General features: G+C 59.6%; 64 protein-coding genes, 1 tRNA gene and 2 pseudogenes (1 of these 67 only partly in view). 39 read left to right on the forward strand and 28 right to left on the reverse strand.

What is annotated here, in order from left to right; translation table 11 throughout:
• From PUT78_RS06845 to PUT78_RS06865, 5 genes are all read right to left on the reverse strand, one after another.
• Positions 1-129, reverse strand: the 5' end (the start) of a protein-coding gene (locus PUT78_RS06845; protein WP_274351493.1) for a DoxX family protein. 237 nt of this gene lie to the left of the window's left edge; the window shows 129 of its 366 coding nt (coding positions 1-129); the start codon lies at positions 127-129; its stop codon lies beyond the left edge, outside the window.
• Positions 130-151: 22 nt separating this feature from the next.
• Positions 152-562: an SRPBCC family protein gene (locus tag PUT78_RS06850; protein ID WP_274351494.1), complete on the reverse strand. Its 411-nt coding sequence runs from the start codon at positions 560-562 to the stop codon at positions 152-154.
• Entirely contained in the window at positions 559-882 is a 324-nt protein-coding gene (locus PUT78_RS06855) for an ArsR/SmtB family transcription factor (protein ID WP_274351495.1), read from the reverse strand. Before PUT78_RS06855 ends, PUT78_RS06850 begins: the two co-directional genes overlap by 4 nt.
• A gap of 292 nt (positions 883-1,174) precedes the next feature.
• Positions 1,175-1,510: an MmcQ/YjbR family DNA-binding protein gene (locus PUT78_RS06860; protein ID WP_274351496.1), complete on the reverse strand. Its 336-nt coding sequence runs from the start codon at positions 1,508-1,510 to the stop codon at positions 1,175-1,177.
• Between the two features lie 87 nt (positions 1,511-1,597).
• A complete protein-coding gene (locus PUT78_RS06865; RefSeq protein ID WP_274351497.1) occupies positions 1,598-2,089 on the reverse strand; it encodes a MarR family winged helix-turn-helix transcriptional regulator in 492 nt (163 codons plus the stop codon).
• 114 nt (positions 2,090-2,203) lie between these two features.
• Between PUT78_RS06865 and PUT78_RS06870 the strand changes: the two genes are divergently transcribed.
• The 4 genes from PUT78_RS06870 to PUT78_RS06885 all read left to right on the forward strand — a co-directional run bounded on the left by PUT78_RS06870 (position 2,204) and on the right by PUT78_RS06885 (position 4,974).
• On the forward strand, positions 2,204-2,998 hold the full coding sequence (locus PUT78_RS06870; protein WP_274351498.1) for an alpha/beta fold hydrolase: 795 nt from the start codon (positions 2,204-2,206) through the stop codon (positions 2,996-2,998).
• 174 nt (positions 2,999-3,172) lie between these two features.
• Positions 3,173-4,060, forward strand: a complete 888-nt coding sequence (locus PUT78_RS06875; protein ID WP_274351499.1) for a VOC family protein — start codon at positions 3,173-3,175, stop codon at positions 4,058-4,060.
• 106 nt (positions 4,061-4,166) lie between these two features.
• On the forward strand, positions 4,167-4,526 hold the full coding sequence (locus tag PUT78_RS06880; RefSeq protein WP_274351500.1) for an ArsR/SmtB family transcription factor: 360 nt from the start codon (positions 4,167-4,169) through the stop codon (positions 4,524-4,526).
• A complete protein-coding gene (locus tag PUT78_RS06885; protein ID WP_274351501.1) occupies positions 4,504-4,974 on the forward strand; it encodes an SRPBCC family protein in 471 nt (156 codons plus the stop codon). Before PUT78_RS06880 ends, PUT78_RS06885 begins: the two co-directional genes overlap by 23 nt.
• Before the next feature lie 56 nt (positions 4,975-5,030).
• On the opposite strand, the gene PUT78_RS06890 is transcribed toward PUT78_RS06885, so the two are convergent.
• Positions 5,031-5,459, reverse strand: a complete 429-nt coding sequence (locus tag PUT78_RS06890; RefSeq protein WP_274351502.1) for a VOC family protein — start codon at positions 5,457-5,459, stop codon at positions 5,031-5,033.
• Positions 5,460-5,527: 68 nt separating this feature from the next.
• Here PUT78_RS06890 and PUT78_RS06895 point away from each other — a divergent pair, with 68 nt between their 5' ends.
• The 4 genes from PUT78_RS06895 (at position 5,528) to sigJ (ending at position 8,508) form a co-directional block, all read left to right on the forward strand.
• Positions 5,528-6,115, forward strand: a complete 588-nt coding sequence (locus PUT78_RS06895; protein WP_274351503.1) for a TetR/AcrR family transcriptional regulator — start codon at positions 5,528-5,530, stop codon at positions 6,113-6,115.
• Between the two features lie 47 nt (positions 6,116-6,162).
• On the forward strand, positions 6,163-7,011 hold the full coding sequence (locus PUT78_RS06900; RefSeq protein ID WP_274351504.1) for an alpha/beta fold hydrolase: 849 nt from the start codon (positions 6,163-6,165) through the stop codon (positions 7,009-7,011).
• Positions 7,012-7,160: 149 nt separating this feature from the next.
• Positions 7,161-7,616, forward strand: a complete 456-nt coding sequence (locus tag PUT78_RS06905; protein ID WP_274351505.1) for a carboxymuconolactone decarboxylase family protein — start codon at positions 7,161-7,163, stop codon at positions 7,614-7,616.
• Positions 7,606-8,508 carry an RNA polymerase sigma factor SigJ gene (gene sigJ / locus PUT78_RS06910; RefSeq protein WP_274351506.1) on the forward strand — a complete coding sequence of 301 codons (903 nt, stop codon included), beginning with the start codon at positions 7,606-7,608 and terminating at the stop codon, positions 8,506-8,508. Before PUT78_RS06905 ends, sigJ begins: the two co-directional genes overlap by 11 nt.
• 68 nt (positions 8,509-8,576) lie before the next feature.
• Here the strand turns inward: sigJ and PUT78_RS06915 are convergent, their stop codons facing one another.
• Positions 8,577-9,278 carry a TetR/AcrR family transcriptional regulator gene (locus PUT78_RS06915; RefSeq protein ID WP_274351507.1) on the reverse strand — a complete coding sequence of 234 codons (702 nt, stop codon included), beginning with the start codon at positions 9,276-9,278 and terminating at the stop codon, positions 8,577-8,579.
• Positions 9,279-9,351: 73 nt separating this feature from the next.
• Between PUT78_RS06915 and PUT78_RS06920 the strand changes: the two genes are divergently transcribed.
• On the forward strand, positions 9,352-9,924 hold the full coding sequence (locus PUT78_RS06920) for an NnrU family protein (protein WP_274351508.1): 573 nt from the start codon (positions 9,352-9,354) through the stop codon (positions 9,922-9,924).
• A 152-nt stretch (positions 9,925-10,076) separates the two neighbouring features.
• Here the strand turns inward: PUT78_RS06920 and PUT78_RS06925 are convergent, their stop codons facing one another.
• The 5 genes from PUT78_RS06925 to PUT78_RS06945 form a co-directional block, all read right to left on the reverse strand.
• Entirely contained in the window at positions 10,077-10,475 is a 399-nt protein-coding gene (locus tag PUT78_RS06925; protein WP_274351509.1) for a VOC family protein, read from the reverse strand.
• Between the two features lie 44 nt (positions 10,476-10,519).
• Entirely contained in the window at positions 10,520-11,221 is a 702-nt protein-coding gene (locus tag PUT78_RS06930) for a DUF899 domain-containing protein (RefSeq protein WP_274351510.1), read from the reverse strand.
• A gap of 43 nt (positions 11,222-11,264) precedes the next feature.
• Positions 11,265-11,921: a glutathione S-transferase family protein gene (locus PUT78_RS06935; RefSeq protein WP_274351511.1), complete on the reverse strand. Its 657-nt coding sequence runs from the start codon at positions 11,919-11,921 to the stop codon at positions 11,265-11,267.
• Positions 11,922-11,940: 19 nt separating this feature from the next.
• Positions 11,941-13,191 carry a serine hydrolase domain-containing protein gene (locus PUT78_RS06940; RefSeq protein ID WP_274351512.1) on the reverse strand — a complete coding sequence of 417 codons (1,251 nt, stop codon included), beginning with the start codon at positions 13,189-13,191 and terminating at the stop codon, positions 11,941-11,943.
• Positions 13,192-13,309: 118 nt separating this feature from the next.
• The gene (locus PUT78_RS06945) at positions 13,310-13,684 is read right to left on the reverse strand and encodes an ArsR/SmtB family transcription factor (RefSeq protein ID WP_274351513.1); all 375 of its coding nucleotides are present in this window, start codon (positions 13,682-13,684) and stop codon (positions 13,310-13,312) included.
• 48 nt (positions 13,685-13,732) lie between these two features.
• On the opposite strand from PUT78_RS06945, the gene PUT78_RS06950 reads away from it, so the two are divergent.
• Both PUT78_RS06950 and PUT78_RS06955 read left to right on the forward strand, forming a co-directional pair.
• Entirely contained in the window at positions 13,733-14,179 is a 447-nt protein-coding gene (locus PUT78_RS06950) for an SRPBCC family protein (protein WP_274351514.1), read from the forward strand.
• Between the two features lie 25 nt (positions 14,180-14,204).
• On the forward strand, positions 14,205-14,543 hold the full coding sequence (locus PUT78_RS06955; protein ID WP_274351515.1) for a hypothetical protein: 339 nt from the start codon (positions 14,205-14,207) through the stop codon (positions 14,541-14,543).
• Between the two features lie 59 nt (positions 14,544-14,602).
• Here the strand turns inward: PUT78_RS06955 and PUT78_RS06960 are convergent, their stop codons facing one another.
• The gene (locus PUT78_RS06960; RefSeq protein ID WP_274351516.1) at positions 14,603-15,472 is read right to left on the reverse strand and encodes a LysR family transcriptional regulator; all 870 of its coding nucleotides are present in this window, start codon (positions 15,470-15,472) and stop codon (positions 14,603-14,605) included.
• Positions 15,473-15,560: 88 nt separating this feature from the next.
• On the opposite strand from PUT78_RS06960, the gene PUT78_RS06965 reads away from it, so the two are divergent.
• Positions 15,561-16,289, forward strand: a complete 729-nt coding sequence (locus PUT78_RS06965) for an NAD(P)H-dependent oxidoreductase (RefSeq protein WP_274351517.1) — start codon at positions 15,561-15,563, stop codon at positions 16,287-16,289.
• 123 nt (positions 16,290-16,412) lie between these two features.
• Positions 16,413-18,026, forward strand: a complete 1,614-nt coding sequence (locus PUT78_RS06970; RefSeq protein ID WP_420793469.1) for an MFS transporter — start codon at positions 16,413-16,415, stop codon at positions 18,024-18,026.
• A 20-nt stretch (positions 18,027-18,046) separates the two neighbouring features.
• Here PUT78_RS06970 and PUT78_RS06975 read toward each other — a convergent pair whose 3' ends face one another.
• Positions 18,047-19,591: an MFS transporter gene (locus PUT78_RS06975; protein WP_274351519.1), complete on the reverse strand. Its 1,545-nt coding sequence runs from the start codon at positions 19,589-19,591 to the stop codon at positions 18,047-18,049.
• A gap of 87 nt (positions 19,592-19,678) precedes the next feature.
• Here PUT78_RS06975 and PUT78_RS06980 point away from each other — a divergent pair, with 87 nt between their 5' ends.
• From PUT78_RS06980 to arsH, 7 genes are all read left to right on the forward strand, one after another.
• The gene (locus PUT78_RS06980) at positions 19,679-20,473 is read left to right on the forward strand and encodes a helix-turn-helix transcriptional regulator (RefSeq protein ID WP_274351520.1); all 795 of its coding nucleotides are present in this window, start codon (positions 19,679-19,681) and stop codon (positions 20,471-20,473) included.
• 204 nt (positions 20,474-20,677) lie between these two features.
• Positions 20,678-20,902: a TetR/AcrR family transcriptional regulator gene (locus tag PUT78_RS23775; RefSeq protein ID WP_420793476.1), complete on the forward strand. Its 225-nt coding sequence runs from the start codon at positions 20,678-20,680 to the stop codon at positions 20,900-20,902.
• Positions 20,842-21,063 carry a hypothetical protein gene (locus tag PUT78_RS06985; protein WP_274351521.1) on the forward strand — a complete coding sequence of 74 codons (222 nt, stop codon included), beginning with the start codon at positions 20,842-20,844 and terminating at the stop codon, positions 21,061-21,063. The genes PUT78_RS23775 and PUT78_RS06985 overlap by 61 nt, the downstream gene beginning before the upstream one ends.
• A complete protein-coding gene (locus PUT78_RS06990; protein ID WP_274351522.1) occupies positions 21,056-21,916 on the forward strand; it encodes a CPBP family intramembrane glutamic endopeptidase in 861 nt (286 codons plus the stop codon). Before PUT78_RS06985 ends, PUT78_RS06990 begins: the two co-directional genes overlap by 8 nt.
• 106 nt (positions 21,917-22,022) lie before the next feature.
• Positions 22,023-22,457 (forward strand): PadR family transcriptional regulator, encoded by a 435-nt coding sequence (locus PUT78_RS06995; protein ID WP_274351523.1) that lies wholly within the window; start codon positions 22,023-22,025, stop codon positions 22,455-22,457.
• Between the two features lie 70 nt (positions 22,458-22,527).
• The gene (locus PUT78_RS07000) at positions 22,528-23,706 is read left to right on the forward strand and encodes an MFS transporter (RefSeq protein ID WP_274351524.1); all 1,179 of its coding nucleotides are present in this window, start codon (positions 22,528-22,530) and stop codon (positions 23,704-23,706) included.
• Positions 23,703-24,470 (forward strand): arsenical resistance protein ArsH, encoded by a 768-nt coding sequence (arsH, locus tag PUT78_RS07005; protein ID WP_274351525.1) that lies wholly within the window; start codon positions 23,703-23,705, stop codon positions 24,468-24,470. The genes PUT78_RS07000 and arsH overlap by 4 nt, the downstream gene beginning before the upstream one ends.
• A 170-nt stretch (positions 24,471-24,640) precedes the next feature.
• Here arsH and soxR read toward each other — a convergent pair whose 3' ends face one another.
• A complete protein-coding gene (gene soxR, locus PUT78_RS07010; protein WP_274351526.1) occupies positions 24,641-25,105 on the reverse strand; it encodes a redox-sensitive transcriptional activator SoxR in 465 nt (154 codons plus the stop codon).
• 88 nt (positions 25,106-25,193) lie between these two features.
• On the opposite strand from soxR, the gene PUT78_RS07015 reads away from it, so the two are divergent.
• The gene (locus PUT78_RS07015) at positions 25,194-25,844 is read left to right on the forward strand and encodes an MBL fold metallo-hydrolase (RefSeq protein WP_274351527.1); all 651 of its coding nucleotides are present in this window, start codon (positions 25,194-25,196) and stop codon (positions 25,842-25,844) included.
• Between the two features lie 164 nt (positions 25,845-26,008).
• A complete protein-coding gene (locus PUT78_RS07020) occupies positions 26,009-26,572 on the forward strand; it encodes a GNAT family N-acetyltransferase (RefSeq protein WP_274351528.1) in 564 nt (187 codons plus the stop codon).
• 11 nt (positions 26,573-26,583) lie between these two features.
• Here the strand turns inward: PUT78_RS07020 and PUT78_RS07025 are convergent, their stop codons facing one another.
• Positions 26,584-27,018 carry an Lrp/AsnC family transcriptional regulator gene (locus PUT78_RS07025; RefSeq protein WP_274351529.1) on the reverse strand — a complete coding sequence of 145 codons (435 nt, stop codon included), beginning with the start codon at positions 27,016-27,018 and terminating at the stop codon, positions 26,584-26,586.
• Positions 27,019-27,156: 138 nt separating this feature from the next.
• Between PUT78_RS07025 and PUT78_RS07030 the strand changes: the two genes are divergently transcribed.
• On the forward strand, positions 27,157-28,050 hold the full coding sequence (locus tag PUT78_RS07030) for a DMT family transporter (protein ID WP_274351530.1): 894 nt from the start codon (positions 27,157-27,159) through the stop codon (positions 28,048-28,050).
• 64 nt (positions 28,051-28,114) lie between these two features.
• Here PUT78_RS07030 and PUT78_RS07035 read toward each other — a convergent pair whose 3' ends face one another.
• The 5 genes from PUT78_RS07035 to PUT78_RS07055 all read right to left on the reverse strand — a co-directional run bounded on the left by PUT78_RS07035 (position 28,115) and on the right by PUT78_RS07055 (position 33,416).
• Positions 28,115-28,477, reverse strand: a complete 363-nt coding sequence (locus PUT78_RS07035) for a ribbon-helix-helix domain-containing protein (protein ID WP_274351531.1) — start codon at positions 28,475-28,477, stop codon at positions 28,115-28,117.
• Positions 28,478-28,504: 27 nt separating this feature from the next.
• Positions 28,505-29,062 (reverse strand): DJ-1/PfpI family protein, encoded by a 558-nt coding sequence (locus PUT78_RS07040; protein ID WP_274351532.1) that lies wholly within the window; start codon positions 29,060-29,062, stop codon positions 28,505-28,507.
• A gap of 1,233 nt (positions 29,063-30,295) precedes the next feature.
• Positions 30,296-30,775, reverse strand: coding sequence for a tripartite tricarboxylate transporter TctB family protein (locus PUT78_RS07045; RefSeq protein WP_274351533.1), 480 nt, complete (start codon positions 30,773-30,775; stop codon positions 30,296-30,298).
• Positions 30,776-30,800: 25 nt separating this feature from the next.
• Positions 30,801-32,321, reverse strand: a complete 1,521-nt coding sequence (locus PUT78_RS07050) for a tripartite tricarboxylate transporter permease (RefSeq protein ID WP_274351534.1) — start codon at positions 32,319-32,321, stop codon at positions 30,801-30,803.
• A 117-nt stretch (positions 32,322-32,438) separates the two neighbouring features.
• Entirely contained in the window at positions 32,439-33,416 is a 978-nt protein-coding gene (locus PUT78_RS07055; RefSeq protein WP_274351535.1) for a Bug family tripartite tricarboxylate transporter substrate binding protein, read from the reverse strand.
• A 366-nt stretch (positions 33,417-33,782) separates the two neighbouring features.
• Between PUT78_RS07055 and PUT78_RS07060 the strand changes: the two genes are divergently transcribed.
• Both PUT78_RS07060 and PUT78_RS07065 read left to right on the forward strand, forming a co-directional pair.
• Complete coding sequence (locus tag PUT78_RS07060) at positions 33,783-35,474, forward strand: MFS transporter (protein WP_274351536.1); 1,692 nt, start codon at positions 33,783-33,785, stop codon at positions 35,472-35,474.
• A 71-nt stretch (positions 35,475-35,545) separates the two neighbouring features.
• Positions 35,546-36,400 (forward strand): NmrA family NAD(P)-binding protein, encoded by an 855-nt coding sequence (locus tag PUT78_RS07065; RefSeq protein ID WP_274351537.1) that lies wholly within the window; start codon positions 35,546-35,548, stop codon positions 36,398-36,400.
• Between the two features lie 220 nt (positions 36,401-36,620).
• Here PUT78_RS07065 and PUT78_RS07070 read toward each other — a convergent pair whose 3' ends face one another.
• The 4 genes from PUT78_RS07070 to PUT78_RS07085 form a co-directional block, all read right to left on the reverse strand.
• Positions 36,621-37,622: an alpha/beta hydrolase family protein gene (locus PUT78_RS07070; protein ID WP_274351538.1), complete on the reverse strand. Its 1,002-nt coding sequence runs from the start codon at positions 37,620-37,622 to the stop codon at positions 36,621-36,623.
• Positions 37,619-38,854: a transglutaminase-like domain-containing protein gene (locus PUT78_RS07075; RefSeq protein ID WP_274351539.1), complete on the reverse strand. Its 1,236-nt coding sequence runs from the start codon at positions 38,852-38,854 to the stop codon at positions 37,619-37,621. Before PUT78_RS07075 ends, PUT78_RS07070 begins: the two co-directional genes overlap by 4 nt.
• Positions 38,851-39,348 carry an ArsR/SmtB family transcription factor gene (locus PUT78_RS07080; protein ID WP_274351540.1) on the reverse strand — a complete coding sequence of 166 codons (498 nt, stop codon included), beginning with the start codon at positions 39,346-39,348 and terminating at the stop codon, positions 38,851-38,853. Before PUT78_RS07080 ends, PUT78_RS07075 begins: the two co-directional genes overlap by 4 nt.
• A 195-nt stretch (positions 39,349-39,543) precedes the next feature.
• On the reverse strand, positions 39,544-40,125 hold the full coding sequence (locus PUT78_RS07085) for a TetR/AcrR family transcriptional regulator (RefSeq protein WP_274351541.1): 582 nt from the start codon (positions 40,123-40,125) through the stop codon (positions 39,544-39,546).
• Positions 40,126-40,196: 71 nt separating this feature from the next.
• On the opposite strand from PUT78_RS07085, the gene PUT78_RS07090 reads away from it, so the two are divergent.
• The 4 genes from PUT78_RS07090 (at position 40,197) to dusA (ending at position 45,174) form a co-directional block, all read left to right on the forward strand.
• Positions 40,197-41,306 (forward strand): DUF418 domain-containing protein, encoded by a 1,110-nt coding sequence (locus tag PUT78_RS07090; RefSeq protein WP_274351542.1) that lies wholly within the window; start codon positions 40,197-40,199, stop codon positions 41,304-41,306.
• Positions 41,307-41,811: 505 nt separating this feature from the next.
• The gene (locus PUT78_RS07095; RefSeq protein WP_274351543.1) at positions 41,812-42,633 is read left to right on the forward strand and encodes a type IV toxin-antitoxin system AbiEi family antitoxin; all 822 of its coding nucleotides are present in this window, start codon (positions 41,812-41,814) and stop codon (positions 42,631-42,633) included.
• Positions 42,623-43,540 carry a nucleotidyl transferase AbiEii/AbiGii toxin family protein gene (locus PUT78_RS07100; protein WP_274351544.1) on the forward strand — a complete coding sequence of 306 codons (918 nt, stop codon included), beginning with the start codon at positions 42,623-42,625 and terminating at the stop codon, positions 43,538-43,540. The genes PUT78_RS07095 and PUT78_RS07100 overlap by 11 nt, the downstream gene beginning before the upstream one ends.
• A 629-nt stretch (positions 43,541-44,169) precedes the next feature.
• A complete protein-coding gene (gene dusA, locus PUT78_RS07105) occupies positions 44,170-45,174 on the forward strand; it encodes a tRNA dihydrouridine(20/20a) synthase DusA (protein ID WP_274351545.1) in 1,005 nt (334 codons plus the stop codon).
• A 35-nt stretch (positions 45,175-45,209) separates the two neighbouring features.
• On the opposite strand, the gene PUT78_RS07110 is transcribed toward dusA, so the two are convergent.
• Positions 45,210-45,563, reverse strand: coding sequence for a DUF6477 family protein (locus tag PUT78_RS07110; protein ID WP_274351546.1), 354 nt, complete (start codon positions 45,561-45,563; stop codon positions 45,210-45,212).
• 196 nt (positions 45,564-45,759) lie between these two features.
• On the opposite strand from PUT78_RS07110, the gene PUT78_RS07115 reads away from it, so the two are divergent.
• The 4 genes from PUT78_RS07115 to PUT78_RS07130 all read left to right on the forward strand — a co-directional run bounded on the left by PUT78_RS07115 (position 45,760) and on the right by PUT78_RS07130 (position 49,146).
• Entirely contained in the window at positions 45,760-46,839 is a 1,080-nt protein-coding gene (locus PUT78_RS07115; protein WP_274351547.1) for a DUF6456 domain-containing protein, read from the forward strand.
• A 306-nt stretch (positions 46,840-47,145) separates the two neighbouring features.
• Positions 47,146-47,478: a hypothetical protein gene (locus tag PUT78_RS07120; protein ID WP_274351548.1), complete on the forward strand. Its 333-nt coding sequence runs from the start codon at positions 47,146-47,148 to the stop codon at positions 47,476-47,478.
• Positions 47,479-47,831: 353 nt separating this feature from the next.
• Positions 47,832-47,921, forward strand: a tRNA-Ser gene (locus PUT78_RS07125).
• A 388-nt stretch (positions 47,922-48,309) separates the two neighbouring features.
• Positions 48,310-49,146 (forward strand): protein NO VEIN domain-containing protein, encoded by an 837-nt coding sequence (locus tag PUT78_RS07130; protein ID WP_274351549.1) that lies wholly within the window; start codon positions 48,310-48,312, stop codon positions 49,144-49,146.
• A gap of 3 nt (positions 49,147-49,149) precedes the next feature.
• Here PUT78_RS07130 and PUT78_RS07135 read toward each other — a convergent pair whose 3' ends face one another.
• Positions 49,150-49,365, reverse strand: coding sequence for a hypothetical protein (locus PUT78_RS07135; protein WP_274351566.1), 216 nt, complete (start codon positions 49,363-49,365; stop codon positions 49,150-49,152).
• Between PUT78_RS07135 and PUT78_RS23780 the strand changes: the two are divergent.
• The 4 genes and pseudogenes from PUT78_RS23780 to PUT78_RS07150 form a co-directional block, all read left to right on the forward strand.
• A pseudogene (locus tag PUT78_RS23780) lies at positions 49,357-49,818 on the forward strand (phage tail protein); the annotation flags it as partial. The gene PUT78_RS07135 and the pseudogene PUT78_RS23780 sit on opposite strands and share 9 nt — an antisense overlap.
• 6 nt (positions 49,819-49,824) lie before the next feature.
• A pseudogene (locus PUT78_RS23785) lies at positions 49,825-50,214 on the forward strand (bacteriophage T4 gp5 trimerisation domain-containing protein); the annotation flags it as partial.
• A complete protein-coding gene (locus tag PUT78_RS07145) occupies positions 50,142-50,417 on the forward strand; it encodes a hypothetical protein (protein ID WP_274351550.1) in 276 nt (91 codons plus the stop codon). The pseudogene PUT78_RS23785 and the gene PUT78_RS07145, both read left to right, overlap by 73 nt.
• Position 50,418: 1 nt before the next feature.
• Positions 50,419-51,345, forward strand: a complete 927-nt coding sequence (locus PUT78_RS07150; RefSeq protein ID WP_274351551.1) for a hypothetical protein — start codon at positions 50,419-50,421, stop codon at positions 51,343-51,345.
• Positions 51,346-51,477: 132 nt separating this feature from the next.
• Here the strand turns inward: PUT78_RS07150 and PUT78_RS07155 are convergent, their stop codons facing one another.
• On the reverse strand, positions 51,478-52,197 hold the full coding sequence (locus PUT78_RS07155; protein WP_274351552.1) for a helix-turn-helix transcriptional regulator: 720 nt from the start codon (positions 52,195-52,197) through the stop codon (positions 51,478-51,480).
• An 86-nt stretch (positions 52,198-52,283) separates the two neighbouring features.
• Between PUT78_RS07155 and PUT78_RS07160 the strand changes: the two genes are divergently transcribed.
• Both PUT78_RS07160 and hemP read left to right on the forward strand, forming a co-directional pair.
• The gene (locus tag PUT78_RS07160; RefSeq protein ID WP_274351553.1) at positions 52,284-52,679 is read left to right on the forward strand and encodes a RidA family protein; all 396 of its coding nucleotides are present in this window, start codon (positions 52,284-52,286) and stop codon (positions 52,677-52,679) included.
• Between the two features lie 95 nt (positions 52,680-52,774).
• Positions 52,775-52,930, forward strand: a complete 156-nt coding sequence (gene hemP, locus PUT78_RS07165; protein ID WP_274351554.1) for a hemin uptake protein HemP — start codon at positions 52,775-52,777, stop codon at positions 52,928-52,930.
• The last annotated feature ends 39 nt before the right edge of the window (positions 52,931-52,969 follow it).

Below are 52,969 nucleotides of genomic sequence, written 5' to 3' on the forward strand. Positions count from 1 at the left end.
CAGCCAGACACTATGCGGCAATGCGCTGAGTGACGGGACAGTCTGCTCTGAGTTGAAGAACTTCCAGCCTGCGCCAATGGCCGTGTGTGCCGCCAGCAGCGCCTGCAATGTCCAGAGAAGTATATTCATTTGCGCCTCTTGTTACATCCTGTCAGCGAAGGTTTGAAACCACCTGTTCAAGCTTGTCGAGAAACCGCGTCCAGCCAGCGGTTGCGCCGCGATACGCCTGTTCCTGATCGGGGCCAAAGCCCGTCTGCACCATCCGGAGATGCGTGCCGGAACCCGCCTTGGTGAGTGTCCAGGTCACGACACTTTCCAGCCCCTGTGCCTGCCACGAATAGGACAGCGTCTTATGTGGTTCAATTTCCAGAACTTCGCAGGTGATGGTTCCCCATGGCGCATTCAACGCAAAACCATGTCCGACCTGTGGTTCAAAATCACATGCCATCAGCCATTCCCGGATAAGGTGTTCCTGCGTCAATGCGCGCCACACTTTTTCCGGGGGGTGCTCAAGGATGCGTTCCTTGATCACGCTGCGCACATTCATATCCGTGGCGGTCATTGATCCATTCTCCGCAGCAGGTCTTCCATGTCGTCAAGCCGTTTGTCCCAGAACCCGCCCATGCGTCTGGTCCAGTCGACAAGTGGCGCAAGGGCTTCTTGCTGTGCGACATAATGAGTCTGGCGCCCCGCCTGACGACCGCTGACAAGCCCCGCACGCCTGAGGACGCCAAGATGTTTGGAAACTGCGGGTTGCGATATGCCTGCGGCATCCGTCAGCGCGGAAACGGTCTGTTCACCTTCAAGGCACAACTTTTCAAACAGGCGTCGCCGTGTGGGGTCGGACAGTGACCGGAATACGTCATCATGCAATTGGCCCATTGTTTCATAACTCCCTGGCTATTGATGAATAGATAGCTGTTTAGTTATGAGTCGTCAAGGACGTCATGCCGGCCGTGAAACAGGGCATTCGCCAGCACATAAGGAAACCCGGCGCCTGCATCATGAGAGCCGAAGCCGGTTTCCTGAACATCGCATCCTGTATCCAGTACCCGGAGAAGCCGCAGAAGGGGGGCAGGGAACCTGCCATTCGTTCCCGCGCAGCGGTCCGAACCGGATAATCGCGAATGTGGGATTCAGTGAATTCTGGCGAGGCTTGCGCGGCGAAACATTGCTACTGGTCAAAATCTGCGATTGCGCGGCGCGTTGCCGAACTGCGCCACCGCCGCTCCAGAATGCGTTCCAGGACTTCGGCGGGGATATGTGCAAGCCGTGCCAGAACGATATCATATCCCGCATAATGCGGCTCGCAGAAGAACGCTTCCGGCATCAGTTCGATAAGGTGCTCGCGCTCCGCAACAGGCACCCCCAAAAGGACGATACTGTCATCATGTAGCCGAAGCCGCGCCAGCAAGCGCTTTCGCACCTTCAGCGATGGTTCGCCATAGGACGTGGCTTCGGCAACCTCTGGCCACCGCAATGCCATGGTAACCACATCGTTCCAATGCATGGGATACCGCCTTTCTTGCCTTGTGTTCCGAACCCGTGGGCCTTTGGTGCCTGACGCTTCGCCAATACCTTCATGCGGGGATGAATGTCAGTTTCCGGGTTCTTGTCCGGCTGTTCCGCCCTCTCTGGTTGCCATCGCCCGTGCGGTCGCATCAAGTGCGGCGTGAAGCGCGGCTGCAGTTTCAGCCCCAAGTGCGGCGACAATGTCGCCATGCGCCTGCGTCCAGTAAGGAAGCGCCGCGACCAGCCGTGCCTTGCCAGCTTCAGTCAACTGAATGACCCGCACGCGCCGGTCCGTGTCGCTGCGGCCCACTTGAACCAGCCCTGCGTTTTCCAGCGCGCGCAGATTGCGCGTAAGCGTCGAGATGTCCAGCGCCAGAATTTCCGCAAGCTTGCCCATCGGTTGCGCCCCGTCCGGCCCCAGTGCGACCGCGTTCATCAGCGTGACCTGCGTGGCTTGCAACCCGGTCGGGCGCAATGCGTCATCATAGGCGTGCGTGATCGCCCGTGCCGCGCGCCTTACGCGAAAGAACAGGCATTCCGCAGACATGGTCCTCGCCGCATCAAGATGATCTGTCATTTTGTCCCAGGGCTGGTTGATCGGCGATGCGTTGCTCATTGCCCAATATAAACTTGTATATACAAGTTATTATTGCTAAGCAACGCGAAAAGACACCTGCTAGGAGAACACGAAGTGACCTCTGTTACCGACCTGTCCAACACGCGCCGCAGAATCCTTCAGGGGGCATTGGCGTTAGGAGCCTTAGCTGTTGGCCCGCGGGCTTCAGCATCTGGCCCCACGCCCGCGCTGACATTCGTGTTGGTCCATGGTGCATGGCATGGCGGGTGGTGCTGGGGGCCGATGGCCAGCATTCTGCGCAGCCACGGCCACCAGGTGTACACGCCCACGCTTACCGGGCTGGGCGAACGCGCGCATCTGTCAGCTGACACTACCGATCTGGATACCCACATCACCGATATCGTTTCAACCATCCGCTATGAAGACCTGAACGACGTTGTGCTGGTGGGGCACAGCTATGCGGGAATGGTCATCACCGGCGTGGCCGACCAGATGGCCGACAAGCTGCGTGCGTTGGTTTATCTGGACGCCTTTCTGCCGGATTCCGGGCAGTCATTCGTCAACCTGATCGGGGATATGGACCTTGCGGCCCTTGCGGTGGACCAGCATGTGCCGCCCATGCTTACAGTTGCGGAACTCGGCATCACCGATGCGGCCCTTGCTGCATTTGTCGGGGACCGTCTGACGGATCATCCCATCGGCACCTTGCAGCAGGAATTGCAGTTTGACCCTGACAGGGTGGCGCAACTCCGGCGGATATTCATTCAGACATCCGACCTGTTCGGGGATGAAGCCGGGAAGGCCGCATCCGCCGGGTTTGAAATGCGCAATATGGGCGGCGGGCACAATGCCATGCTGACGCAGCCGCAACAATTGGCGGAACTCTTGCTGGATGTCGCAACGGAATAAATCCGCAAACCAGTCCGGGCGGGTCATCATCCGGGGCGCAATGGCCCGAAAAGATGTTGCACAACGCGGGCAGCCCCCGGATGATGGCGGACACATGTTTTTCAGGGCTGACGATGCCCTTTCACGGCCAGCGCGTGGTCCCCGGTGGCTTTGTCCCGATGGTGGAGGTATGACATGCAGAAAATAATCCCGCATCTTTGGTTTGACGGCGCGGCAGAGGACGCGGCGAAACTTTACACAGCGCTTGTGCCAGACTCCCGCATCGGCAAAATCAGTCGCTATGGCAAGGCAGGGTTCGAGGTGCATGGCCAGCCAGAGGGCACGGCCATGAATGTGGACATCACGCTGGGTGGTCAACGCATGCTGGCGCTGAATGCCGGCCCCCGCTTCCGCCCGACGCCTGCGGTGTCATATTACCTGATGTTTGAGGACCGCGCTGCGCTTGATCATGCGTGGAAGGCATTGGCCGAAGGCGGGCAGGTCCATATGCCGCTTGACGCCTATCCATGGAGCGATCGTTACGGTTGGCTTGATGACCGCTGGGGCGTTTCGTGGCAGCTGTCGCTGGGAACACTGGCACAGACCGGGGGGCAGGCCATGACGCCCATGTTGCTGTTCACCGGGGACAAGGCAGGTCAGGCTGAGGCGGCGCTGACGCATTACACGGCGCTGTTCCCCGATTCCGGCGTCGAAGGCATCCTTCGGCATGATGGCTCTGGTGCTGACGCGGCAGGCAGTGTCATGCATGCGCAGTTCCAGCTTGCTGGCCAGACCTTCATGGCCGGTGACAGCGCACTGGCGCATGCGTTCACCTTCACCGAAGCAAATTCCTTCGTTGTGTTCTGCGACGATCAGGCCGAAATCGACCACTATTGGAATGCCCTGTCAGCGGTCCCTGAAGCGGAACGTTGCGGCTGGCTGAAAGACCGCTTCGGCGTGTCATGGCAGATCATCCCAAGGCAATTGCCTGCGCTTCTGTCAGCGCCGGGGGCCGGGGTGATGGAGGCCTTTCTGGGAATGGGCAAGATCGACATTGCGGAACTGGAACGCGCTGCGCGATAGACGGAATGCGCGCGGGGCGGGGCTGTCGGAACCCGCTGGCGATAAAGTTAGCCGAAAGGGTAAGTTTTGCTTGACCTTGGGGCAGGGGAGTCGATAACTTAGCTATATGGCTAAGCATGATTCCACACTTGACCTTCTGTTCACCGCGCTTGGCGATCCGACGCGCCGCGCAATCCTGATGCGCCTTGCGCAGGGGGATGCCAGCGTCAGTGAACTGGCCGCGCCGCATGACATGGCGCTGCCGTCCTTTGTTAAACATCTGGGCAAGCTGGAACAGGCCGGGTTGATCACCACCACCAAGGCAGGGCGCGTGCGGTCCTGCGCCCTGTCGCCGGACGCCTTCGCCCCGATGGATGACTGGCTGAGTGCGCAGCGTGCCATCTGGAACAGCCGCCTTGACCGTTTCGACGATTATGTCAGCAATCTCAAAAGGATGAGAGAGAATGAAACTGGACCCGAAAACTGACCTGAAACTGGAACGCACCCTGGCCGCACCCCGCGCCCTGTTATGGGAATGCTGGACAACGCCCGAACACATCAAACAGTTTTTCGTGCCGCATCCGCATCTGGTGAAAGACTGCGAGATCAATCTGCGCATTGGCGGGCGGTTCAACACTGTTTTTGATGTAGAAGGCAATGAGATGAAGAACGAGGGCGTGTATCTGGAAATCGTGCCAGAAGAAAAGCTTGTCTTCACCGATACCTATAGCGAAGGGTGGAAGCCCAGCGAAAACCCGTTCATGACCGCGATCATCCTGTTGGAGGATGCACCGGACGGCGGCACGAAATACACCGCCATCGCCCGGCACCGGACACCAGAGTCCCGCCAATCGCATGAAGACATGGGCTTTTTCGGCGGCTGGGGAACGGTGCTTGACCAGTTGGAAGCCTATGCAAAAACAATGATGCGCTGATACCTGCGACCACGTGCGGCCCCCGGATTTGACGGGGCCGCAGCGCGGCAATCGTGTCATCCGGGCAGGGTATCTGCGGCGTATTGGGCGATGAATTCCGCGCTGGGTTCAATTGGTGTGATCACGTCGATCAGAACGCCGTTCGGGTCTTGCGTGATGAAATGCCGCTGGCCGAAGGGTTCATCGCGCAGCGACAGCAGGACCGGCAGGCCCTTCGTCACCAGCGCGTCATGCACTGCATCCACGTCCGGCACTTCGAAATTGAGCAGAACACCTGATGCCGGGCGGTGCCGCGCGCATTCGGGAATGGTGTCATGGCTGGCGTCCAGAATTGCCAGATTGACGTTTTCATCCGTCTGCGATTGCAGATGCGCATACCAGTCGGCCGCAAACAGCGCGCGAAAGCCGAAATGCGCCTGATAGAAGGCGCTGGTTGCAGTGACATCGGCCACCATGAGCACGGGGTAATACTGGGTGATTTTCATTGCTTGCGCTCCTGTGCGAAAAGCATACAGTGTGTATGTATCTGTGAATTAACATACAGGCTGCATGTATGCAAGAGAGACGTTCCAATCAGGACCGCCGCCAGGAAACCCGCCGCGCATTGATCAGTGCCGCGCGCGCGCTGTTTCTGGAAAAAGGCTATGCCGCCACCGGCACGCCCGAAGTGGTCGCGCGCGCGGGCCTGACCCGCGGGGCGCTGTACCATCATTTCAAGGACAAACAGGCGCTGTTTCTGGCCGTGGTGGAGGCCGAGGCCGCGCAGATCGCAGCCGGGATCGCGGCAGGGTCCGCCGATGCGCAAACCCCGTTGGCGGCGCTGAATGCTGGTGCGCAGGCCTATTTTGCCGCGATGCGCGTGCCGGGCCGGGTGCGGCTGATGCTGCTGGAAGGGCCTGCCGTGCTCAGCCCGGAAACAATGCGCCGGATTGACCTTGAAACCGGCGGGCGCGAATTGCGGCTGGGCATCGCGGCAGCACTGGGGCAGGCCGCGACGGTCGGGCAGGTTGATACGCTTGCAGACCTTATATCGGCAATGTTCGACCGCGCCGCGCTGGCCGTTGACGGCGGGGCGGAGCGACTGCTTTATGAGGAAACAATGCGTGATCTGCTGGCGCGCCTTGTCGGGCCGGAACCGTGAAACCGACACCGCGCCACGGGATCAGAGATGTGAGGGAGAGAGAGAGCATGCGAATGGTCAGCGCAGGTGATGTAAGGATCGCCACGCAATCTTTTGGAACTGCAAGTGATCCGGCAATACTTCTCATCATGGGGGCAACGGCGTCGATGCTGGGCTGGCCGGAAACGCTTTGCGAAGACCTTGCCGGTCGCGGGTTCTTCGTGCTCCGGTTTGACCACCGCGATACCGGGCAATCCACCACGCTGCCGCCCGGGCAGGCCAGCTATACTGTTGAGGATCTGGCCGCCGATGTGATCGCCATTCTGGACGCCTATGGCGTGGAAAACGCGACGCTGATGGGCATGTCGCTGGGCGGCTATATCGCGCAGATGGTCGCCCTGCAGCACCCGCAGCGGGTCCGGTCGCTTGTCCTTGTCGCGGCGGAACCGCTGGGCTGGGACGGTCCGGCGCTGCCGAATATTCCGCAGGAATTCTTCGATCACCTTTCCGGACTGCAAACGCTGGACTGGTCGGACCGGGACGCGGTGATCAGCTTTCTGGCGCGGATTGACGAGCTATGCGCAGGGCCGGGCCAGCCTTTTGATGCCGTGCAGGCGCGCGCGCGGATTGAACGGGTGCTTGCGCGGACCGACAGTCCGGCAAGCATGTTCAATCACGCAAGCATGACAGTGCGCGAAGACTGGACAGGGCGTTTCCGCGAGATCGCACATCCGGTTCTTGTGATCCATGGTGAAGATGATCCGCTTCTGCCTGTCGGGAACGGGCGGGCCATTGCAGAAGGGATCGATGGCGCAGAGATTCTGGTGATTGCGGGCATGGGGCATGAATTTCCCGACCCAATGCTGGCCAGAATTGCAGAGCGTGCGGCCACGCATGCGCAACTGCGGCAGCGGTGAGTTTGGCAAGACAGCTCTGCTGTCGAGGCTGAGCGTTCCGATTTGGCACCTTTCGTGTTCTGCATCGCATTTGGTTGATCCGGTCCTGTCACAAAACGCCCCCATACCTCGTCATGTTTTCTGTCAGACCGGAGAGCGGAGAACCACAGATGACTGAGCGACTGAACTACCACCAGGCTTCACCCAAGGCGGTGAAGGCGATGCTGGCGCTTGCAGCCGAAACGCAGGCACTTTCAATACCCCTTGCGTTGCGCGAACTGGTCAATATGCGGGTTTCGCAGATCAACGGATGCGCCTTTTGCCTGAACATGCACGCCCCCGCGGCCCGGGACGCGGGTGTATCCCAGCAAAAGCTGGATGTGCTGGCCGCATGGCGCGAAAGCCCGGCATTCGACACCCGAGAGCGCGCAGCCCTTGGCTGGGCAGAGGCCCTGACCCGGATCGAGGCCACCGGCGCGCCGGATGCGGATTACACCACACTGACCGACGCCTTCATGCCGCAGGAATGTGTGGACCTGACGCTGGTGATCAACGCGATCAACGCCTGGAACCGGTTTGCCGTCGGCTTTCGTGCGACCCATCCCATGCGCCCTGATGCAGACTGACCCGCATCTGACCCTGTTCCAGCGAGAGCGCCGCCGCTTGGCGGGGCTCGCCTATCGCATGACGGGGTCGGTGGCGGATACCGAAGATATCCTGCAACAGGCGTGGATACGCTTTGCTGCGCAACCGCTTGCCGGGATCCTTGATCCTGCGCGCTATCTGGGCACGGTTGTCGCCCGGCTGTGCCTTGATCACCTCAAATCCGCCCGGCTGCGGCGTGAACGCTATGTCGGCGCGTGGCTGCCTGATCCGCTGGTTCAGGACAGCGCGCCGGACACTGAGCAAAATTGGGTCGTGGCCGAGGATGTGGGGATCGCGCTGATCCTGACCCTTGACCGGCTGACACCGGAAATGCGTGCGGCGTTTCTGTTGCGCGATGCGTTTGACTATTCCTTTGACGAGATTGCAGCCGTGGTCGGGCGCACGCCCGCAACCTGCCGCCAACTGGTATCACGCGCCCGCAAGCGGATGGCCGGGGCCGACCCCGGCCCGGTGCTGCCGCCGGAACAGTCCGCACCGATTGTGGCCGCCTTCTGGCACGCTGCCCGCACCGGCGACATGCAGGCGCTGACGGATATCTTTGCCGAAGAGATCGAGGTTCACACCGATGGCGGCGGCAAGGTGCCAGCGGCGATAAACGTGCTGCGCGGGCGCAGGCGGGCGGCTGGGTTGTTCGTTGGCCTTGCGCGCAAACGCCTTCTTCCGCCGCCGCCTGTGCCGCCCCTCCGATTGATCAACGGTGTGCCAGGATTCGTGACGCGAGAGCCGGGGAATGTGCTGCAAACCACGGCGATTGGCATCCGCGCAGGCAAAATTGTCGCTGTCTGGATTGTCCGCAACCCCGACAAGCTGCGGCATCTCGCTGCGAGCGGCAGGTATTATGTGCAGGGATGAAGGTCACATCCGGCCCCGGAACGCCGCAAGCTGACGCATTTCAGCGTGTGCTCTGCGTCCAATTGCCGTCAGCCAGCGTTTTCATCATAGTATCGGATATCAAGCCAGCCGCAAAGCTCCCTGAGGCAATCTTCAAAAAGGGGCGCAGCATCGCTGATTGCAAACTCGATCTGGTGCAGCACTTCAATGCACAAATGGCCATAGAGCCTGATCCAGCAGTTCAGGAAAACATAAACCGCCTCGGGCGGCATCCTGTTGCCACTTTCGACGGTATAGCGCTCCAGCTGGTGGCGGAGTGCTGGCGCCACTGAGGCAGGTTTGGGGGTCGGAAAGCCCTTCTGATCCCAAATTTCTGCAACCTCGTCAAAGAACAGCGCGCCAAAAGCGATTGCCGCCTTACGATCTTCGCGTGTGGCCGGGCCGGGGGGCTGAGGCAGTGGGGGGCTTGCGAAGATCATGCGGAAGCCGGCGCGGTTGGTGGTTGCCCAGCGACGCAAAGCGCGGCTCATGGGGACAAGGTTCACGGCACCGGGCACGCGCGCGTCGGCCACTGCCGCCGTCACCTCATGATAGAATTCAGCCGTCAGCCCGGCGATAAGGTCATCATGGCTGTCATAATAGCGATAGATTGCGGGCCCGCTCATGCCCATGCGGCGCGCCACGGCGTTGATGGTGACGGCCTGAACCCCCTCAGCAACAAGCAGGTCGCGCGCGGCCTGCCGGATCTCCTGATATGTCCGCGCGCGGACCTGGCTACGTCTGTCGGCCATGATGTTCACTCCGAATTTGTTATTGACTCTAACAAAAGTGACTATATTTCACAATCGAAAACCGGAGCCTCTCATGACCCTTCTTATCCTCGGCCTGATCCTGTTTCTCGGGGTCCATTCCGTCCGGATCGTTGTGCCCGATATCCGTGCCCGGATCATCGCGCGCGGTGGGGGCAGGGGGGCGTGGATGTGGCCCTACACGGGCGTCGCGGGCGCGGGTTTTGTGCTGATCATCCTTGGCTATGCGCTGGCGCGTTATGAAACCCCAATCCTTTACACCCCGCTGCCCGCGCTGCGGCATCTGGCGCTGGTCGTGATGCTTCCGGTCTTTCCGCTGTTGCTGGCTGCCTATCTGAAAGGGCGCATCGGGCAGATTGTCAGCCATCCGATGCTTGTTGCGACCATGCTGTGGGGCGTGGCGCATCTTATGGCGAACGGAACGCTGGCCGATCTGTTGCTTTTCGGCGGATTTCTGGTCTGGGCCATTCTGAACCGGCAATCGCTTATCCGGCGCGAAGGCGGTGCGGCGGTGGCGGGAAAAACGTGGCGCCGCAAGGACGCCATCGCCCTTGTTGGCGGTCTTGCGCTTTATCTCGCCTTCATCGGTGGCCTGCATGCGCTGCTGTTCGGTGTCTCGCCGATCTGAAAGCGATGGGCCGTATCGCCGCCTCTCAGGACGCCTTTCACGCCGTTGCCGATCCGGGGCGGCGCAGGATGCTGGACGCCATGCTGGCCATCGTGGCCAGCAGCAAACGCACCCACAGAAAGCCACACGGTAACGCGTTGCTGTTTGTGTCGTCACGGTGCCGCGAGGATCATCCAGAGGTGACCATCCGGATCGGCGAATACGCCGTTGAAGCCCCATGGCTTCTGCGACGGTTCGCTCAGAACGCTGCCTCCCGCCGCGACCCATTTATCTTTCAGGGTGCGGACATCGGCGGGCGTCGGCACGCTGAGTGACAGCAGGCATTCAACCGGCCCACCGAGGGCAGGTTTTCTGGGTGCGACCACGAAGCCAAAGCCGTCGTCGGGAACGAGCATCAGGCGCAGACCGGGATTGACGGAAAACTGCAACGGCTCCGGCAGGCCATCTTCCGTCAATTCGCCGATGGTTTGAAGATCAAGGGCGCTGCGATAGAAATCATGCGATCTGCGGCGGTCGGCGACCGGCAGGCTGATCGTCACAAGGTCTGTCATCTGGTTTCCAGTTCTGGCTTTTTTGAGTGAAAAGTCGGTCGCGGTCACTGGGGCGCCGCGTATTCATCATGGCGGCGGATCCAGTCCATGATCGTGTGCTCATTCCGGCCTTTCGGCGTGATGTCGAGATACATATAGGCCCCCATGACTTCTTCGTTGCCGCGCGCATAGCTTGAATAGGTATGATAGACAGCGCCGTCGGCATCCTTGAAAAAGACGCTCATGCCGGGCAATTCGTCATATCCTTCGTCATGGCGGTAATTGTAGAACACATGCCCCTTGGCCAGGTCTTCCGGCGTGAAGGAAACGTGATAGTCATAGTTGAAATCGGACCCGAAAGACGACACCCATCTGGCCCGCCAGCCCATGCGCTTTTTATAGGCCATGATCTTTTCAAGTGGCGCGCGGGAGATGCGCACATATGAAACGTCGTGGTTTTCCAGATGCACCAGCGCGCCTTCGGCGTGGTCCGCGTCGAACGAGCAGCTTTTGCAACCCGCATCCCAGTCGGGATGGAACATGAAATGATGGATGATAAGCTGGCTGCGGCCATCGAACAGGTCTGGCAGACCCCTCTCACCCTGTGGCGTATCAAAAACATAGGGTTTTTCGACCCTGACCCACGGCAGCGCCCTGCGTTCCTGCGCCAGCCGGTCGCGCATGCGGGTCATTTCCTTTTCATGCTCCAGATGGCGCTTGCGGGCCTCAAGCCATTCTTCGCGCGATACGATCATCGGTGCGGTCATGGTGTTCCTCTCTGATTTGCAATCAAGGCGGGCCTGAAGGTGTTCAGTCTGCTGCCGCGAAATGCGCCATCTGGTCTGCATAGGCCTTGGCAAAGGCGGGGCGGGCGGTTGCACGGGCGACATAGGCGCGGCAGGCAGGGGCCTCGGCCAGACCGTCAAAACGATGCACAAGGCGCAGGACATCGGCCATCAGGATATCCGCGATCGAGAAATCCCCTGCCAGCCATTCGCGCCCGGCCAGAACCTGCTCAGTATACTCTATCCGCGCTTGCAGGAAGGCATCGAGATGCTTGCGCCCTGGCGTCTGTTCGATGTCATTCGCGAACTGATAGATCGACCACGGCAGACTGGCCGCCTCGACCGAGTTGAGCGCGGAAATGACCCAGTTGAGTGCCTGTTGGCGTGTGTACGGATCGGTCGGCAGCAGGGCGGTGCTGCGCTCGCCCAGATAAATCAGAATCGCGCCCGATTCAAAGATCGTCTGGTCGCCATCGCTAAGCCATGGCACCTGCGCGAAAGGCTGATGCGCGATCTGGTCGGCGCCAAGCGCGCGGAACGGCACGCTGGGTATGAAGGGCACGCTTTGCACGCGATAGGGCAACCCGGCTTCTTCCAGCGCCCAACGCACCCGCAGATCACGCACATAGCCGCGCGGCAGCTTTGGCACCCATGCAAGGGTTGTCAGGGTCAGTTCAGGCATGCAGCAAACTCCCGCATTGTCATGTCGCATCAAAGGCCGCGTTGATGAAGGCTTCGGCGAATGCTGCATCGTCCGGGGCGGTCATCATGCGTTGGGTGAACAGCGTGGCAACCGTGTCAGTGGCCGGATCGCACCAGAAGGCGGTGCCGAACCCGCCCCACCAGCCAAACCGCCCGCGCGCGTTTTCAGGCGCGGTCCGCAGCGCCACGCCCAGACCCCAGCCATGCGTGTCCCAGAAATCCGGCGGAAACCACGGGGACGCCGCTTTCTGCGCCGGTGTGATCTGGTCGCGCAGCATTTCATTCACCAGTTCCGCTGACAGCACCTGCTGATCTCCCGCCATGCCGCCCGCCAGCAGAAACCGCCCGAAGGCAAGATAGTCATCAACTGTCGAAACCTGCCCGCCGCCACCTGCCTCGAACGCGGGCGGTTGCGCAAAACCTTCGCCAGAGGCAGAGTTCCAGTGCTCCAGCGCGCCGGTTTCTGCGTTGGGCGAATACTGGGTTGCCAGTCGATCGGCAGGCCCGGAAAACCCGGTATCGGCCATGCCCAGCGGGGCAAAGATACGCCGACGCTGGAATTCCCCCAGCGACATGCCACTGGCCCGCGCCACCAGCACGCCCGCCACATCCATCCCGGTATGATAGAGCCATGCTTCGCCCGGTTGATGGGCCAGCGGCAATGACCCCAGCCGTGCCATATAGGTGTCGGCATCCTCGCCGAATATCATTGGCCCCGGAGCCACGCCAAGCGCCTGCATCTGTCTGGTCAACGGCATATCGGCGAACACGATACCCAGCCCCATGCGCTGGCTCAGCAGGTCGCGCAGGGTAATGGCGCGGGTGGCGGGCAGGGTGTCGTCCAGTGCCCCGTCCATCTGGCGCAGCACCTGCGGTTCGGCCAGTTCGGGCAACCAGCGATCAACCGGTTCATCCAGGTCCAGCACCCCGTCCTGCACCAGCATCAATGCCGCAACCGCAGTCAACGGTTTACCGATAGAGGCCACGGCGAACAGCGTGTCGCGCTGCATGGCTGCGCCGCTGTCCAGATCGCGCACACCTGCAACATGGGTCCAGACATCCGGCCCGCGCGCAACCAGCGCCACAAGCCCCGGCACCCGCCCGGTGGTGACGGCCTGATCCAGCGCACTGCGCAGATTATCAAAGGGCGACGCCGACACCGGATTACCCATGCCAAGTACCAGTGGCAATGCTGCAGCCCCGGCCAATGCGCCGCGCCGTGTCAGACCTTGTGGTTTTATTTCGCACATCGCGCCCCTCCTGTCGTGGAATCACTATGGGTTTTGTGTAACTGAATAAACTTGTATATACAAGTTTATGTTGGCATGACCAGAATCCCGACCCATGGTGGCGCGGTGTTCTGCGGTCTTATGATTTGGCGGGTGCGTAGCTGGCAGGGGGTTGCGCAACGGGATCTGGTTCATCTTCCACCGTGCGTTTGAGCTGCGCCAGCATGCTGACGGCATGATCAGCATAGGGCCCGATCCAGCGTTGCTGGATGTCGTGAATGGGCAGCGCATCAAGGTGGTTCCAGCGTTCGCGCCCACGCCGTTCAACGACAAGCAGCCCGGCTTTTTCCAGAACCGTCAGGTGTTGCATCACAGTGCAGCGGTCGCACGCTGGCAGCGCGTCACACAGCGCGCCCGTGGTCTGCGGCCCGTCTTTCAACAGATCCAGCATCTGCCTGCGGACCCTGTGGCCAAGCGCCTTGAAAAGCGCATCATATTTATCTTCGGTTGACATGTTATATTTTTATAACATAATCGGAGAAAAGCAAAGAGGATTCGGAACATGGAACTGAAATTCACCGTGGCCGGGCGCATCGCGAAGCCCGTTGAGCAGGTGTTCGAGGCGGTTGTGAACCCCGACCAGTTGTCGCAGTATTTCACCACCGGCGGCGCGAAGGGGCGGCTGGTCTCCGGCGCGGAAGTGACGTGGGATTTCCACGATTTTCCGGGTGCCTTTCCGGTGCTGGTGCAGGACGTCGTGGCGAATGACCGGATCGTCCTGCAATGGGAAGCCGATGGCGATCTGGCAACCTGGACCACTGTCACCATGACATTTCAGGCGCTGGATGATGGCCGCACGCTGGTGCGCATCAACGAATATGGCTGGCCCGAAACCGAGGCCGGACTGCGGTCATGTTTTGGCAATTGCGAAGGCTGGACCGGGATGCTGTGCGCGATGAAGGCATGGCTGGAGCATGGCATCAATCTGCGTGCAGGATTCTACAAGTAAACCACCCCCCAAACGGAGAACCACAATGAAACCCGGAAAGAATATCGCAATCAAAGTGCCGCTGCACCGCTGGGAAGACACCGTTACGTTTTACCGCGATCAGGTCGGCCTGAAGGTGGCGCGTGAACTTGACGAAAGCACCGGCTTTGAATTTGGCGGGATGACCCTCTGGATCGACAAGGTGCGCCATCAAAGCCAGACCGACGTGTGGATTGAACTGTTCGATGATAACCCCGATGCCGCACTTGCGGCGCTTGGCAGCCCACAGCGCGATGAGCTGGAGCCGCTGAACGGTGTCACCGGCCACTGGACATCCGACCCGGCCGGAACAGTCATACTGTTGCGCAAGGAAACCGCTGCGTGATCACGCGGCCGCAACGCGCCAGCGCATGCGCCATGCCGGACGGGGATTGTCAGGGCGGGCTATTGCAGTCTGGCGCGTAACGCGCTGGAACTGCCGAAATGGTCCAGTACGGCACGGATACGGGCGGTGTTGCGCAGGTCCGGGTCCGTAAGAAGCCACAGATCGGTATCCAGGGCCGCGATCGGATCACCGATTTGCAACAGGTCAGGGTCATTGCCACCCAGATAGACTGGCAGAATCCCCGCGCCACCCCAGTGACGGACTGTCTGGTGCATCGACAGGATGGAGTTCACCTGAACGGTGCAGTTCCGTAGCAATCCGGTGCTGCGCATCGCCACATGTAGGGCAGGGTAGGGGAAGTCATCGGCGGGGCCGACAGCAGGCAGCGCGTCCAGCGGTTGTTCAGCAAGCGAGCGGTGCACGAAGATCGCCTGACGGATGACGCCCAGCTTACGGCCGACAAGCCTGTCTTCCGGCGAACTGGCGGGGCGCAATGCCACATCAGCTTCGCGGTGGGTCAGGTTCTGGACCAGATTGGACACATGCACATCCAGAACGATTCCGGGGAATGCCGCGTAAAAGCCGCTCAACTCCGGTGCGACAAGTGCTGTGAAAAGCGTGTCTGTGGTGGTCAGCACCACCTTGCCCGCAGGCCGTTTGTCCCGGTCCCCGACGCGCCGCTCCGCCTCGGTGGCCAGCGACTGCATTTCGCGCCCGGCGTCGATCAGTTCCCGCCCCGCCGCTGTCGGTACATAGCCGGTGCGCAGCCGCTCAAAAACACGCGCGCCCAGCCGCTGTTCAATCTGGTTGAGCCGGCGCATCAGGGTCGGGCGGCTTTGGGTGGTGCGGCGCGCGGCGGCGGCAAGTGTCCTTGCATCCGCAATCAGAAGCAGGGTGGCGAAATCGCCCCAATCAAGCCGAGCGTTCATTTCTGGTCATCCATTGCGCAATTCTGGACCTTTAGCGACCATATTTGAACCTGTATTTGTGCTGTTGACCAGAAAGAAAGGACAGCACATGCATTTTCACATCCTCCACGCCCACCCCGAGCCGAAGTCATTCAATGGGGCACTGACCGAACGGGCCCGGACGGATTTGCCTGCGAAAGGGCACAAGGTTACGGTCACTGACCTTTACGCGGCAGGTTTTGACCCGGTGGAACGCGGCGCGCATTACACCCGGCGCCTGAACACGGACACCTTCTCACCGCTTGCCGAACAGCGCCATGCTTTCGGAACAGGCGCGGTTCCTTGTGATGTCCGCCAGGAAATCGCCGCGCTGGAGCGCGCCGACACGCTTGTCCTGCAATTCCCGCTGTGGTGGCACGGGCCGCCGGCCATTCTGAAAGGATGGTTTGACCGGGTATTCCTGAGTGGCGGGATATATACCAGCTGCAAGCGCTATGACACTGGCCATTTCAAGAGGCGGCGGGCGCTTGTCTCGGTGACCAGCGGTGCGCCGGAATCGGCGTTCGGTCCGGGTGCGCGCGGGGGGGATCCGGCGGCAATGCTCTGGCCGATCCACTATTCACTGCACTATCTTGGCTTCACGGTTCTGCCGCCCTTCTGGACCTTCGGCGTTCAGGGCCATGGCTATGCCTATGAGGATGCAGGAAAAACTTCGCAGCGCCTGCAGCAACAACTGGACGCTTGGGCAGAACGGCTGCATGCGCTGCGCACGGACCAACCACTTGCGTTCCCCGGATGGAACGACTGGGACGCAGAAGGACGTGCGACAGGCCAGTAGATCAGACCGGTGATCTTCAGGCCGGTTTGGCACGGTTTCATTGGCACGCAAAAGTTTCATTTTCCTACTTGAGTTGAAGTGTACTTGAACTTTTATACAGTTGTGGCACATCGTAAAAAGGACTTGAAAATGACTGGCCATGAAACCCTCAGCCGCGCGCCACATGCTTCGCCGCGGCGTGCCACAAAGCGCGAATGGATCGGGCTTGCCGTTCTTGCGCTGCCGACGCTGCTGCTTGCCATGGACATGACCGTCCTGCATCTGGCCGTACCCAGCCTGAGTGCGGCGCTGGAGCCGTCGAGCTCTCAACTGCTGTGGATTGTCGACATCTATGGCTTCATGATTGCCGGGTTTCTGATTGTCATGGGCAATATCGGCGACTGGATCGGGCGGCGGAAACTGTTGCTGACCGGCGCTGCGGCATTCGGCTTTGCCTCTGTGCTTGCTGCCTTTGCCCCGACGACGGAAATGCTGATCGCGGCGCGCGCGCTTCTGGGGATCGCCGGGGCAACGCTGATGCCGTCAACACTTTCGCTAATCCGCAACATGTTTGACGATCCGGCACAACGGACCACCGCTGTAGCTGTCTGGATGACCAGTTTCATGGTCGGCGCGATCATCGGCCCATTGGTGGGCGGGGTCATGCTGGTCTGGTTCTGGTGGGGGTCGGTGTTCCTGCTTGCTGTGCCGGTCATGCTGCTGCTTCTGATTGCCGGGCCGATCCTGCTGCCGGAATTCCGCAACGAAGGAAAGTCGCGGCTTGACCCCCCTTCGGTCATCATGGCCATCGCGGCCATTCTTCTGCTGGTCTTTGCACTTAAGGAAGCGGCCAAATACGGCAGCATCTGGCAAATCGGTGCGGCGGTGCTGGCCGGGCTGGCCATCGGTACGCTGTTCGTGCGCCGACAGATCCGGCTTGAAGACCCGCTGCTTGATCTGAAGCTGTTCAGGAATAGCGGATTCACCGCCTCACTGGCGTCAATTTCGCTTGCCGTCTTTACGATATCGGGCGCCATGTTCCTGATCTATCAGTATCTGCAAGGCGTTCTTGGGCTTTCCCCGCTGGAAGCAGGGCTGTGGTTGCTGCCTTCAAGCCTTGCCGGGCCGATCGTTGCCTTCGCTGTACCGGCGCTGTCCCAGCGCATCGCCCCCAACCGCCTGATTGCAGCCGGGCTGGCGACGGGTGCGGTCAGCCTTGGGGTGTTTGCGCTGCTTGGTCAGGTCAACGGATTGGCAATGGTTGTCGGGGGCATGACCCTGCTGAGCATCGGGCTGACGCCGGTCGGCATTCTTGGGACTGACCTGATCATCAGTTCGGCACCGGCGGAACAGGCGGGGGCGGCCTCGGCCATTTCGGAAACCGGCACTGAACTTGGCATGGCACTTGGCATTGCCCTGTTCGGTAGCCTTGCGACCGCGATCTATAAATTCGGTTTTGCCAGTGGCATTGGCGCAGATATTCCCGCGTCGCTGACGGATCGCGCGTCAGAAACACTGGGCGCGGCCATCGCCGTCGCTATGGAGGCAGAGCCGGGCGTGGGCACTGCCATTCTGTTGGCCGCGCGTGATGCCTTCACGTCCGGGTTGCAGGCCGCAGCACTGGTTGCAGCCATCGTCTCTGCTGGTACGGCGCTGATGGCATTGCGCTATCTGCCGAAGACCATTCGCGCAGGGGCGGGCAATGAGCCCGCAGTGGACAGCACCTGCCCTGTCGAAACCGCGCAGGGCTGTATCTGACGGGGTGGCCCGGGCGGACCCTAGCCACCCTGTGTCCGGGCATGCCGCAAGGCCACAACTGAAAGCAGCGCAAGCGAGGCCGCGATGAGTGTTGCAACCATCGCGGCCCCGTTCAGACCCGCGACAAAGGCACTCTGGGCTTGCGTGAATACCCCTTCGGGCAGTGTATCCTGAACCGCATAGGCCTGAGCGAGGCTGTCTGTAACCGCTTCAGACTCTGCGCCCCGAAGGCCGGATGGCAGGGCATCGAATATCTCTCGGCGGTAGATGAAGGTTGTCAGGCTGCCCAGAATGGCCACGCCAAGTGCGACCCCCAGTTCCTGCACCATCTCCGACATGGCAGAGGCAGCGCCCGCCTTGGTAGGTGGCGCGGTGCTGACCACAAGGTCTGTTCCCAGCGCGGCGATGGTCCCCAATCCCAGATAGGCAAGCGAGAATCCGGCAATCAGAAGGGCGATGCCACTGCTCGGCACAATGACGGTCAGCATCAGGTAGCCGATGGCCGACAGGGCAAGGGCACCGCCGACCACGATACCCGGCCGCACTTTTCGTGCCATTAACGGGGCCGCAATACCAGCCACAAACATCATCAGTGCCGGTGGCCCCATCCACGCACCGGCAACCAATGGCGAGAACCCCGCCACCAGTTGCAGATACTGCGTGACCAGCAGCATCGTCCCGCCAACACTGACCAGACCGAACAGCAGGATAATCAACGCCACCGTGAACGCCCGGTTCGCGAACAGCCGGACATCCAGCAACGGATGGCGCAATGTCAGCTGCCGCCGCACAAAGACCATTGCCAACACCACACTTGCCGCAAAGGCGAGCACTGAAGGAAAATCGATCCCATATTTTGCCACCTCCTTGAGCGCATAGATCCCCGGCAGGATTGCCAGAAGCGAGAGGAACGCGCTGATCAGATCCAGCCTGCCGCCAGCGGGGTCGCGGTATTCGGGCAACAGGAACGGGCCGGCGACAAGCAGGATGGCCACGATAGGCAACGCCACGAGGAATGCCGACCCCCACCAGAATTGTTCCAGCAACACCCCGCCGACCAGCGGGCCAGCCGCCATTCCCAGTGCAAACATGGTGGCCCACACGCCGATTGCCAGGGCGCGCTGTGCGGGCACATTGAACATGTTGCTGATCAGGGCCAGTGTGCTGGGCATCAGCGTCGCGCCTGCGACACCAAGTGCCGCCCGCGCAAAGATCAGCATCCCGGCGCTGGTGGAGAACGCCGCCAGAACTGAGGCAGCAGCGAAAGCGACAGCCCCGATCATCAGCAGTTTGCGCCGACCGATGCGGTCGCCCAGAGATCCCATTGTGATCAGAAACCCCGCGATCATGAAGCCATAAGCATCCATGATCCACAGCGCCTGCGTGCTGGTCGGTTGCAGATCCGCCGCCAGCGCGGGAAGTGCGAGATACAGTAATGTCACATCCAGCCCCAGCAAGGCGGTGGGCAGCGCCAGCACAGCCAGCCCCAACCATGTTCGGGTGCTGGCGGGCGCATGTGCCTGCTCGGGGGGCGCGTCCGGGTGAAAAGTAACGTCAATGGTCATGCTTGCCTCCTTGATCTGAGGCCAGACATGTGTGAATTTAATCCTGTTACAATGGAACTTTTTATCCTGTTGTCAAAGGTAATAGCCATGAATGCCCGATCCCTTGACCGCAGCCGCACAGAGCTGTCACATTTCCTGCGTCAGCACCGCGAACGCCTGTCGCCCGCCGATGTCGGCCTGCCCGAAACCGGGCGTCGCCGCACGCCGGGACTGCGACGCGAGGAGGTGGCAGCGCTCGCTGGGGTGGGCCTGACATGGTACACATGGTTCGAACAGGGGCGCGATATCGGCGTGTCCGAGGCGTTCCTTCTCAACATTTCCCGTGCGCTGAAACTTGGTGATGCCGAATGCTGCCATCTGTTTCTGCTCGCGCACCGGCGGCCCCCACCGGCTGATATCTATGACTGGCCATCGGTGAATCCTCGTATCCAGCAGATCATGGATGCGCTGGATATGATGCCTGCCTATGTCCTCAGTCTTGGCTGGGATGTGGTGGCCTGGAATGCTGCGGCTGAGCGCCTGTTCGGGCTCGCAGCGCGTGAGCGTGTCGAGCGTAACTTCCTCAGGATGGTCTTTGCCGATCCGGAGTTTCGCCGCCATCACCCGTCCTTCCACGACGATGGCCCGCGTCTGATCGCGAACTTCCGCTGTGATCTGGCCATCGCGCCCGACAATCCGGCACTGCTGGCGCTGGTTGATGACCTGAAGAAGCTGTCGGCGGATTTCAGGCGTTGGTGGGGCCAGCCCGCACGGGGCGAATACATCCGGGGGATCAGCCAGTTCCTTGACCACAACATCGTGACTGATTTCCAGCATGAGATGATGACAGTCGACGAGCATCGGTATCTGCGCATGATCGTCTGCTTTCCAGCCACAACTTAGCCATGATCGCGGCGTCTACAAAAGTTTTAGGCGTTGCGTTAAGGGTCGCGATGAAACGCTACGGTGGATTCGCCATACTGGCCGCTGACAGCCAAGGTCTCCGTGTTTGTGTTTGCTCTCCATCCTGAAGTAGTTCAACCTTCGGTTGTGAAATCGGCCCATTCGATCAAAAAAAATAGCCAGCCGACCTGTTTGAGTGTGAAAGTGACGAGTTTTATCGAAGAAGCCCGGCGCAGGCAGATCGTAGATGCAGCGATCCGTGTTCTGGCCCGTGAAGGTTACGCCAAGGCGCCATTTTCGTGCATCAAAGCAGAGGCACAGATATCAAAAAGCACCATCATGTATCACTTTTGCGGGGGGGGACATTCATGCGCGGGCAGGTCGATCTGCTTGATAGACTTCTGGTCGAGGGGCAACAAAAAGAGTTGATTTGGGAATTTGACACGCATGTGATGGCTACTGCCATCACCAAAAGCATCGAAAGCGCGCTGGCAGAGTGGGTGTTGCACATTGAAACCGATCTTTTCTTCTACGCCGGAAAGTTGGTGACGTTGTGCGTCCGCGGCACCGAAAAGCGGCGCGATGACTGACCGCCAGGCCTTTGCTGAATTGCGCTGGCGGTATCTGCTGCCGCCACTGGCGGTGCTCAGTTTGGCATTGCCTGTTGTCGGAGTATTGGTTGGGTTTGAGACTGTCGCCGCACGCTATTCAGGATGGTTTCTGGCCGCAGCGGTCTGCCTGTCAGCATTTGCACCGGTTGCGGCGTTGGCGCTGGCCAGCCACAGCTGGCGTGGCTGTTCGGCGTTGGCGCTTGTTGTTGTGCTGTGGTTCTTCAATATAGCGATTGCAACGCTACCCCAAGTGGGACCGTTCAGGGAACTGGACTGGAACTGGCAGGGCAAGACACTGGATCTGGCCTGGATGCTTGGCATCATTGTCATGCTGCCAGTGGCGCTCCGGCGTGAGATTGGCTGGACATGGCGAACCAATGCAGGCTCGTTGCCGGTTGCGTTCATAAATATCGCCATAATGGTGGCCGTGGGGTTCTTTGTGTTTGGAGAAGTGGGGCCAATATTCGTGGGACAAGGGCTTTCTCTGGAACGCGTCCTGTTCGATACGACCTATCCCAACCTCGTTGAGGAGATCATTTATCGTGGTTTCATGCTGGCGCTTCTAGACCGGGCATTCCCGCCAAGATGGCACTTTTCCGGGGCGAAAATGGGGTGGGGCGTCGTTCTCACTGCATGGTTGTTTGGGCTGGTTCATGGGATCACCCCCGACGCAAACGGTACCATCGTGTTTGATCCGCTCTGGCTTGTTGCGACATTCGTTGCCGGGCTTATGTTCGGCTGGATACGAGCGCTGACTGGAAGTCTTTGGCCTGCATTTCTCGCTCATTGTGCGCCGGAAGTCGGTATTCTTTTTGCGTTGGCAGTTAGGTAGCAGCGGACACATGTGCGTCATCCTCATGCGTCGCAAAAGTATTGGCACAGGCATTTTTGCAGGTCAGTGCTTGACGCCTTGATGTTCAAGGTATACACCGCTCGCCATGAACACACCCCGCACCACACAACGACGACCCGCCCGCCAGTCACCTGATTATGCTGACCCGGCCTATTGGCAGGGGACGATCAAGATGTCGCTGTCCAAGTTCTTCGTGCTGTGTGTGCTTCAGCAAAAAGCTATGCACGGCTATGAGGTGGTGCAGGCGGTGGAACGCACGACAGGCGGCTGCTGCAGCCCGACCGAAGGGACAGTCTACCCGATGCTGAACGAATTTGAAGCGGGCGGCTACCTTACATCGCATACCGACACTGTTCAGGGCCGCGCGCGCAAGGTCTATGCCATCACGCAAAAGGGGCGCGACGCATTCCAGACCGCTGTTGGTGCCTGGATGGAAGCGACAGACTGCATCATCGCCGGTAAAGCCGCAGCAGATGCGACTGCGCGACCGCAGGGAACAGCGAAATGCTGTTCCGAGTGACATTTTTTTACCCACATACATTGATGATCGATGGATTGATCATCAATGTATTTACCGGAAAGAACGCCCCATGACCGCGCAACGCACACAGACGGGTGTCGTCATCGCCCTTGGCAGCGCACAGACGCTGGCATGGGGGTCAACCTATTACCTGCCCGCGATTCTGGCGGTGCCGATGGCGCGCGATACCGGTGTCTCCACCGGTACGGTTTTTGGCGCGTTCTCCGCAGCGCTTGTCATTGCGGCATGCCTCGGGCCGCTGGTCGGCCGCCGGATCGATCTGTTCGGCGGGCGCGATGTGCTGGCGGTTTCCAGCGTGGTGTTCGCGGCGGGGCTGGCAATGCTTGGCATGGCGCAGGGGGCGGGCATGCTGTTCGCCAGCTGGCTGCTGATCGGTACCGGCATGGCGATGGGCCTCTATGAAGCCGCGTTTTCCACCCTTGCGGGCATTTATGGACGCCGCGCGCGCGGCGCGATCACCGGCATCACGTTGCTGGCGGGGTTTGCCAGCACCATCTGCTGGCCCATCTCGGCCTATCTGGAAGCTGAGGTCGGCTGGCGGATGGTGTGTTTCTTCTGGGCTGCGGCGCATCTGGTCATCGGGTTGCCGGTCAACCGGTTCCTTGTCCCACGGGGCACGCAGCCGATACCGGTGGCGGAAAGCGCGCCTTCGGGTGAAGCGCCAGCAGACCCCCGAACATTCCTGATGATCCTGCTTGCGCTGGTCTTTGCGGTGACATGGTTCACCAGCACCGCGATGGCGGCACATCTGCCGCGCTTGTTGCAGGAAGCAGGCGCAACCCCTGCGGCAGCGATTGCGGCGGCGGCACTGGTGGGGCCTGCGCAGGTTGCCGGGCGGCTGCTGGAATTCGGTGTGTTGCAACGGTTTCACCCGCTGCTGTCGGCGCGGCTGGCTGCCATGGCACACCCGATCGGCGCGCTGGCACTCATGGTGTTCGGCGCGCCCGCCGCAATCATCTTCACTGTCCTGCACGGGGCGGGAAACGGCATTCTGACCATCGCCAAAGGCACATTGCCGCTGTCGATCTTCGGCCCTGCCAATTACGGGTTCCGCCAAGGCGTTCTTATGGTGCCCGCCCGTTTTGCACAGGCTGGCGCGCCGTTTCTGTTTGCCCTGCTGATGGAACGCTACGGGGCAGGGGCGCTGCTTTTATCCATCGCATTGGGGCTTTCCGGTCTGGCGGCCCTGCTTGCTATCCACCCTTCATCCACGAAAGAACACGCATGAGACTCCGCACCCTGACCGACCCTGATTATCTGCCCGCGCTGGATACCCGCTTTGCGTATGACAGGCCCGCGAATGTGCTGGCCACCGGGCCATCGCACCCACCGCGCATTCTGCTGCTCTATGGATCATTGCGCGCGCACTCCTATTCGCGGCTGGTCGTGGAAGAGGCCGCGCGCCTGCTGCGTGTCTTCGGCGCTGAACCGCGCATTTTCGACCCGTCAGACCTGCCATTGCCCGATCAGGTAAAAGGCGACGATCACCCGGCAGTGCAGGAGTTGCGCGAATTGTCGATGTGGTCTGAAGGGCAGATCTGGTGCAGCCCTGAACGCCACGGCCAGATTACCGGCGTCATGAAAACCCAGATCGACCACCTGCCGCTCAGCATGGGTGGAATGCGCCCGACACAGGGGCGCACGCTGGCGGTCATGCAAGTTTCCGGTGGGTCGCAATCGTTCAATGCGGTCAACACGCTGCGCCTGCTGGGCCGCTGGATGCGGATGGTGACCATTCCCAACCAGTCAAGCGTTGCCAAGGCGTTTATGGAATTTGACAAGGACGGGCGGATGAAGCCGTCATCCTATTATGACCGGATCGTTGATGTGGTGGAAGAACTGGTCCGCTTTACCGTGCTTACCCGCCCCCATACTGCCACGCTGACCGACCGTTATTCGGAACGCAAAGCGGCAGGTGGCCCGCTGCCGGATGCCGCCAATGACCTGTCTGCCATCGCAACAGCGCATCAGATGAAAGGCGCGCGGGCGTGAAAAGCCGACCTGACTGATCGATCTGCATCCTGTGGCGTCCGGTCTGGACGCAGGGAGTTGATCCATTGGTACGGCTGCGCAAGCCGGGGCGTGCCCCATCATGCGCGCGGTGATGGGGGGTATTCCCCGGTCAGATGAATATGCGCTGCTGAGAATGGCTGCCCGACACGTCAGGCTGATGTTCCGGCATCATTGGCAAGATCTTCAACCCATCCCCGCGGACCGGGGCCTCTCTGCCCCAATGCGTCACCCGCGTTGAGCATCTTGCAGCTTCTGAGCGAAAGGCAACCACAGCCGATGCAATCAGACAGGCCATCCCGCAAGCGCTGAAGCTGTGCAATCTGTTCATCCACCCGGGCGGTCCATTTTTCCGACAGTGCGGTCCAGTCATCGCCGGTTGGCACATGCCCGGTCGGCAGCTTATCCAACTCCACCTTTATCTCATCCAGCTTCATGCCAAGTTTTTGTGCAAAGGTGATGAAGGCCAGACGTCGCAGTACATGGCGCGGGAAGCGCCTGTGCCCCGATCCGGCCCGTTCGGAAACTATAAGACCGCGTTCTTCATAGTAGCGTAGCGCCGAGGAGGCGACACCGCTGCGCCGTGATATCTGGTTGATGGTAAGGGTGGTTTCCATGCCCGGAACTTTCTCGTGAGTGGTGATTGACTTCAAGTTAACTTTAACTTGTAGAAATGAATCACCCAAAAGTCAATGGAGATGACCCATGCAACAGATTCGCCCCGATCTCTGGATCACTGCGCCTTACTTTCCGGAACCAGAGGGTTTTCCCGACCTGAAATTCCACGGCTATTTTCTGACGCGCCCAGAAGGCAATCTGCTTATCCACACCAGCGAGCACGCCGCCGACCATGATATAATTGCGCAGTTGGGCGGTGTTTCACGGCAATACCTGGCCCATGGCCACGAAGCGGAGCCGGGCATTGCAAGAATCCGCCAGCGTTTCGGGTCCACATTGCTGGCCCATCGCGCCGCCAGCGCAGATGTTGCAGTGCATGCCGAACTCGACCATCCCCTCGACGGCGGGGAGGTGTTTGACGACGGTGTGACGGTGATTGCAACACCCGGACATACTGCAAGCAATGTCGCGTTCAAGGTGCGGAGCAAAACCGGAGAGACTTATCTGTTTGTCGGCGACACGATTTTTCCGCGGCGGGGCGAATGGCATGGCGCGGTCTTTCCCGATGAAGGCGGCGACACTGCGACTTTGCAAGACAGTCTTGCCAGACTCGCCGACCACCACGCCGATCTTATTTTGTTTGGCGTTACTATTTCCGATGAACCGGCCCGGCAGTTTACCGCCAGTTCCTGGCGTGCGGCACTGGATGAGGCGTCCCGGTCCCTTCAGCCGATATAGCCGCTTGTTTCGCGCGTGCGCCAACCTTCAATAGCATACCAGCCGGTCGCGGTGGGCGAGCCGCAGGCTTCCGTCGCGACCGGCCAGGACAGCATGCAGACATTGCCGATCCTGCGCCGCACCCTTAGATACGTGGGCACAGCATCTACTTTGGAAATTCCTCGATGAATACCGATTTCGACCTGCCGATCGTCACCGACCGCCTTTTGCTTCGCCCGTTTGAGCCATCAGATCGCCCCGCCTATGACGCATACCACAGCCGCCCGGACGTATACCGCTTTCTGTATATGCCTGTTCCAACCGGTCAGGCCCTCGACGCGCAGTTTTTATCCGTGCTGCCCGGGCGCTTCACCGAGGATGGGGACACATTCAGGCTAGCCGTCACGCGGAAGGATGATGCGGTCGTGCTGGGGGAGGTGTTGTTGAAAATTGCCAACAAGGCGGCCCTTCAGGGGGAAGTGGGTTACATCTTTAATCCGGACTATGCGGGCAAGGGCTATGCGACAGAGGCAGTGCAGGCCATGGTTGATACCGGCTTCCGGAAATGCGGGTTTCATCGCATTTTTGCCCGCCTTGACCCGTTGAACACGGGGTCTGTGGGCGTGATGGAACGGCTGAAGTTCCGCCGTGAAGCGCATTTGATTCACAATGACCGCTTCGAGGGTAGCTGGGGCGATGAATTCATTTACGCCTTGGTCAGGTCAGAATGGGAGAAGATCGCTTCGTAGCGGGCTGGCCCTTAAAACGGCGGGGGCCGCCGCAACACAGGTTGTGACTTCACGATAGAGGTTCTGGTCTCTGCCTTTTCGACAATCTTGTTCAGGATCGTATCAAGTTCTTCGATCGAACGAATGTAAAGGCGGGCAAAATAGCAATCGTCACCTGTAACCTTGTCGCACTCGCCGAACGCCGCTAATTCTTCAATAAGCTGCTGAACAGCGTGCAGTTTTCCCGGTAGTGGCCGGATATGGACGATGGCTTGCAGCGGGAACCCCAGTGCCTTCGGGTCGATGTCCAGCGTGTAGCCGCGAATGATTCCACGCTCTTCCAGCCGTCGTATCCGGTCTGAAATGCTTGGCGACGACAAACCGACCTGTTGCGCAATCTCCTTGATCGACATCCGCGCGTTTTCCACCAGATGCCTCAGGATACTCTGGTCAACCTGATCAAGCATTTTCACCTCGAAGATCATATTCTAAGTTTACCTTATAATATCAGGTATTTTCTGACAATCGCCTTTGTAGATCCATGGATTTTCCTGCGATTCTACGCGATCCTGCTGTCAACACTTGGTTTCCTCACAGGCGCATTCATGACCGAAACAACCCGCGGCTCCATTGAAATGACAATCGCTATGACGCTGATGGGCACAATCGGCTGGTTCGTGGTCATGTCCGGCCAACCTGCAATTGATGTCGTTTTCTGGCGTTGCCTTTTCGGCGCTTTGGCCTTGACGGTAATCTGCGCAGGGATGGGGTTGTTCAAAGGTCAGGTGACAAAAGGGCAGATCGGTCTTGCAGCGCTTGGCGGGGTTGCAATCGTGCTTAACTGGTTGCTGCTGTTCAGCGCATTTCCGCGGGCTTCAATATCGATTTCAACTGTTGTCTACAACACACAGCCCTTCATGCTGTTGGTATTCGGCGCGATATTCTTTGGCGAGAAGCTGACGATCAGGAAAATCGGATTGCTTGGTGTTGCCTTTGTCGGTGTTATTGCAATTACGCAAAACCGGCCCGACGCTGTCTATGTCGGCACCGATTATCTGACTGGCATCCTGTTGGCGCTTGGCGCGGCATTCTTGTGGGCGGTTGCTGCAGTGATTACCAAGAAACTTACGGGGATGCGCCCGCATCTCATCACATTGATTCAGGTTTCGGTTGGTGTCGTGATGCTGGCGCCCTTCGTCGGTTTCACTGATTTGCCGACAGATTATCAAAGCTGGCTCATGCTGGCTGGCATGGGCGTCATCCATACTGGTCTGCTTTATATCCTGATGTATGGTGCAATCCAGAAACTGCCGACACATTTGCAAGGCGCCCTTTCCTTTGTCTATCCGGTGTCAGCCATCACGATCGACGCAATTGCATTCGGGGTCACATTGGCGCCGATTCAGCTGTCCGGCATGGCGGCCGTTCTTTTCGCCGCTATGGGCATGACGCTGGGATGGGGGGCACCCGGCCTGACGCGGGCAAATGTGGAAAGATGACTCAGGCGGGCATGGCCACCGGGGCATTCCGTATCTTGCTGAAGCGCGGAAACTGCAAGTGTCGCTAATTCATGCGAAGGCCGCGCCGTGCTGCCTCTCTCATAAGGATGTCCTGCGCCGGATGTCCCGCAATCGGCACACCGGGATCGGCAGAGATTTCGCCATCGGCGATCAGCGCGTGGTAGCGCGCGCAGCATACCCGCAGGAATGAAGTGAAATTGCCAAGATCATGATCGGCATCCATCGCCTCATGCCAGAGGCGGGTGATCAGCTGCGCAACGCTCATCCCGTCGCGCGCACCGATCTCCGTCAGCGTGTCCCAGAAATGGTTCTCAATCCGGATAGAGGTGGCGACCCCGTCGATGCGCAAACTGTGGGTGCGGCTTTGCCATTGCGCGGCATCCGCCTTGATGAAAAGTTCGCACATCGCAGGGCCTCCTGTTTCCGTTGGCGTTCAGAGAAGCGCCATGAACTGCTGCAGCCACGCGGGATGCGCGGGCCATGCGGGCGCAGTGACCAGATTGCCATCGGTTACCGCCTCTGTCACCGCAATATCGGCGAATGTCCCGCCAGAGGCCGTAACTTCATAGGCGCAGGCCGGATAGGCCGAGCAGGTCCGCCCCTTGAGCACCCCAGCGGCGGCAAGCAACTGCGCCCCGTGGCAGATCGCGGCGACTGGCTTGTCGGCCTCGAAGAAATGGCGCACTTTGGCCAGAACTTCGGGATTCATCCGCAGATATTCCGGTGCCCGGCCACCCGGCACAACCAGCGCGTCATAGCTGGCTGCATCGACGGCATCAAAATCCGCGTTCAGCGCGAAATTATGGCCCGGCTTCTCGGAATAGGTCTGGTCGCCCTCGAAATCATGAATGGCTGTCTTGACCGTATCCCCGGCTTTCTTGTCAGGGCAAACGGCATCAACGCTGTGGCCGCATGCCAGAAGTGTCTGGAACGGAACCATGGTTTCATAGTCTTCGGTGAAATCGCCGGTGATCATCAGGATCTTCGCCATCTTGCATCCTCCCTTGCTGACGGTAACCGGAAGGGTAGGGCGGATGCATGGATGCCGGGTGTTAACCGGATACTACTTCTTAAATTTAGCGGGCAGGGGCATTGCACTTGCCCTGCTTGTATAACCGCCGCGGTCCTGCGGGGTAATTTGATGATTTGCAGGCAGGTTGCGGTACGGCGGTTTGCCCAGGTCGCACATATCGACTATGTGGGGGCCGAAGACGTCACCAAAGGTCTTGAGGCGGGAAAGGCACGCGCTTGCAGGCACCACGTCTAGTCCGGGCCAAGGGCCGGCACGGGATGGGGATACTTGGTGAGAGAGGTCATTTTCGGTTTGCGGCTCATGTATGCAAAGAGTCGTTGTAGCGGGGGCAAATTCGGGGCGTATTCCTGCGTCGCATGGCCCAGAGCCAACAGTTTGAAGATACACAAAAAATGCAAATGAATCAAAACGCCAGACTATCTATTGTGCCGATGGTGGACTAGATGGATACTTTATGAAAATCAATATGTTATGAGATGCCGTGTGCAGTGTGTGTTCATGTTCTGATCGCGAAATATCGCGTTCTGGCGGGTTCTTGCGAGTTCGCGTTTGTCAGGTGAAGTGACAGGATCGCACGTCCCGCGAAGGCGGCGTTCGCAGTTGCGTCTATGACGACACCACCAACAAGACCATCAGCGCTGAAGCAGGCGTCATTTGTCCGGCACGAGGGCATTTCTCCCAGTGCGTTTGCAAGCAAGGACATCAGGAACGAAGCTGCAAAGGTCATGGTCGTAGGAGAGTGACCGTGATGCACCGTTTAACCACGCAGGTCGATCAATGTCGCTTCTGGACTCCTCGCGCCCGGTGGCGGCGCGGCAAATTCACTCCCGATGATGCCAAGATGGAATAGCCGCTCAGCCGTATACCGCGAGCAGGCTGCCGTTCACCTGTATCAGTTCACGATTTGCCCCAAGCGCATATCCCGGCCAGTTCGACGTGTCCGGCCCTTTGCGGACTGTCAGGCAGTCGGCGGTATGATCTGAAGCGGCCACCTACGCGCCACGCAGCATCAAGGAACAGCCAGCGTATTGCCCGACGGTTGTTCTGGTGCCATATGAAGATGTCCGTCTGTCCTGGAATGGCAATTTGCAAAAATCGCTGCATGATCTCGAAAGGAATTCGCTTGGTTATGCCGATACTGCGTTCATTGTCGGCACAGCGGCATCTCTGATTCATAGAAACATCATTGCTTCAGAACAATAAGCCTCGCGGCAGCGGTATGTTGATCAACTGAACAAACAGCAACCAGATCACTGCCGTGGCGATGATGGGGACGACTATCGTGCTTGGCCAGTGCCGCAGTGGGTCACGCGTCAGCAGGAAACTTGACCCGATCAGCGTTGCGGCGACACTTACGATCAGCCCTAGTTTTCCGATCAGCCAGAACATGCCCATTCCGATCGCGACCAGTCCCACACCAGTGATGAGGATGGCACGCAGATTCTCTGGATGTTCGTCAGATTTGCCGCGTATCACATCAACCCAGATTGCCAGTCCTGCGATGATAAGTGTGATATAGGCCAGCTGAGGGAAGGCATGCGGCCCCAGCCCAGGCCCCGGTCGCCAACTGCCATAAGCGATGTCCAGCAGACCAATGGCGCCTACCAGAATAGTGACCAGACCTGTATAGAAATCCAGACGGGTAAATGCAGTGGATATGGCACTTCTCATCTTTGGCACCCTTTCGGAACTGGGGTTATTTACGCTCGCGCATGACAATCGTGAAGGTAAAGATCATGATGGCCGCGACCGCATACAGACCAAGCGCGATGGGGCTCGAGAGCAGATGAGTCCATTCGCCGCGCCCGATCAGCAAGGACTGGCGCAACGCTCGCTCGGCACCCGGTGCCACGATAAAGCCAAGGATCAGCGGGGCCAGCGGAAAGTTATAGATCCGCAGCACAACGCCCAACAATCCGGCAAACAGCAACACCCAGACATCAATCACCGAATTTCCAGCGGCAAATGTACCCAGAATGGCCAGCACACAAACAATCGGCAACAAGATCCGTGACTTGATCATCGCAATCTTGGAATACAGCGGCAGCAGGAAATGAGACAAACCAAGATTGATAATATTGGCATAGATCAGGATCAGGAACAGCGCATAGATCACCTCGGTATGATCATTGATCAGGCTTGGGCCAGGTGTCATCCCCATGAGGATAAATGCAGCGCCAAATAGTGCAGCGGTGGCACTGCCTGGAATACCAAAGGCAAACAGCGGAATTAATGTGGAGCCCGATGTTGCGCTGTTGCCTGCCTCGGCTGCGGCGACCCCTTCCAGGGAGCCTTTACCGAACTCATCTGGTTTGCGCGAAAAGCGCTGCGCCAGACCATAGCTGATGAAGGCGGCCAGAGATGAGCCCGCGCCCGGCAAGGCCCCGATCAGCGTGCCCATTGTCGTGCCGATCCACGTCGCCCTCATCGTGGCGCGAAACTCTGCAAAGGACAGCTTGTCCTTGCTCGCATCGTAATCTCCGAGTAGCGACTGCGCCTGCTGTTTGGTATCGTCAACAATGCGACGTGCCCGTTCCATCCATGCTTTCGCAAGCTGGATGATCAGTTCGGAAACTGCAAAAATACCCACCAGCACAGGGATCAGAGCCAACCCGCCTGCAAGCTCGGGAATGCCGAAAGTCAGCCGCAGGGACCCGCCAATGGGATCGCGCCCGATCATGGCCAGCAAGATACCCAGTGCCGCCATTGCGACACCTTTGGCAACCTTGCCCTTGGTCAGCGCCGAGATCAGCAAAAGCGAAAAGGCGTAAAGCGCGAAGAATTCCACCGGTCCGAATGTCAGCGCCACAATCGCGAGCGGAAGCGCCAGAAAGATCAGTACGAAATCGCTCGTGGTATCGCCGATGACTGACGAATAAAGCGCCGTGTTCAGGGCCTTGTTCGGGTATCCTTTCAGTTTCGCCTGATAGCCGTCAATGGCCGTCGCGGCAGATCCGGGCGTGCCCGGCACGCCGAAGGATATGGCCGAGATGGAGCCGCCAAACATCCCCCCCTTGTAGATGCCCGTGAGCAGGCCAAGTGCGGCAGCCGGTTCAAGAAAGAAAACAATCGGCAGCAAGATCGCAATCGCCATGTCGCCGCTCAGGCCGGGGATTGCGCCAAGCGTGACCCCCATGAACACCCCGATTGCTACATACAGGATGACTTCGGGACTGAAAGCGAGGTGGAGCGCGTCAACAAAGGCTTCCAGCATCATGAGGGACCGCCTTAATCCTGTTATTGTGATATACTGGACACGCCGGTGTACAAGGCGCCGGGATCCTGTGTTGAAATTGGCCCCCGCGAGTTGTCACTGCGGGAGCCTGAGGGCGGATCAGTCGATCTCGCCGATATTGCGGAGGATGCCTTCGATCGAGGTCACCGTCGCTTGATAAAGCGCGGTAGAATCCTCCGAATTCATGGGCTCGATCCCGGCATTGACGCGGTCACTCATTGCCACTGCGGTGGGGGAGGCCAGTGCCTCCATGAAGCAATCTTGCAAGAACTCGACAGTCTCTGCGGGAACGTCAGAGGTCGCAATCACCATGAGCCACGCCGGCAATACCACATCATATCCAGCTTCGCGGAACGTCGGCGTGTCAGGCAATACGGCCGAGCGTTCTTCCGAGAAAACACCAAGTGCTGTCAACTCACCAGACGCAACTTCGGACGCAATGCTGGCGGGCAATGTCATGCCCAGATCGATGTGGCCGCCCATAATCAGGCTGCGGGTTTCACCGCCGCCAGACGTGGGTACATGGATGTTTTCAAGTCCTGTCTCCATTTCAAACAGGATCAACGGAAGGTGGACCAGGCCGAGGGGGTTTGCGTGACCAAACGTGATGCTGCCGGGGTCAGATTCAGCAGCGGCGACCCAATCTTCGATCGTCTGGATATCATGGTCTGGGCGTGTGTAGACAGTCGGCAGCCACTCGGTGAAGTTCATGACAGGCTGCCAGTCATCATGGGACCAATCAACTTCATCGACAAAGCCCGATGTCACGACAGGGCCATAATCCGACACCAGCAGCGTGTGGCCATTGGCGGGAGCGCTTCGTACGAAATTTACCGCCTCAAGGCCAGCAGCTCCGGACATGCTGACCACGTCAATCCGCGGGCCACAAAACTCTGGCGCAGTGGCTGACAGGACGCGCGCGGTGATGTCGCTGCCGCCGCCCGGACCGAATGGTATGACCAGTCGGATCGGGTCACTCCCCAATGGGCTTGCACTCGCAAATACAGGGGCCAGCACCATTGTGGCAGTCGCAATGACTGCGGTAGAGCCTTTGAGCTTGGATGTGATATGGAACATGTCTTTCTTCCTTGTTGGGTTGCGCTGCAGCAAGCAGCATCAGTCGCTATCCGGCATCAGGTTGGCCCCGATCTCTCTGTGTGATTATTTTCGTGACGTCGTGCTGTTAATCTCAGACTTGTCTGTGCCCGAAGCGGTTCGGAGCGTGAGTGCGTCATTTTCAAGGTCAGACTACGGTAACAGCATCAAGAAAGTCGTTCTCTCCGAAAGGCTGTGAACTTGAAGCCCAATTAACTTACTTTTATCTGAATTCTGGTCTTTAGTTCTGTAATTGAGGCTGGGTGCGGAATCACGTGGGTTTTGGATGGTGCAACCGATCTGATGCGATTACCTTCGGCGACACTCTGATCACAAGGCACGTTCGCCATGTCTGTTTCACCGATTGGCCCTCAGCAGGCTTGGCCGCACTTTGGTTTGCTCGTCGGCGCGCATTGTCTTGGCGCGATGAATTTGCTGGTGGTTCTGGCGTGCGCCCCATTGATCTCTGCGGAATTTGGCTACTCCGCCGTCGAGATCGGGCTCATCGCAAGCGCCTACGCCTTGGGCATCACCTTGCTGTCAATTCCGGCCGGACGTTGCAGCGACATGGTCGGGGTGCGCGGATCGCTGTTTCTGGCCGGATGGATCATGGCGGCGGGTGTCATGGTATTCGCATCTGCTCAGAGTATCGGCCCTGCACTTGGGGGTATGTTACTGATCGGTTGCGGGTATAGCCTTGTGAATCCCGCAGCGGGTCGGGCCGTCATGCTCTGGTATCCGGCCTCGATACGCGCCACATTGATGGGAATTAAACAGACTGGTGTGCCGCTAGGGGGCGCACTGGGTACAAGCGCTGCATTACTGGCCCCGATACTGGGATGGCAAGTCGTTGTCGTCGCCACCGGCGCGGTGACAGCGGCATGCGGCCTGGCTTTTCTGTTTTTACCACGCGAGCATGTCGCCTATCAGGTTCCGCGTGTGACTGTGCGCAGCGAGCTGTCTGCCATCTGGGTGCTGCTGCGCAATCCGGTTCTGGGCCGTAACAATCTGGCCAGCGGGTTGAATAACGGGGCACAGTTCATCCTATGGACTCACCTGATAGAATTCCTGCGCCTTGGGGCGGGGTTTGGACTGCCCTTGGCGAATGCCTGCCTTAGTCTGTCGCATATTTGCAGCATCGGTGGGCGGGTGTTCTGGGGCTGGGCCACGGACTGGTTCTTTCGCGCAGAGGCCCGCCAATGGGATCGCGCCCGATTATGGCCAGCAAGATACCCAGTGCCGCCATTCGGCTGGTGCCGCAGCGAAATCCGGGCGAATATGATAGGGGTGCGGACTTTGCTGCCGTTTACTGAAAGGCAGCTTTCTGTAAATCCTTTAGCCAGCTATGATTGTCGAATGCAACGATCAGGCCGTCTTCTTCTGCTTCTTCAGACCCTCCGCGAGCGGCGCAGAGCCGTAACGGCGAGATCTCTGGCACAACAGTTTGGTGTCTCCGAGCGCACCATCTATCGGGATATGAAAACGCTTTTGGTGCTGGGCGTTCCGGTCGAAGGCGAGCCAGGCACGGGCTTCATCTTGCGTCCGGGCTTCTTTCTGCCGTCGATGGCGTTCACGCGCGACGAGGCGGATGCCCTTCTGTTGGGTCTGCGATTCGTGCGTGCGCGTGGCGATAGCGAGATCGCGAAGGCGGCGGACACCGCATTGCTTAAGGTCACGGACGGGATGGGAGACCATGCCGAAGCGCAGATGATGCAGAACGGACTTACTGTAGGTCCGCCTGAGATAGTCCGACAGGACGCACTCAGGACGATCAGACGCGCCATGCGGGATCACTGGAAGCTGAAAATCGCCTACAGGACCGATGGTCGGGCCCCGAATTGCCGTGTTGTCTGGCCTGTGGCCTTGGGTTTTTTCGATAAGGTAGAAATGCTCGCGGCATGGTGCGAACTGCGCACGGCTTTCCGCCATTTTCGCATTGACCGCCTCGACAGCCTGACCGTGCTCAAAGTGAATACCCCTCGATCGCGCAACAGCCTTCTTGCGGACTATCGCAAGCGCGAACCCGACGCGAACCTCTGACCAATCATTCCTGACATTTTCTGTCAAACTTGGCTGCTAGACTCTGGCCACGATTCTATAAGGAGATCGGGATGTACATAATACTTGGTGGAACGGGACAGGTCGGATCGGCAACCGCGCGCGCGCTTCTGGACGAAGGCGAAGCAGTGACAATCGTAACGCGCGACGAAAGCCACGGGAAAGACCTGTACGACGCCGGAGCGAAAATTGTCGTTGCGGATGTTCGCAACGTAGAGGCCCTGAAAGGAGTTTTTCGATTAGGCAAGCGTGCCTTTTTGCTCAATCCGCCAGCCCCCCCGTCAAGCGCCACCGACAAGGAAGAACGCGCAAATGTGGCTGCAATAATGTCGGCACTCGATGGGTCGGGTCTGGAAAAAGTCGTCGCCGCATCGACCTATGGTGCCTTCGATGGTGAATGCTGCGGCGATCTTACCATCTTGCACGCGTTCGAACTGGCGCTGAAAAGACAAACCATTCCTGCCGCGATCAATCGTGCTGGATACTATATGAGCAACTGGGCCGGTATGGCTGAGCTGGTTCAGCAGAACGGCGCACTACCCAGCTTCTTTCCTGCCGCTCTCACCATACCGATGGTGGCACCTGCCGATCTCGGAATTGCCGCCGCACGCCGGCTGATGTCAGGCACAGACGATGTTGGGATCGAGCATATCGAGGGGCCGGAGCGCTATACTGCCAACGATGTCGCGGCTGCCTTTGCAGACATGATAGGCCGCAAGGTGGAGGTTCAGGAAGTACCGCGAGATGCGCTTGAAAATACGTTTCGCGAATTCGGATTCTCGGAAGAAGCCGCCGCCTCCTATGCCTGTATGACCCGCCGTTTGATCGACGGAAAAACGATGCCGTTGGATGAGCCTACCTTCGGGAGCACCTCCCTGAAAAGCTACATCGCTTCTGTTTTGAGTTAGGCAAGCACTACTAAGAACAGACGTTCGCTGCACACAGACAAAGGATCGGTTTGGGCTGATGCTGTTGAAAATGCCTTTGTTGCAGCGCGGCAGGTCTTTTGATTCATTCGATTATGAAGGGATTGGAGGATTTCGTCATGATGGGCACCCAAACGGCACCGGCACAATTGTTCTATGACTTCGATCTGGAGCCGGAAGCTGCCATGTCCCCTGGGGTGGGTTAAGGCGCCGAGGGGCTCGGGCCGCCATGATCCGCGCCACCGTCACCCCTTGCCTGCAGGGGCGCGAACCCGGCCACCCAATGCGCGACGGTGCGAGGAACCTCGTCCAGCACGGGCTCATCGCTCTGGGCCTTGTAGTTGAGCATCGTTGGTTCTTCCTGCTGGTTTCGCAGCATGTGGTTCATGTCCGGCATGATCCTGGTGATGACCGGTCCCTGGCTCAGTTCGGCGATCTCAAGAGTGTCTTCCGGCAGGCATTGGAAATCCTTGCCGCCCCCGATCGCCAGAATCGGCTTTCGAAAGGTCACAAGGTGCTGCCTGACATTGTAATTGAAGGTGTCGCGGTAGAACTTGGTGCTGACCCGTTGAAAGGAAACCCACATCCGCCTGCGACGGGTGTTTTCGACCCGTTGGCGCAGGGACGCCACCACCGCCTGCGGATCCTTGGTGTAGAACAGCCAGCGCGCCAGGCGTCCCTTCAGCCCTTTCAGCGTTTTCAGGTCGCGGTTGAGCACTTCGGCGTTCTTGATCAGATCCTCCTCCAGGCTGCGCAGGCTTGCACAGAGCATGATGGCACCGCGGGTGAACGCGCCGCCCGCGCAGATATCGGGGCAGAGAACAGCCCCCTCGCTATGTCCCAGAACAAAGATCCGGTCTGGGCAGATGCCGGGTTGCCGTGCCGCGCAGGCAACCGCCGCTTGCGCATCGCCGACCATTTCCAGCAGACCGGCGGTACCAAAGTGCCCCTCGCTCTGACCGCAGCCGCGCTTGTCATAGCGCAGCGAGGCGATACCCTGCGCAGCCAGATGTTCCGCGATGTACCTGAGGATGTCGGTGCGAAAGCCCTTTATGTTGCCATCGCGATCTTGCGGCCCGCTGCCATGCACCATCACGACACAGGGTGCCGGTGTTGCGATCCTCGGCATGGTCAGTGTGCCCGAAAGTGCCAGTCCGTCAGAGCGAAAGGAAATGGGCTGAAGGTTCAATTTTTCGGTATTCATTTCACCTCGCCGTTACGTTTGCGCGCTGCCGTAAGCCGCGACCAGAGTGGCGAGCGAAGGCGCATAAGCCGCATGCCGCGCAGAAAGCCCAGTGCGAAAGCGCCGAACCAGACCCAGATCACACCTTGCAGCAGAGGTGCCAGAGGGGGAAGAAACGGCAGCGCGAGCGATGTCAAAACAACCCCGGCGACACCCTTTAGCGGGTGCAGCGCCACGATGTCGGCCAGCACGAAGGGGCTGCGCGGCAAATATCGTGAGGGTTGGCGAATGCTGAAGCGCCATGGGCGCAGGCGACGCAGGAGGGCGAAATGAGGTCTTGCAGGGTTGCGGATCACCGTCCAGGGCATCTGAAGAAACGGCACCACAGGCTTTCCCCGCCAATGGGGCGCCTCGTGCCAGAAGGTGACAGGCCCGAGCCCGTCCAGTGTGAGGCTCAGACCTTCGACCTTGTCGGAGGAGATCTGTCGCACAGCACCCGGCCACGGCAGCCCCGTATGCCGCGACAGCACCATGCGGTAGGGGTCGAGCGCGCCGACATGGTTTCGCGTTGCTGCGCCGGTGTCCAGAATGGGCCCGAGATATCCGCCCTCACGCACGAGGTTGGGATCGACGGGCAGCCATCCGTCGCCGTCCCAGGCTTCGGCCCAGGCATGGGGCGTGGCCATCCAGGGTGCCGTGATCAGCCCGAACACAGGTCGCGCCGGAATACCGGCAGCGCGGCAAAGCGCCACGAATACAAAGGCGTATTCACCGCAATCGCCCGAGCCGCGCCGAAGCGATGTGGCGGCTCCGCGCGCGTCGCGCGGATACTGGTAGCGCAGCGCATCCGCCGTAGCCCGGGCCAGCGCAGAGATGCGCTCTGAATGGTTTGCGATCCCGGCCAGGCTGCGGAGTGCAAGATCATACAATGCGGGATGTGAAACGGTCATCGGACCTTCGTCGAGGTCGGCAGAACCTGGCGGTGGCAAATCCAGATAGCTGCCAAGTGCCAACCGCTGTGTTTCGATCCTTGCGGTGACAGTGGCGACTTGACCATGTTCCAGCCGTATCAGCCGACGGTGGCCATGCACATCCATGAACTCCTGGCCCTTTGGCGCATCAAGGTTGAGGATGCGTTGATACCCGTCATCCGAGGGCAGCGGCAACAGCACTTCCAGCGCGTCATCGCCCGCATATCCCCAAGGGTCGAACCGGATTGTTACTGTGCAGGCAAAGCTGTCAGCGACGGTCATGGCGCGTCCTGCCCGGTTTGTGGCCCTCCTGCCGCAGCGACGATCACCAAGAGTGGAACAACCCGATCTGGCGGGATCGAGTAGCGGCCACGCCGCTCGTTGCGTAACCATCCTGTGGCAGTCAGTTCGCGCAAATGGTGATGAAGCTGCCCTGTGGTGCCCTCACACAGCGTCTCGGCGAGTGAAGCGGTCTCGGATGTACCGTTCAGCACCGTTTGCAGCAAAGACAGTCGGATCGGATGTCCCAGAGCGGAAAGGACATGCGCGATCTCGGTCCAGTCGCAGTGCAGAAGTCCGTGCGCCGGATGGCCCATCTGCCAGTCCACCCGCGATGGCCCCGGCATATCGACGGTGCCTCCAAACTGCACTGAGCCACCGGCAGGGGCCTCGTTGCGCAAGCGCTCAAGCGGCAGGCGAGATCCAGCTTTCTGCAACAGACCCACGGCTTCTTCCAGTGCCGCAACACGTGCAGCGAGATCGGGTTTGTCGTCCATCGGAAACGCCCACATAGTACGTTAATACGATTAAACGTACTATGTGTCCGAAGTCTGTGTCAATGTCGGTTGCCGGTGCCAAGCGTGACCGGGCTACTGTCCTAACAGGGGTGGGCGATTCCAATCACCGTAGTCGGTTGGGGGAGCAATAGCATTGGACAATTGGCAGCATTTGCAGGACCATACCGCCTCGCATTACAGCCCGCGGCACTCGTTGGCAAAGGCCCTGCGCAGATGCGCTTCAGCCTTTTCGGGGTGCATTTCTTCCGCTGGTGACAAGAGCATTCCTGCCAGGCCGTCATACATTGCACTGAGGCGGATAGCCGTTTCCTCCGGGTTCTCCAGGTTCCAGATACCCTTTGCGCAACCTGCACGAAGCAGATCGCAAAGGCCACCGCGTGAATGCACACTCATCTTGGCGAATACGGTCTTCATGGGCTCATCCGTCGCAGCGAGTTCCGCCGCCTCCATCCAAAGGTGCCAGTAACGGCGTGAATCCATTGTGAAGGCTGTTGTGAAATATCTTTCCAGATCTTCCCTTGGGTCTCCCGAACTGGCGAACTGGCTCTGTGTCACCTCTTCAAACAGTCGCGCCCAAGCCAGCGCCCTGAGTTCCGGCCAGCGGAAATAGTGGTTCAAAAGCCCGGTGCCAACGCCAGCCCTCTCGGTCACGTCACGGGTTTTGACGGCGCGCAGACCAACTTCGAGAACAAGCGCGATGGTGGCCTCGACGAGTTGTTCCCGGCGGCTCGGGGCACTTTTATCACTGACGGGCACTAAACAACCTCCTTGACGGCGTTGAGCGATTGCTCAATATGGCTTGAGCAACCGCTCAACCGGAGAATACCATGCCGATACCCAATCGCAATACCTCCGTCGATTTGATCCGATTACTGGCACTGATCGGCATTTGCATCGTGAACGTCGTCTTCCTTGGCTTGCCGGTCGACGTTGCCCTGTCCCCGGCTTTGAGCGGTGCCGACCAGATCGCGGCATTCCTTATCGAAGCCTTGCTTCAGTCTAAGTTTTTTGTGCTGTTCTCATTTCTCTTTGGCTGGGGAATTCACGTTCAGGAACAGTCCGCGCGTCGTGCTGGCGTGTCATTCGCAGGCCGGTTTGGGCGCCGCATGTTCGGCCTTGCGGCTCTGGGCTGCCTTCATGCGGTGCTCGTGTTCACTGGCGACATCTTGCTCATCTACGCGCTTCTGGGCGTCTTGATCTGGCCACTCCATGCGCGGTCGCCCCGGACCCTCATGCGCGTTGCCTATTGCATGGTTCCGCTTGCCGCTGTTTTCCTCGTCACCCTCGCCGTGATGCTTCCCCAGGAGTTCGCGCCAGTCACCGGCCCCGGACTCGGCGGTAGCTATTTCCAGGCGACACAGGCACGGCTGGCCGACTGGCCTGGAACTCTGGGCTTTCTCCTCCTGTTTCAGGGACCTTTGGCCTTTGGGGCTTTCGCCATGGGACTCGCCGCCGCCAAGACGCAGTTTTTTTCCACGGGCAGCCCCGGCAGGGCAGCGCTGCGACGCTCACTCCCATGGCTCCTGTTGGCGGGGGTTCCGCTCAACATTGCCTATGCTGCCTCGATGGGGGGATTGTTCCCGGCAGAACAAGAAGTCCCGCAACTCTTGGGGTTTGTCTGCATCGCGGTCGGAGGGCCGATGCTTGCAGCCGTCTATCTGCACCTGATGCTGACGTTGAACGATCGGATTGCCCTGCCGTCTGTGTTGGTGGCAGCGGGCCAGAATTCGCTATCAGTCTATGTTCTGCAGGGTATTCTTGCGGGTTTTGTGTTTGGCGGCTATGGCCTAGGACTGTTCGGCCGGATAGGATTTGCTGGTTTGGCTCCGGTTGGCCTGCTCATTTCGGTTCTGGCTGTTCTCACGATAGGACTCGTCACCAAATCCGGGAAAAGGGGCCCGTTGGAAGCCCTGTTACGGGCGGGAACATATCGTTGATGTATATACGTTGATCTCTTCTTCGAGAAGTCGTCACGTTAAGGCGCATGGTTCAGGATAGTCTCAAGGACCGTTATTCTGACATCGTCACGACTTCGCAAATTCCGTTTCTTGCGCACTGCCCCCCGTCGAGTTCAACGCAACAACCGGCCGCTTTAGCAAAATCCTGCGGATGCAATGCCGCAACATCACAGTCAGCAGTCCGCCCTCCACGACGATGATGCCACAACATTGATATATTTTTGCGTGAATGCAGCTGACAGCAGAAAAATCCCGTGAAGTGGCGTTGCTTACGAGGAGGCTGAGTGGCAGTTTTGGCCCGCGAGATATCGCCGACGTATGTCGGTCTTTTCGAACCACCACGACATGTCCCGGGCTGCAGGGGGTGTCGTACGCTCCGGGCTTCCTTGGAAAATCCCTGGTTAGAGTGCCTGGAGCGCTGGATTTGGGAGTTTCTTAAAGAGATATATGGCATGCGCTTTGGAAAAGTGCCATTATAGGCGTCATGATGGCCGAAAGAGCGCAAAACCTGAAGAAGGTCCTTGATGCAGTGCCCTCCGGGTATCTGGTCGATGCGGCGTGGCTCACCGCCCATGGCATCGCCTATGAGAGCTTTCGCGACTATGTCAAGCGCGGCTGGCTTGAGCGTCTGACCCGCGGCGTTTTCCGTCGCCCGACTCCGGGCGCTTCTGCGTCGGATATGATCGACTGGAAGATCTGCCTGCTCTCCGTCCAGCATATCATGCGCTACGATGTCCATGTCGGCGGCATGACGGCGCTCGCCCAGCAGGGGCACGGCCACTACCTGCGTCTGGGCGGCAACGCCCCGGTATGGGTCTATGGCGAAGCCATACCGAACTGGCTTTCGAAGCTGCCGCTGAACGCGCCGATTGAGACGCGCAACAGGTCCCTCTTTGACGATCCGCAGCTTGGTCTTCCCGATGATAGCGAGGATGCAGGGCAAATCCATCCCTGGGACTGGCAACTCAGGATGTCGTCTCCCGAGCGGGCGCTCCTGGAAGCCATGGACGAGTTGCCCGACCGCGAGAGCTTCCACAACCTCGACATGGTGTTCGAGAGCCTGACGACGCTGCGGCCGAAGTTGCTGTCGGCGCTGCTGCACAGTTGCAGGAAGATCAAGGTGAAGCGGCTGTTCTTCGTTTTTGCCGATCGCCACGATCATCCCTGGCGCAAACGTCTTGATGCCGGGGAATTCAATCTCGGCAGTGGTGACCGCGCTCTGGTCAAGGGAGGCCGGATACACCCGCGCTACCGTATCATGGTGCCGGAGAATTTCGTAGCGACCGGGGCTGGCGATGGCGCGTAAGGAGTATGAAGCCCAGGTCGCGCTGCTCGTGCGCCTGCTTCCACATGTTGCCAAGGAAAAGGCATTTGCGCTCAAAGGCGGCACAGCGATCAACCTGTTCTATCGTGATCTGCCTCGCCTGTCGGTCGATATCGATTTGACATACCTGCCGATCAGGGATCGCCGCGAAAGCCTGGCCGAAATCAACAAGGCGATGGATCGTATGGCCGCTGCCATCGATGGCAGCATAGCCGGGTCACAGACGCAACGCATTCAGGGTGGGGGAGGGGGCGCCACCCGCGTTCTCGTTCGTCTGGGCGGCGCCGAGATCAAGATCGAAACCTCGCCTGTCATGCGTGGCGTTGTCCACGATCCTGAGATGCGCCCGGTGTCAGATGCGGTGGAGGATGAATTCGGCTATGCCGAGATGCAGGTCGTTTCCTTCGAAGACCTGTTCGGTGGCAAGTTGCATGCCGCAGTGGACCGGCAGCATCCGCGTGATCTTTATGACATCAGGCTGCTCTATGAAAATGAGGGTCTGACGGAAGATCTGTTCCGGACCTTCCTGATCTACATCGCCTGTTCATCGCGCCCGGCGCATGAACTTCTGACCCCGAATTTTATCGACCTGGACCAGCCTTATTTGAAAGAGTTCGAAGGCATGACGAAGACACGTATCAGCCTTGATGATCTGCTCGAAACCCGCAGACGGCTGGTCGCGGACATCCGGTCTCGTCTTGACGAAAAGGCCAGGGCGTTTCTTCTGAGCCTGCATGACGGTGCGCCCGACTTTGACGCTATCGAGCGGTCGCGGGCGGCTGACCTGCCTGCGGTTCGTTGGAAGCTGATCAATCTGGAGAAACTGAAGAGCGACAACCTGGCCAAGCATGCGGCGCACCGATCAGCGCTGGAAGCGCTGTTCAACTAGTCACCAGTACGGCTGTCACTCCGTTCGGAAACTGACCGGCCTCTGCAGTTGATGCGAGCTGTGCGAGCTTCGAAAACAGGATTTTCCAAACGACGACAAAGAGTTACACTATGCTGCGAGTTTTGGAGTTTGGCGCTCAACCAATCGCAAGTAGCGTTGGCTACACGTCCCCGCAACCAACGATACTTGCGAAACCTCCGCTGGCCCCGCCGCGGAGGTTTTTGCATGCCCAGCTCGCGCTTCAAAGACGCAAGCGTTGTCGCCTTGCTTCGACGAGGTGGTTTCCCTACAGCGCACATATCGGCTATATGAAGGTCAACCAGGTCGCCGAATGTGTGCAGACGGGCAATAGACGATCTGTTGGGCGGCAGCCCCTGATCGACCAGAGTCTCGGCCTGACGCGCCCATTTCCGGGCGTCGTCGCGACGCAAAAATGTCTCGCTCGCGTGAGTCGCCTTTTCGACTGATCTGGACCCGGTAGGCACCGGAAGGTAACTTGGTGATAGAGGCTATTTTCGTGTGCGGCTCATGTGTGCAATGAGTCGTCGTAGAGGGGCAAATATCGGTGATATTGGGGCGTATTCCAGCGTAGCAGCATCCGCCGCCAACAGTTTGAAGATACACAAAAAATGCAAATAAACCAACACGCTAGATTATCCTGCGCGCCGATGATGGACTGGACCGACAGGCATTGCCGGTTTTTCCATCGGCTGTTGTCGCGGCACAGTCTGCTTTATACTGAAATGGTGACCGCGCCGGCGCTGGTGCGTGGGGGGGCGTTGCATTTGCTGGAACATGCGCCCGCTGAACATCCGGTTGCGTTGCAGCTTGGCGGGTCCGACCCGCGCGAGTTGGCGCAGGCCGCGCATCTGGGGTGGCAGGCGGGGTACCGGGAAATCAACCTGAATTGCGGCTGCCCGTCTGACAGGGTGCAATCGGGCAGTTTTGGCGCAGTGCTGATGGAAAATCCCACCCTTGTTGCCGAAATTTGCGCGGCGATGATCGCGGCCTCCCCCGCAGAAGTGACAGTGAAATGCCGCATCGGCGTGGATGAACAGAACCCCGCAACAGTGTTGCCCGCCTTTCTGGACACCCTGTCGCAAGCCGGGGTGACGCGCGTCATCATTCATGCCCGCAAGGCGTGGCTGCAAGGGCTGTCGCCCAAGGATAACCGCGAAGTGCCACCACTGGATTACCCGCTTGTGCTGGCAATGAAGGCGCAATTCCCGCATCTGCATATCTCCGTCAACGGGGGGATCACATCGCTGGCGCAGGCGCGCGCGCTGCTGGATCAGGGGCTGGACGGGGTGATGATCGGGCGGGCGGCCTATCAGCGGCCCGCAGATATATTGCAAGATGCCGATCGCCTGATCTTCGGGGACAGTGCGCCGGGCAGGGATGTCTTTGCCGTGGTGGACGCGATGCGCCCCTATATCCGGCAGGAACTGGCCAAAGGTGTGCGTCTGGCCAGCGTGACGCGCCATATGCTGGGGTTGTTTTCTGGCCAGCCGGGCGCGCGCGCATGGCGCCGTGCGCTGTCGGAAAATGCCCATCGCAAGGGCGCAGGGACTGAAGTTCTGGATATGGCGCTTGATGCGCTGCGTGCGGCGGCCCTGCCGGAATCCGCCGGGTAGCGCGTAGCGACGGGCGGCGAAAATACCCTGCGCGGTCAGCGGCATGCGGCTTGCGGGGGCATGTCATGTGCTTCATGCAACGCATGGTGGGGCCGGGCCTGTGACCCTTGCAGATACAGGGTTTCCGACATCAGCGCCGCCATTACCAGAACGTGCTCGGACGGGCGCCATCCTGCATCATGGTGCCGCCGCGCCTGTTCCATCATGGCTTCGCTCAGGGTCAGGCGCTCCAGCACGTCCTGCAAGGGGGGCAGGGCGCTGGCCAGTGGCAGACCCAGCAGCTTCGGCAGCATCCTGTCGCGGTGGTAGTCAGTCATGGCGTGTCGCGCTGCCACAACCAAAAGGCGAGGGCGGATTGTTGTTTCCAGCGTGGTGCGCAATGGTTTCATTCTTCAACTCCTGAATCGTCGGTAGCGATCATTCTGACATGAAATTCGCGGTGTTGCGCCAGCATGCCGAGGACCGCGCGATGCGTTCAGCAGGGTTTATTGTTTCTGTTTCATGATCAATGAGCCTCGATTGTTTAGAAATCGGTAACCAATGCAATTTTAGGTGGTGGGGTTATGAAGGAGGAGCCTGATCCCGATGAGAGCAAAGCCTTGTCTGTCTGCACCAAGCGACCCGTCCCCCGCCAATATGTTCCCGGACTGGGTGCCCGAAGGGGTCAGGGTGTATCTGTCGCATACGGCAGGTGGCATGTCCCTGCGTGCCCTTGCGCGCAGTCGCGGCTGCCACGCATCCACGATCATGCGACAGGTGCGCAGATTTGAAAACCGTAGGGACGATCCGCTTGTCGATGAAGCCCTCAGCCGGTTGGACGCGGCAATGCGCCGGTCGTCCACCAGCCAATATGCAAGGGAAGCTGCCATGACCATTGCCCGCCCCGTGACCGTACCCGTTGATCAGGCGGACGCGGGGAATGATGACCAGACCATAGATGTGCTGCGTCATCTGACAACGCCGGGCGCGGTGCTTGTGGTTGCGCCGGATATGCCCAAGGCAGTGGTGATGCTGGAAACCGCCACCGGACAGACAGCCCGCATTGCGGTACTGGACCGCAATATTGCTGAAATCATGGCGCTGCGGGACTGGATTGCCTGTTCGCGCCCCGGCCGGGTGTCCTGCTACAGCATTACCGCAACCGGCGAAGCAGCGCTTCTGACGCATGGGGCCAATGACCGGTGCGCGCCGTCATCCGGCGGGCAATATCCCAGCCGCCGTGCGCGCTACGGGCAGGCCGAAAGCCCTGTCAGCATTCTTGCACGCAGGCGCGAAAAATCCGGCGAGATGTTCCTGCATCCCGCACTTGTCAGCGCGGCAGAACGCCTGCGCGAGGATTTCGCGATGGCGCAACTGGACGGGATGGCGCTGCAACCGTCCGAGCAGTTCGTCAAGGCGCTGGAGGATCGCAGATTGCACGGGGCCAATATTGCCAAACCCGGCACACGCGCCGCCCGGCTGCGGGTACAGGACGTGCTGCGCGAGCTTGGACCGGGGCTGGCGGATATTGCCTTGCGCTGCTGCTGCCACCTGGAAGGCGTGGAATCCGCTGAGAATGCATTGGGATGGTCCGCGCGATCCGGCAAGATTGTGCTGCGTATCGCCCTGCAACGGCTGAAACGGCATTATGACCTGATCGGCAAGGAACATATGATGATCGGCTGAACAGCCGCCATGATGGTGGTTTCCGGCCTTTGAACGTGTAAATATTCCACTTGCGTAACGTGACCACCGTGGGCGCAGGTTGCAAAACATGGCTGGAACCGGTTTGTCTGCGTCCCGACTATGCGAAATCAACAGGCGGGCTGCGCGCGCTGGTCCTGTCGCAGACGGCCAGCTTGCCCATGATCAAGCGGAAGTGACAGGCGTGCAACCGGCCTGGTCATTTGCCCGATTGCATATCCGTCATTGCAGGGCGTAATTAGCCAGAGAAAATGCGTCCGATGTGTCGCACCCCAAAGGGGCCTGTCCTTGAAAAACGCTCTGGTCCGGTTCATCAGGATTATCGTGCTCTGCACCCTCGTTCCGGGGGTGCTCCCCAATGCAGACATGGTCGCAGCACTGGCGGCCCATGACACCACGCTCAAGGCCTTCCAGACCGAGTCCTGCGCGCGCCAGTCCTTGCGCTCTGAACGCCCTGATACACCTGACATCACATCCGGGCATGATGGCGGATCGCGCGTGCTGCTTGATTGGCCCTGCCGGTACTGGCAGATGCGGTCGGCTCCGGACCTGCTGCGCGGCGCAAAACCCGTGTTCCGGCATTCCGCATGGACGCGCGCGCCACCTGTTCCATCCGGCTGAAGCCCGCGAATTTCAGAATCATTCAGGAGTCCGGATATGGATACGCTGCGCCTGTGGCTGATAGCCGCATTTTTTGCTGGGGTGCTGGTTTACACCCTTGTGGTCATGATCGTGAACCCGATCTGACCGATATGCCCGGAAGGCTTTGTTATTGCGGACCCTTCCGGGTATATTTTTTGCGCGTCATTCAGGATGACCACTGCGCATACCGGCTGCCTGCCAGCGCTGCGGCTTGTGCGCAAACCTTCATCCCCCCTTGCATGCCCCCCGGAACGACAAGGGTGTCACGACCACGCATTTCACGTTCGAGGTATCTTGCACTTCACCTGATCAGTATATACGAAGCCGCACAAGGATGGGTGGCCGAGTGGTTTAAGGCTCTGGTCTTGAAAACCAGCGTACGGGAAACCGTACCGTGGGTTCGAATCCCACCCCATCCGCCACATTCAGACGCTGAATCCGTCCAAGGGCCCCGAGTGGGGCCTTTTTTCCTTTTGTTTCAAAGGGCGTTGGCAGGGCCGTCCGCCCTTCGGAGACTGGGAGCTTGACGCAGAATGGGTCTCTGAATGGCCTGCGTCTCTCTTCGAGCGCCCCTCGACGGCCACGGGACGGCGTGAAACACCCATGCAATGCCAATGGGTTACCGAATTCGTGGGGTCGTCCTGTTCGCGAGATAATCCGGTGACGGAGACCGACACGAAGGCGCAGGACGGTCGGGAGGACGGCTCCGTGGTCGCCGATCCCCAAGTCAGGCGGCAGCGTTCGAGGTGAGCAAGCGCCCTGCCGGAAGTCTCTGATGACAAACACACTTCGTGCCCATAGCCTGGCGCAATGTCGAACGGACCCTGGACGGATGAAGAGAATGACCTGATCGTCGCGGATTACTTCGCGATGCTCGCCGACGACATCTCCGCGCGCCGCTACAGCAAGGCCGAACACCGCCGCGCGCTGCTACCGCTGCTGAATAACCGGTCCGAAGGGTCCGTCGAGTTCAAGCACCAGAACATCAGCGCGGTGCTGAAGGGGCTCGGCGAGGACTGGATCCCCGGCTACAAGCCCGCGTTCAACTTCCAGATGACCTTGGTGGATGCCGTGGCGCGGTGGCTGGCGCTGAACCCTGCCTGGCTCGGGCGCCAACCGGGTTTGCGTCCTGCGGGTGGCCTACGCGAGGCGGCGCAGATCTGGATCGGACCGCCGCCGACGCTGTCGAACCAGCTGCCGCCGCAGGAGCTGGACCAGATGCTGCACATCGCCCGCAAGTTCGACGTGGCGGGCCGGGACGAGCGCAACCGCGCCATTGGCCGCGCGGGCGAGGAACGTGTGCTGGCGCATGAGCGGGCGGCGTTGCGGACGGCGGGACGGGACGATCTGGCGCGCAAGGTGCGCTGGGTGTCGGAGGAGGATGGCGACGGCGCGGGCTACGACATCGCGAGCTTCAGTCCGGACGGTCTGCCGCGGCTGATCGAGGTCAAGACAACGAACGGATGGGAGCGCACGCCCTTCCACATCACGCGCAACGAGCTGGCCGTGGCCGAGGAGCGCCGGTCGGAATGGCGCCTGTTCCGGCTGTGGAATTTCTCGCGCGAGCCGAAGGCGTTCGAACTGCACCCGCCACTGGACGCGCATGTCTCGCTGACTGCGACGACGTTTCAGGCGAGCTTTCACTGAGACTCAGTCGAACACCCGTTCCGGCGGCTCACCCCACGGCAAGGCCGCAACGTCGGTCAGTTTCCGCAGGGTCACAGCGGGCACCTCGCGCTTGTAGACCAAGCGCTTGCGGACCCCCGGCGCGAGGTAGGCGAGCCGCAGTTGTCGGCTGACATGGCGTTCGGCAAGCCCCACGGCTTTCGCCAGATCGGTGACCATATTGAATTCGCCAGCTTCCATGCGCGGCCCTATACCTTCTTTCCGGCCCTGATCGCTGTCTGTACGGACGGCTCTAACCGGCGGCTGGGCCACTGGCTGACCGGACGGCTAGGGGCCGTGTCGCTCGCAGCCCTCGTCCGGCATCTCTTCCTGGGCGCTGGGATGCCTGAAACGCGCATCGATGTCTCCGGTCTCTGGGGCGCAGTCGAGGGCTATGTCATCGCCGCTCTGGAAAGCCGACGCAGTTCCATCGCGACGCTCGCGCAGCATTTCGACTTCGATGCGGTCGAGACCAGTGGCGTCATCCGCTTTGTCATACGCGGGCGCGATGCAGTCACCATGATCCGCACCGAGGATATGGTGGCGGCTGGTGCAGGCGGGGGCGGGTCTGGAAATGAAGTCCTTGAACTCACCCGCGCGCAGGAGGCCGAACTGTCACAGGGGCTCAAATCGCAGGTCGCGCGCGCGGATGAGGGGGAAGGTTTCAACGAGCTGCGGTTTGAGGATGAAAAGGGCGGCGAAGAGATATTCATGTACACGCAGAAAGACATGAACTCCAAGATCGAGCACCACCGCACCGAACGGGTCAATGTCAACAAGGTCGAGAGTGTTGGCGATTCGAAATCAAGCGAAACCGGGAACATTCTGGAACAGGTCGTTGGGGGCGATATGCGCATATATGTCGGGCCTGCGCAACGCGGCAAGATCACCCCTAGCGGCGCGTCTGAAGCCCTCGAAGGGATTGGCGGGGCGGCCTATGGCATCGGTGCGTGGTTGGGGACACTGGCGATGGAAACATGGAGATCACTGTCGGCAAGGATATTCTGGAGAACATCGAGCGCAATGCTGCACAGGTTCTTGGTAAGGTGAAGTCTACTTCGGTCGGGGATAGCTACTATATTGATGTCCGAAAGAATTTCATCCTGGAGGTCGGCGAAAAGATCACGTTCAAATGTGGGCAGAGTGTGATCACGATGGACAAGGCTGGGAATATTTCCGTGAACTGCAAGGTAGGAAAAGTGACGATGGATCAATTACTCAAACTCTTTGCCGATCTGGGAAAGGTCAATTGACATGCGCATAGCCCTTTTCAGCGTAGCAGGGCTGGTGCTGGTGACGCTCCTTATCTGGCTGTCACCGCCACATGCAATCAGAGAGGCATTCTTGAACGATCCTGCTTACCGTGCAGACCGGCTGTTTAAGCGCGAAACTCCGGACTACAACCGCAATATTCACCGGCTGGCACAGCGCATAGAATGGGGTGACAACTTCACCGCGTCCGATTTCACAGCGCTTGGCGACCGTATCGACCAGCGCCATGGGCAGGACATCACGCTGCTGTTCCATGCCGTCGCAGCAGGGAACCTGTCGGCCATCGACGCTCTTCTCGCTGCGGGTGCGGACACTTCCATGCTGGACAAGACCACGGGATCGGACCGCAATTTCGTTTATTTCCTAACCTTGCCGGGCGGGCTGTTGCTGGACATGGACGGGATTAACGCGATGCTGGCCTCTTACTTGCGTCATGGAGGCGACCCGAATGCAACATGGGGCGATCCGGCAAGAAATCAGGGCAATCTGCCCGCAGGGCTGGCACTTTCGCAGAACATCGACGGGTTGCGCATGGTCATCGATGCGGGCGGCGATCTGTGGAAAGATACCATCAATAATGGCGAGCGCTATATCAACGCGATGGAACTGCTCGCCAGTAAGATGCAATTCGAAATGCTGGACGAATTGATCGACGAAGGCTGGTTCGACGAACGTGGGCAAGCAGAACTTCATACCTTCATGAGATCCCTTGGTGGGTACGCACAGCGCGGCGATGAACGCAGTCGCGGAATTCAGCGCATCGCCATGCGCGTGCTCAAGTGCAATCCGCATTATGTGGAAACCACCACCCAAAACGCCGCAACCCGCAGGATTTTCAAGGATCACTGGCAGGATACCGCACCCGGCGTAATTCCGTGGGACCGCATCCTTTCTGACGAAGTGAATTGACCCGATCTGTGCATTCCGGGTGTGTCGCTGCCTCCCCCGGGGGGGCAGTCGGCCCGTGCTGCACTGGCCCAGGTTTCAACAACTCTTTATTGACCAATGCCGCGATAGGATCGAAGGTCAGCTTCGGAAGCCTCATCGCGGCAAGCTGCTGTAGGGGCAGACGTCCTCGTCAAACGGCACATGGCGTTGCCGGAACTTTGTACCATCGACGATATTCGGCTTGCTGATGCGGTCCATGCGAAAATGCCGGAAATCCGCGCGTGCGGGATCCCATGCCACCAGATACCACAGCGGTGGCAGGATCAGCATGGCCTGCGGTTCAACCTCGCGGCGCGTCTGTCGACCTTTGGCATCGTGGTAGTGAAACCTCAGGTGCAGGCGATCCAGAAAAGCGGCCTCGAAGGTGGGCAATAGATCGGGGTCGATCGACCCTATGTCCGACAAGTCCTGAGCCGGCGAAAGCTTCCCCACATGCAGGCAGTCCAGAAACCGACGCAGATCGCGTACTTTTTCCGGTGGCAGAGTCTTTTCGATCTTTGCCAGTCCGGCATCCGCAAGGCCCGAGAATGGCAGGTGTCCGGCTGCGCGCATTGCGGCCACGCTGATCAGCAGGGCAAAAACCTCAGCCACGGCGAGCCGCGCGGTTGTTTGCATCGACTGTGGATCGAGTTGCAGGCCGCCGCCACGTCCTGGCTCTGAGTGAATGACAAACCCTTGGTCGCGCAGGGCGACGATGTCGCGCAACACCGTGCGCCGCGACGCGCCGACCTCTGCCGCAAGCGCATCGATGGTCGCCGTCCCTGAGCGGCGGAGGTGACGGACGATGGCATCATGGCGGGTGCGAATGTTCATCTGGTCAGCATAGCATGAAAAGTGCCAAATTTTGGCACCATTTAGTTCTACGAGTGCAGCGTGGACATCAACAAGGAGAATTTGCCATGCAACGCACCGCCGTCAATCCGTGGGACTGGTCCCTGAAACTGGGTTACAATCAGGGCGAAATCATCGAAGGCGCAACGCGCCAGGTCATTTGCGCCGGTCAGACTGCCGTTGATGCGGACGGCAACCCGCAGCATCCGGGCGATATGCGCGGCCAGATCGGTCTGGCGCTGGACAATTTGACAGCGGTACTTGAGGGCGCGGGCATGGACCTGCGCCACGTCACCCGGCTTGGAATTTATGCGACGGATGTGGATGAGGCGCTGAAGAATTTCGATTTGCTGGGAATGCGGTTTGGGGCGGTGCAAAACACCCCGCCGATGACCCTGCTCGGGGTGACACGTCTGGCCATTCCGGGGCTGCTGTTCGAAATCGAAGCCACCGCCTGCGCCTGACGCGATTTGAAAGCTATAGCCGCCGTTCAGCCCACAATGCCGAACGGCGGCTTCGTCCCGCATCAGAGATATTCAACAGAAAAAATTACTGCGCGATGCCCGAGTGGCCGCAACAGCCCCAGACCCAGACGCCCCCTGTACATGACGTCTATTCCCTGACCCGCGGCGGCACGCTTGCCCAGATCCTGCTGGATGGCAAAACCTATCAGCTACGGATTACCCGCGCTGGCAAACTGATCCTGACCAAATAGAAACGGGGGCCGCCTGGCCCCCGTTTCTTTTGCTGTTTA

The organism is Roseinatronobacter alkalisoli, assembly GCF_028745735.1.
GTDB lineage: Bacteria > Pseudomonadota > Alphaproteobacteria > Rhodobacterales > Rhodobacteraceae > Roseinatronobacter > Roseinatronobacter alkalisoli.

What these genes read in the sequence shown, in the direction of transcription:
- PUT78_RS06850 (WP_274351494.1), bottom strand. Translation starts at nt 562, where the DNA reads ATGACCGCCACGGATATGAATGTGCGCAGCGTGATCAAGGAACGCATC.
- PUT78_RS06855 (WP_274351495.1), bottom strand. Translation starts at nt 882, where the DNA reads ATGGGCCAATTGCATGATGACGTATTCCGGTCACTGTCCGACCCCACA.
- PUT78_RS06860 (WP_274351496.1), bottom strand. Translation starts at nt 1,510, where the DNA reads ATGCATTGGAACGATGTGGTTACCATGGCATTGCGGTGGCCAGAGGTT.
- PUT78_RS06865 (WP_274351497.1), bottom strand. Translation starts at nt 2,089, where the DNA reads ATGACAGATCATCTTGATGCGGCGAGGACCATGTCTGCGGAATGCCTG.
- PUT78_RS06875 (WP_274351499.1), top strand. Translation starts at nt 3,173, where the DNA reads ATGCAGAAAATAATCCCGCATCTTTGGTTTGACGGCGCGGCAGAGGAC.
- PUT78_RS06880 (WP_274351500.1), top strand. Translation starts at nt 4,167, where the DNA reads ATGGCTAAGCATGATTCCACACTTGACCTTCTGTTCACCGCGCTTGGC.
- PUT78_RS06885 (WP_274351501.1), top strand. Translation starts at nt 4,504, where the DNA reads ATGAAACTGGACCCGAAAACTGACCTGAAACTGGAACGCACCCTGGCC.
- PUT78_RS06890 (WP_274351502.1), bottom strand. Translation starts at nt 5,459, where the DNA reads ATGAAAATCACCCAGTATTACCCCGTGCTCATGGTGGCCGATGTCACT.
- PUT78_RS06895 (WP_274351503.1), top strand. Translation starts at nt 5,528, where the DNA reads ATGCAAGAGAGACGTTCCAATCAGGACCGCCGCCAGGAAACCCGCCGC.
- PUT78_RS06900 (WP_274351504.1), top strand. Translation starts at nt 6,163, where the DNA reads ATGCGAATGGTCAGCGCAGGTGATGTAAGGATCGCCACGCAATCTTTT.
- PUT78_RS06905 (WP_274351505.1), top strand. Translation starts at nt 7,161, where the DNA reads ATGACTGAGCGACTGAACTACCACCAGGCTTCACCCAAGGCGGTGAAG.
- sigJ (WP_274351506.1), top strand. Translation starts at nt 7,606, where the DNA reads ATGCAGACTGACCCGCATCTGACCCTGTTCCAGCGAGAGCGCCGCCGC.
- PUT78_RS06915 (WP_274351507.1), bottom strand. Translation starts at nt 9,278, where the DNA reads ATGGCCGACAGACGTAGCCAGGTCCGCGCGCGGACATATCAGGAGATC.
- PUT78_RS06920 (WP_274351508.1), top strand. Translation starts at nt 9,352, where the DNA reads ATGACCCTTCTTATCCTCGGCCTGATCCTGTTTCTCGGGGTCCATTCC.
- PUT78_RS06925 (WP_274351509.1), bottom strand. Translation starts at nt 10,475, where the DNA reads ATGACAGACCTTGTGACGATCAGCCTGCCGGTCGCCGACCGCCGCAGA.
- PUT78_RS06930 (WP_274351510.1), bottom strand. Translation starts at nt 11,221, where the DNA reads ATGACCGCACCGATGATCGTATCGCGCGAAGAATGGCTTGAGGCCCGC.
- PUT78_RS06935 (WP_274351511.1), bottom strand. Translation starts at nt 11,921, where the DNA reads ATGCCTGAACTGACCCTGACAACCCTTGCATGGGTGCCAAAGCTGCCG.
- PUT78_RS06940 (WP_274351512.1), bottom strand. Translation starts at nt 13,191, where the DNA reads ATGTGCGAAATAAAACCACAAGGTCTGACACGGCGCGGCGCATTGGCC.
- PUT78_RS06945 (WP_274351513.1), bottom strand. Translation starts at nt 13,684, where the DNA reads ATGTCAACCGAAGATAAATATGATGCGCTTTTCAAGGCGCTTGGCCAC.
- PUT78_RS06950 (WP_274351514.1), top strand. Translation starts at nt 13,733, where the DNA reads ATGGAACTGAAATTCACCGTGGCCGGGCGCATCGCGAAGCCCGTTGAG.
- PUT78_RS06955 (WP_274351515.1), top strand. Translation starts at nt 14,205, where the DNA reads ATGAAACCCGGAAAGAATATCGCAATCAAAGTGCCGCTGCACCGCTGG.
- PUT78_RS06960 (WP_274351516.1), bottom strand. Translation starts at nt 15,472, where the DNA reads ATGAACGCTCGGCTTGATTGGGGCGATTTCGCCACCCTGCTTCTGATT.
- PUT78_RS06965 (WP_274351517.1), top strand. Translation starts at nt 15,561, where the DNA reads ATGCATTTTCACATCCTCCACGCCCACCCCGAGCCGAAGTCATTCAAT.
- PUT78_RS06975 (WP_274351519.1), bottom strand. Translation starts at nt 19,591, where the DNA reads ATGACCATTGACGTTACTTTTCACCCGGACGCGCCCCCCGAGCAGGCA.
- PUT78_RS06980 (WP_274351520.1), top strand. Translation starts at nt 19,679, where the DNA reads ATGAATGCCCGATCCCTTGACCGCAGCCGCACAGAGCTGTCACATTTC.
- PUT78_RS06985 (WP_274351521.1), top strand. Translation starts at nt 20,842, where the DNA reads ATGCGCGGGCAGGTCGATCTGCTTGATAGACTTCTGGTCGAGGGGCAA.
- PUT78_RS06990 (WP_274351522.1), top strand. Translation starts at nt 21,056, where the DNA reads ATGACTGACCGCCAGGCCTTTGCTGAATTGCGCTGGCGGTATCTGCTG.
- PUT78_RS06995 (WP_274351523.1), top strand. Translation starts at nt 22,023, where the DNA reads ATGAACACACCCCGCACCACACAACGACGACCCGCCCGCCAGTCACCT.
- PUT78_RS07000 (WP_274351524.1), top strand. Translation starts at nt 22,528, where the DNA reads ATGACCGCGCAACGCACACAGACGGGTGTCGTCATCGCCCTTGGCAGC.
- arsH (WP_274351525.1), top strand. Translation starts at nt 23,703, where the DNA reads ATGAGACTCCGCACCCTGACCGACCCTGATTATCTGCCCGCGCTGGAT.
- soxR (WP_274351526.1), bottom strand. Translation starts at nt 25,105, where the DNA reads ATGGAAACCACCCTTACCATCAACCAGATATCACGGCGCAGCGGTGTC.
- PUT78_RS07015 (WP_274351527.1), top strand. Translation starts at nt 25,194, where the DNA reads ATGCAACAGATTCGCCCCGATCTCTGGATCACTGCGCCTTACTTTCCG.
- PUT78_RS07020 (WP_274351528.1), top strand. Translation starts at nt 26,009, where the DNA reads ATGAATACCGATTTCGACCTGCCGATCGTCACCGACCGCCTTTTGCTT.
- PUT78_RS07025 (WP_274351529.1), bottom strand. Translation starts at nt 27,018, where the DNA reads ATGCTTGATCAGGTTGACCAGAGTATCCTGAGGCATCTGGTGGAAAAC.
- PUT78_RS07030 (WP_274351530.1), top strand. Translation starts at nt 27,157, where the DNA reads ATGACCGAAACAACCCGCGGCTCCATTGAAATGACAATCGCTATGACG.
- PUT78_RS07035 (WP_274351531.1), bottom strand. Translation starts at nt 28,477, where the DNA reads ATGTGCGAACTTTTCATCAAGGCGGATGCCGCGCAATGGCAAAGCCGC.
- PUT78_RS07040 (WP_274351532.1), bottom strand. Translation starts at nt 29,062, where the DNA reads ATGGCGAAGATCCTGATGATCACCGGCGATTTCACCGAAGACTATGAA.
- PUT78_RS07045 (WP_274351533.1), bottom strand. Translation starts at nt 30,775, where the DNA reads ATGAGAAGTGCCATATCCACTGCATTTACCCGTCTGGATTTCTATACA.
- PUT78_RS07050 (WP_274351534.1), bottom strand. Translation starts at nt 32,321, where the DNA reads ATGATGCTGGAAGCCTTTGTTGACGCGCTCCACCTCGCTTTCAGTCCC.
- PUT78_RS07055 (WP_274351535.1), bottom strand. Translation starts at nt 33,416, where the DNA reads ATGTTCCATATCACATCCAAGCTCAAAGGCTCTACCGCAGTCATTGCG.
- PUT78_RS07060 (WP_274351536.1), top strand. Translation starts at nt 33,783, where the DNA reads ATGTCTGTTTCACCGATTGGCCCTCAGCAGGCTTGGCCGCACTTTGGT.
- PUT78_RS07065 (WP_274351537.1), top strand. Translation starts at nt 35,546, where the DNA reads ATGTACATAATACTTGGTGGAACGGGACAGGTCGGATCGGCAACCGCG.
- PUT78_RS07070 (WP_274351538.1), bottom strand. Translation starts at nt 37,622, where the DNA reads ATGAATACCGAAAAATTGAACCTTCAGCCCATTTCCTTTCGCTCTGAC.
- PUT78_RS07075 (WP_274351539.1), bottom strand. Translation starts at nt 38,854, where the DNA reads ATGACCGTCGCTGACAGCTTTGCCTGCACAGTAACAATCCGGTTCGAC.
- PUT78_RS07080 (WP_274351540.1), bottom strand. Translation starts at nt 39,348, where the DNA reads ATGGACGACAAACCCGATCTCGCTGCACGTGTTGCGGCACTGGAAGAA.
- PUT78_RS07090 (WP_274351542.1), top strand. Translation starts at nt 40,197, where the DNA reads ATGCCGATACCCAATCGCAATACCTCCGTCGATTTGATCCGATTACTG.
- PUT78_RS07095 (WP_274351543.1), top strand. Translation starts at nt 41,812, where the DNA reads ATGATGGCCGAAAGAGCGCAAAACCTGAAGAAGGTCCTTGATGCAGTG.
- PUT78_RS07100 (WP_274351544.1), top strand. Translation starts at nt 42,623, where the DNA reads ATGGCGCGTAAGGAGTATGAAGCCCAGGTCGCGCTGCTCGTGCGCCTG.
- dusA (WP_274351545.1), top strand. Translation starts at nt 44,170, where the DNA reads ATGCAAATAAACCAACACGCTAGATTATCCTGCGCGCCGATGATGGAC.
- PUT78_RS07110 (WP_274351546.1), bottom strand. Translation starts at nt 45,563, where the DNA reads ATGAAACCATTGCGCACCACGCTGGAAACAACAATCCGCCCTCGCCTT.
- PUT78_RS07115 (WP_274351547.1), top strand. Translation starts at nt 45,760, where the DNA reads ATGAGAGCAAAGCCTTGTCTGTCTGCACCAAGCGACCCGTCCCCCGCC.
- PUT78_RS07130 (WP_274351549.1), top strand. Translation starts at nt 48,310, where the DNA reads ATGTCGAACGGACCCTGGACGGATGAAGAGAATGACCTGATCGTCGCG.
- PUT78_RS07135 (WP_274351566.1), bottom strand. Translation starts at nt 49,365, where the DNA reads ATGGAAGCTGGCGAATTCAATATGGTCACCGATCTGGCGAAAGCCGTG.
- PUT78_RS07145 (WP_274351550.1), top strand. Translation starts at nt 50,142, where the DNA reads ATGGAGATCACTGTCGGCAAGGATATTCTGGAGAACATCGAGCGCAAT.
- PUT78_RS07150 (WP_274351551.1), top strand. Translation starts at nt 50,419, where the DNA reads ATGCGCATAGCCCTTTTCAGCGTAGCAGGGCTGGTGCTGGTGACGCTC.
- PUT78_RS07155 (WP_274351552.1), bottom strand. Translation starts at nt 52,197, where the DNA reads ATGAACATTCGCACCCGCCATGATGCCATCGTCCGTCACCTCCGCCGC.
- PUT78_RS07160 (WP_274351553.1), top strand. Translation starts at nt 52,284, where the DNA reads ATGCAACGCACCGCCGTCAATCCGTGGGACTGGTCCCTGAAACTGGGT.
- hemP (WP_274351554.1), top strand. Translation starts at nt 52,775, where the DNA reads ATGCCCGAGTGGCCGCAACAGCCCCAGACCCAGACGCCCCCTGTACAT.